This window comes from Sphingosinicella sp. (assembly GCF_013911755.1).
GTDB lineage: Bacteria > Pseudomonadota > Alphaproteobacteria > Sphingomonadales > Sphingomonadaceae > Sphingosinicella.
The window spans coordinates 1-56503 of the sequence record NZ_JACESP010000023.1; the positions used below are offsets into that span (position 1 = coordinate 1).

Sequence of the window (56503 nt, forward strand, 5' to 3'; positions counted from 1 at the left end):
GATCCGGCGGGCCGCGGGGGGCTTCAGTGACTTGTGTATATCCGCTTGGTGCGTTAGAGAGCCAATGGATAAATTTGGTCAGACTGATCGAAAAAGCCGATGACATTTCTGCCCACGCTCAAGCAGCTCCAGTATCTGGCGGCGCTTCACGAGCACCAGCACTTCGGTCGCGCAGCAGACGCCTGCTTCGTCACCCAGTCGACGCTTTCTTCAGGCATCCGCGAGCTTGAGACGCTGCTCGACGCCGCGCTTGTCGAGCGCACGCGCCGCGTCGTGCGCTTCACGCCGCTCGGCGAGAAGATCGCGCGCAAGGCGATTCTCGTGCTGCGCGAGGCTGAAGACCTCGCCGCGCTTGCGCAGGCCGAGGCGCGCCCGCTGACGGGCGAAATCCGCATGGGCGTGATCCCCACGATCGCGCCGTTCTTCCTGCCGAAGGCACTGCCGCGCCTGCGCGCCGCCTGGCCTGATCTCAAGCTCTATCTGCGCGAGGAGACGAGCGCCTCGGTGTGCGACGCGCTCGGGCGAGGGCAGGTGGACTGCGTGCTGCTCGCACTGCCATTTCCGTGCGGCGATGTCGCCAGCGTGAAGCTCTTCCGCGACTATTTTCACATCGCCGCGCACAAGGACGACATCCACAGTGCCGGCAAGGTCATACACCCCGAGGACATCGACACCGACCGGCTGCTGCTGCTCGAGGACGGGCACTGCCTCAAGGAACATGCGCTGGCCGCTTGCGGGCGCCCGGAATACCGGTCCGAGACCTCGGTTGTCGGCACCTCGCTGCACACGCTGGTGCAGATGGTCGACAACCGCCTCGGCACCACGCTGGTGCCTGACATGGCGCTGAAGGCCGGTATCCTGAACGGCACGGACGTCGAGACGCGGCCCATCGATGGCGCGCGTCCATACCGCGAGATCGCGCTCGTCTGGCGCAAGTCGAGCCCGCGCGAGGAGGAGTTCCGCCTGCTCGCTCAGGCTCTCGTCGACGCCGCGAGCGTTTGACGCAGTTCGCGGCCGGGGATCGGCGGCGCGCCTGATTCCGCCATGCGCACCAGTTCAACGAGTTTCGCATTCACCGGCGCGTTGCGACCCAGCCGCGCAGCGAGCCGCACGACGGCCCCGTTCAGGTGATCAACCTCGGTACGCCGTCCGCGCGCAAGGTCGTCGGCCATCGATGAACGTGCGTGCCGGTCCACCGTCGTCTTCTGCCGGGCGGCAATGCGACGGTAGAGTAAATTCGGCAGCGACAGGAGCAGCGGCATCCGCTCGATCGGCAGCGGCAGCACGCTCGCAGGACGAATACCCGCCGCCTTCACGAGTCCGAGCCCTTCCTTCATCGAAAGCGCCCACGCCCGCCGATAATCGCGGTCGGCAAACTCCTGCGCCAGCGTCTTGCCGGAAAGCGCGTTGATCGCGTTATTGAGGTTCACGAGCAACTTGCCCCACAGCACGCCTTCCATGTCAGCGCTGCGCACAGGCGGAAGCCCGCCCGCCGCAAGCACATCGGCAAGTCTGTCCAGTGCCGGATCGGCATCGATCTGGATCGGGCTACCCGTCGCCTGATGGAAATGGGCGGGGCCGCGCCCGGCGACGTTGAACGGCACCATGCCCGCAAAGGCGCGCATTTCCGGGAGCGTGGCTGCGATGGCGGCCACATTGTCCGCGCCGTTCTGGAGCGAAAGCACCGGCGTTCCCGCCGCGAGATATGGCGCAAGGGCTGCGGCCGCCTCCGCCGTCGCGTCGCTCTTCACCGTAATGAGCACCACATCCGCCCCTGCCGCCGCAGCCGGACTTTCCGTCAACACGACGTCGGAGGCCGGAATGAGCGTATCGCGCCCGCTGGCGTCGGAGATGCGCAGGCCGTTCTCGCGGATCGCGTCCATATAGGTCGGCCTACCGATCAGCGTCACGCGCGCCCCGCCTGCCGCGAGCGCCCCGCCGATGTAGCAGCCGATGAGCCCCGCGCCCATCACGGCGACGGTGAGCCTATCTTTGTCGTGCATTGTCCCCGCCCTTCATGCGGTTATTGTGCCGACCGAACGCCGAATGGCAACCTGCGGATCGTGAAAGGGACAAGGATGATGAAGGCGCTGCTTTGTGTGGAGCACGGTCCACCCGAAAAGCTGGTCGTGCGCGAGGTGCCGACACCGGAGCCCGGCAAGGGCGAAGTGCGCATCCGCGTCGCCGCTGCGGGCGTCAATTTCCCGGACGTGCTCATCATTCAGAACCTTTACCAGTTCAAACCGCCGCTACCGTTCTCACCGGGCGGCGAGGCGGCGGGCACGGTCGATGCGGTAGGCGAGGGGGTCACGCACCTGAAGCCCGGCGACCGCGTACTCGCGATGACCGGCACGGGCGGTTTCGCCGAATATCTCGTCGCAGAGGCTTCGAAGGCCGTGCCGCTCCCCGATTCGATGCCGCTCGACATCGCTGCGGGCTTCACGATGACCTACGCGACCTCGCACCACGCACTGAAGCAGCGCGCGAACATCCAGCCCGGCGAAACGCTGCTTGTGCTGGGCGCGGCGGGCGGTGTCGGGCTCGCGGCGGTCGAACTGGGCAAGGTGATGGGCGCGCGGGTCGTGGCCGCCGCCTCTTCCGACGAGAAGCTGGCGCTTTGCCGCGAATATGGTGCGGACGAGACGATCAACTATTCCGTTGAGGATCTCCGCGAAGGCATCAAGCGTACCTGCGGCGCCGGGCCGGACGTGATCTACGACCCCGTGGGGGACAAGTTCGCCGAGCCTGCCTTCCGTTCGATCGGCTGGAACGGTCGCTATCTCGTCGTCGGCTTCGCAGGCGGCGAGATCCCGAAGCTCCCGCTCAACCTCGCGCTCATCAAGGGTGCGTCGATCGTCGGCGTGTTCTGGGGCGCGTTCACGATGCGCGAGCCCAAGGTGCACGCCGCGAACATGGCCGAGCTGATCCAGTGGCTGGGCGAGGGCAAGCTGCACCCGCACATCTCCCGGCGTTTCAGTCTGGACGATGGCGCCGAGGCGATCCGCTGGATGATGGACCGCAAGGCGATGGGGAAGGTGCTTATCGAGGCCTGACGGTCAGCGCACGTAGCTCGCGCCGTTGATGTCGAGCGTTGCGCCCGTCATTGCGGCGGGCGCCTTCAGCGCCAGGTAGATGATCGCATTCGCCACCTCGCCGGGGTCGGCGACGCGGCCGAGCGGGATGTCGGCGAGAAGCTGCTGTCCACCGCGGCTCGAAAGATAGTCCTCCGCCATTCCGGTCATCGTGAATCCGGGTGCGACTGCATAAGCGAGAATGCCCTCGTTCGCGTGGGCCCGCGCGATCGTCTTGGTCATTGCGATCATGCCCGCCTTCGCCGCCGCATAGTGCCAGTGCGCCGGTGAATCGCCCCGGTGCCCTGCGCGGCTCGCGACATTGACGATACGCCCACCGCTGCCACGTTCGCGCCAGTGCAGGATCGCCGCGCGCGACAGGTCCGCCGCGGCCTTCAGATTGATGGCGAGGCCGCGTTCCCACTGCGCGTCCCAGTCCGCATCGCTCGCATCCAGCGGATTGTCCTCAAACACACCGGCGTTGTTCACAAGCACGTCGATGCGCCCGTCCAGTGCTTCCAGCGCTTTGCCCCACAGTGCGCGGCCCGCGCCGGGCAAGCTGAGATCGGCGCCGATCAGGCCGCCGCCATCGGTGGTGGCGTGGCCGACGACGCGGGCGTCTTCCTCGCGGATGAGCGCCATAGTCGCCGCGCCGATGCCGCGCGATGCGCCGGTGATGAAGATGTGAGGACGTGCCATGCGGGGCAGTTTAGCGTTGGTGCGCTGTGGCTGCCAGTCAGGGCGTTGTGCGTCCCTCGACTTCGCTCGGGACGAAGGCCCTTTTGAGCTCTTCGTCCATCACCCCGAGCGAAGTCGAGGGACGCACAACCGAATCTTCCGCGTCTATGCCGCGATCGCCGCCATGAACTCGCCGACCGCGCTCTGCAGCTGCGTCAGTTGCTCGTCCACCTCAGCAAACACGACGCGCACCGTATCCACCTCGCTCGCGACGCTCTCGGTGGTGAGGCGGATGCTGGCAATGGCGGCGGACATGGCGTCTGCCGAAAGCGCGGTTTCGTCGACGGAGCCGGTGATCATCGTCACCGTCGCCGCCTGATTGTCCATCGCGCCCTTGATGCGGTCGGCGGACTTGCGCACGCCGTCCACGGTCTCGCGGATCGATCCGTTCGCGGCGACTGTGCTCTGCGTTGCGGCCTGAATGGCGGCGATCTGCTTGGCGATGTCGTCGGTGGCGCGTGCGGTCTGCCCGGCGAGCGATTTCACTTCCTGCGCCACCACGGCGAAGCCGCGCCCGGCATCGCCCGCGCGCGCCGCCTCGATCGTGGCGTTGAGCGCGAGAAGGTTGGTCTGCCCCGCAATGTCGCGGATCAGGCTGACGATCGATTCGATCGTCTCGCTGTGCTTGGCGAGCAGCGTTACCGAATCGACCGCATCGCCGGCCTGCGCGGTGGCGCGGTCGGCGACGGTCGCGGCGCCGTCCACCTCCGCGCGGGTTTCCTCGATCGTGCGGATAAGGCCGGCAGCGGTTTCGGCGGCCTGCCGCATCGCCATCGCCGACTGCTCGGCAGCGGCGGCGACCTCGGCGGATTTCGAAAGCATGTCGCGCGCCTTGATCGCGGCGGTCGTGGACTGTGCGCGCACGGCGGCGGAGCGCTGCGAGGTGCGCTCGACGGCGCTTGCGATCAGCGTGCGGAACTTCTCGCCATAGGCATGTATCTCGTCGGTGCGCTGCTTGTCGCGCAGCACCAGAACGCGCGTCAGCACGAGGTCCACTTCAAGCTCGCAGATCTTGGAAAGCACGCGCAGCATCTTGCCGAGTTTCGAGCGGTCCTCGATCACGTGTGGCAAATGCTCGTAGGCGACGTCGTAGGCGCAGCTGAACGCGCCCACCGCCTCGTGGCTCTTGGCGCCCGCCGCGAACACGCCGTTGCCGTGCAGCGCAACGCGCTCCATCCATGCCGCATCGAGCGGATCGGTAAGGTTCTGCCGCGTGTAGGCGACGCTGTTCTCGATCATGATGCGCTTGTGTTCGGGCGTCAGGTCGTCGCCTGCGCCCGCCGAGGGCCCGAAGACTTCCCAGAACGCATCGGCCATCTGCGGCGCGATCGGCTCCAGCGCGTGCCATAGCTCGGGCATCAGGCGCTGGTCCTCGTCGGTAATGCGATAAGAGCGGAGCCGCTCCCGCCAGGAGACCGTTTCGTTGTCGATCATGCGTTTGGGTTCTGTTGCCTGCTTTTCGCGGAAATATGTGTGTCGAGTGCGAAACGATGTAACCGATCGGGGTTAACGCCCCGTTAGATCGTGCAGTTGCGGTGCTACGAAGAGGCGCTACCGTGTCCATAATGGAACAGGACAGGACCGATCCGGGGGCAGCGCGCGCACGCCTTGCCCGTGTGCTCGAGCGGGCAGTTTCCGATCATGTCGACGTCGAGGCGGTGATCCCGCTTTCGGGCGGCGCCAATTCGCTAACCTATGCGGTCGATGCCGTTCGCGAGGGGCAGCCGTGGCGGCTCATCCTGCAGGTGACGCCGCCCGGCCAGGCGGCGGACGGCATGTCGCGGGCGGTGCAGGCGGCGCTGCAGACGCGGGCCGGAAACGCGGGCGTCCGCGTTGCCGAGGTGGTCGCTGTGCTGACGCCGCAGGATGGGCTCGGTGAGGGCTTCGTGATGGCATTCGTGGAGGGCGAGACGCTCGCGCCGCGCTGGCTGCGCGACGATGCCTATGCGGAGGCGCGCGCCGCCATGCTCGCCGATTGCGCGGAATCGCTCGCCCGCATTCATGCAATCGGCGCCCAAGCCGTTGCCGACCTCCGGCTTCCGGTGCTGACGCCGCAAGCCCAACTCCGCGCGCTTCGCGAGACCTATGATCGCTGCGACGGCGCCGTGCCCGTGTTCGAGCTGGCGTTTGCCGTGCTGGCAGGACAGTTGCCGGACGATGGCGATCTTGCGCTTGTTCACGGCGATTTCCGTTCGGGGAACTTCATCGTCGGCGATACTGGCCTTGCGGCGGTCGTCGACTGGGAGCTCGCGCATATCGGCCATCCGCTGCTCGACATCGGCTGGCTTTCCACCAACACGTGGCGCTTCGGGCAGGCACAGATGCCCGTTGGCGGCTTCGCGGAGCGCGAGGCATTTTACGCGGCCTATGAAGCGGCCGGGGGAAGGCCGGTGGACCGGAGCCTCGTCCTCGCGTTCGAGATGCTGGGCTCGCTGCGCTGGGGCGTGATGTGTATGCAGATGGGCGCCGCGCATCTTTCAGGCGAGATGGCGTCCGTCGAGCGCGCCGCGATCGCCCGTCGCGTCTCGGAAACCGAAGCCGATATTCTTTATATGCTGAAGCACGGAGCGCTTTGAACGATGCGGTCCAGAATAGAAGCCGCCGACCTAGTTGAAGCCGCCGCCGCCTTTCTGAAAGAGGTGGAAAGCGAACTCTCGGGGCGCATGGCCTTTCACGCCAAGGTCGCCGCCAATGCACTTGCCATCGCTTTCCGCGAACTGCGTGAACGCCCCGGTGAGGTTGAAGCGCAGGCCCTCGGCGCGCTGCTGCCCGATGTCCCGCTCAACGAACGTGTGGCCGCCGCTTGCGCCCGCATCCGCTCAGGCGCGTGGAGGGTGGAGACGCCGGGGCTACTCGATGCGCTGGAGGCGGGTGTCGCAGCGCGCCTCGCCGTTGATAACCCGCGCTTTCCGACGCTGCAGCATCTGAATCGACATAGTTGAGAATCGTTCGCAAGCATAAGAGTTGCACGACTCGCCGCGCGCCGTAAAAGCACCGGTGAAAAGGGCACTCAACTGGGGATAAAAGCGTGGCATCCGTGAACCGGCCGCTTTCACCGCACCTCGGCATCTGGCGCTGGCGCGTCCACATGCTGGTTTCGATTTTGCACCGCGCAACGGGCGACGGCCTCGCCATCGGCGGCACGCTGCTGTTCCTGTGGTGGCTGGTCGCCGCCGCGACCGGCCCAGAAGCCTATGAGACCTTCCTGTCGATCGCCTCTGGCTGGGTGGGCATCACGATCCTCGTCGCGCTGACGTGGGCCGTCTACCAGCACATGATGTCGGGTATCCGCCACCTCGCGATGGATACCGGCTGGGGCTACGACCTCGCCACGTCGAAGCTGACCGCCATCCTCACCATCCTTGCCTCGCTGACGCTGACCGCGATCACCTGGGCGCTCATCCTGTACGTCTGAGGAGCCGACTCATGGGACGTGGAACCGAAATCGGCCGCGTGCGCGGCCTCGGCGCGGCGAAGTCCGGCGTGCATCACTGGTGGCTGCAGCGTGTCACCGCCATCTCGAATCTTGCACTTGTCGTCTGGTTCATCGTCTCGCTCGTCCGCCTGCCGGACCTCGGCTATCAGACGGTTACGGACTGGATCGGCCAGCCGCTCGTGACGGTGCCGCTGATCCTGTTCGTGGTCAGTGTTTTCTGGCACTTGCGACTTGGTCTTCAGGTTTTGATCGAAGACTATCTGCACGAAGGCACCAAGGTCGCGTCGCTCCTCGCGCTGAACGCCTTCGCGGTCGCCGGCGGCCTCGTCGGCGTCTTCTCCATTCTCAAGATCGCGCTCGGCGCCTGACGGACCTCAGCAATGACCAGTAGCTACCAGATCATCGATCACACCTATGATGCCGTCGTCGTCGGCGCCGGCGGCTCGGGCCTGCGCGCCACGATGGGCATCGCCGAAGCGGGCCTCAAGACGGCCTGCATCACCAAGGTGTTCCCCACGCGCTCGCACACCGTCGCGGCGCAGGGCGGCATCGCCGCGTCGCTCGGCAACATGGGGCCGGACCACTGGACCTGGCACATGTACGACACCGTGAAGGGGTCGGACTGGCTCGGCGATCAGGACGCGATCGAATATCTTTGCCGTGAGGCGCCCGCCGCGGTTTACGAGCTCGAGCATGCCGGCGTGCCATTCAGCCGCACCGCCGAGGGCAAGATCTACCAGCGCCCGTTCGGTGGCATGATGCAGAACATGGGCGCCGGCCCGCCCGCGCAGCGCACCTGCGCCGCCGCCGACCGCACCGGCCACGCCATGCTGCACGCGCTCTACCAGCAGTCGCTGCGCTACAGCGCGGACTTCTTCATCGAATATTTCGCGCTCGATCTCATCATGGAGAACGGCGAATGCCGGGGCGTCATCGCCATGTGCATGGAAGACGGCACCATCCATCGCTTCCGCTCGCACAGCGTCGTGCTGGCGACGGGCGGCTACGGCCGCGCCTATTTCTCCGCCACCTCCGCGCACACCTGCACGGGTGACGGCGGCGGCATGGTGCTGCGCGCGGGTCTGCCGCTGCAGGACATGGAGTTCGTCCAGTTCCACCCGACCGGCATCTACGGCGCGGGCGTGCTCATCACCGAGGGCGCGCGGGGCGAGGGCGGCTACCTCACCAATTCCGAAGGCGAGCGCTTCATGGAGCGCTATGCGCCCTCCGCGAAAGACCTCGCCAGCCGCGACGTCGTCTCGCGCTCGATGGCGATGGAAATCCGCGAAGGCCGGGGCGTCGGCAAGGAGAAGGACCATATCTACCTTCACCTCAACCACATCGACGCCAACATCCTGCACGAGCGCCTGCCCGGCATCACCGAGACGGGCAAGATCTTCGCGGGTGTCGACCTGACACGTCAGCCGCTCCCCGTGGTGCCCACCGTCCACTACAACATGGGCGGCATCCCCACGAACTATCACGGCGAAGTGGTCACCTTGAAGGACGGCAACCCGGATACGGTCGTCCCCGGCCTGTTTGCGGTGGGTGAGGCGGCGTGCGTCTCCGTGCACGGCGCCAACCGTCTCGGCTCGAACAGCCTCATCGATCTCGTCGTCTTCGGCCGCGCCACCGCGCACCGTGTCGCCGAGATCATCAAGCCCGGCACTGCGCACAAGCCGCTCCCGGGCGACTCCACCGACCTCGCGCTCGGGCGCCTCGATCACTTCCGCAATGCGGCGGGCGGCTCGCCCACGGCAGAGGTCCGTCTCGAAATGCAGAAGACCATGCAGGCGCACTGCGCGGTGTTCCGCACCGACGAGCTGCTCCAGGAAGGCATCGGCAAGCTCACGAAGACCTACGAGCGCGTTCAGGATATCCGTGTCACCGACAAGGGCCTCGTCTGGAACACCGATCTCCTCGAGACGCTGGAGCTGGACAATCTCGTCAGCCAGGCGATGGTGACGATCCACGGCGCCGCGAACCGCAAGGAAAGCCGCGGCGCGCACATGCACGAGGATTATCCGAACCGCGACGACGAGAACTTCATGCGGCACACCGTCTCATGGTTCGACGGCTGGGGCGGCAAGGGTGGCGGCGTGAAGCTCGATTACCGCCCGGTCCACACCTACACGCTCACCGACGAGATTGAATACATCAAGCCGAAGGCGCGCGTTTACTAACGTCCCGCCGCCGTCAGTCGGCTCAGTTGATCCGGCGTCAGCGACAGCGTAGCCCCGGCGATCAAATCCGCGACCTGTTCCGGCCGGCTTGCGCTGGCGATCGGAGCGGTGATGCTGGGCTGATCCCTTAGCCATGCAAGCGCGATGGCGGCGAGGCTGGCACCGGTCTCGGCGGCAACCGCGTCCAGCGCCGCGAGGACGGAGGGTCCTTTGCCTTCCACCCATTTTTTCACGGCCCCGGCACGCGCGCCCGTGACGTCGGCGGCTGTTCGGTACTTGCCGGAGAGGTAGCCGCTCGCGAGGCCGTAGTAGGGCACCACGCCGATGGCCTCGTCGATGGCGAGCTGCTGCAATGCGCCTTCATAATCATCGCGTTTCAAAAGGTTGTATTGGGGCTGCAGCACCGTGAAGCGCGCCCAGTCATTCCGATCGCTGATCGCCAGCGCTTCGGCGAGCCGCGTCGGGCTGTAGTTCGAGGCGCCGATGACGCGCACCTTGCCCGCCTTCACCAGCGCATTGAACGCCGCCAGAGTCTCCTCCAGCGGCGTCTCGGGATCGTCCTTGTGCGCGAAATAAACGTCGATCACATCGGTTTGCAGACACTTCAGGGAGGCTTCGCACGCTGCCGCGATGCGGCTCGCCTTCAGGCCCTTGCCGCCTTCGCCTTCCAGCATCCCGACCTTGGTGGCGATCACCGTCTGGTCACGCTTGCCGCGCGTCTTCAGCCATTTGCCGATGAGTGTTTCGGATTCGCCGCCGTGGTGGCCCGACACCCATGCGGAATAAACGTCGGCGGTATCGATGAAATTGCCACCGCCCTCGGCGAAGGCGTCGAGCACGGCGAAGCTCGTCTTCTCATCTGCGGTCCAGCCGAAGACGTTGCCGCCGAGCATGATGGGCGCGACGGAAAGGCCGCTCGCGCCGAGCGTGCGCTGTTTCATCCTGATCTCCTGTCCAAGGGCGGAAAGCATCCGGCGTTGCGGCGCACGCCGCAAGCCCTTCATACCTGTCCCGATTCGGTACAGGCCGGAGGATATGGTATAGAACAAGCTGCACCAGCGACTCATTTCCGAACCATCCGACCATCGCCGTTTGCCGCGACAGCAGGAGGATCACCATGTCGGCCAGGGAAGTGCGAGACTATCTGCTACGGCGCGAGAGTGAGTGCCGGGAGATGGCTGCGCGCGCCACGGCCCCGTCCGTCCGCAAAATCCATGAATCACTCGCCGACCATTTCGCCGCGCGTGCCCAAGCCATGAAGGAAGAGGCGGCCTAAACGATCCGGTATACCTGCCCGCTGCCCGCATCGCGCACCATATCGATGCGCGCGCCGTCCCAATGATAATCGAGGTGCCGTCCCTGCACGGGCGATGATGCGCGGTCCGGATAGAAGAGCCCCACGCAGATGCCGCCGGAGCGCCGTACGCTTGGATAGACAATACCTTCCGATCCCGCTGCGCGCAGCTGCGCGCCCAGTGCCTGACCCGCGCCGTAATCGTTGGGGGAGAGCACCGCGTCCTGCCCGCTGCGAAGATCATGAAGCGGAGCCGAAACGTCGAGCACTATCTCTCGGAACTGAGACGTCCAGCCCGGCGGCTCCGCCGTCGTCGCCATGAAGCGCGCGTGATGGTGCGCCGTTTCGAACAGCGCCGTTTCAAAGCCGTCGCCGATGTAGAGCACGCCGTAGCGTCCATCGCTGAACCGGCTCGGCCGATCGGTGCTGATGTGCGTGAAGGGCGCCATCAGATAGCTCGCGCCCGGTCCCGAAACCCGGCGTCCCGGCGGCACGAGGTCGAGCGTGCCGATGGTGGCCATCAGGCGCGGGTTGGTCTTCTGCTCCGCCGCGATCAGCAGCGGCCAGTCGGCGGGGTCGGCGATGTCCTCGAACAGGTCGATGGGCGGCCATGCGCTGCGGATGATCCGCACCGCCCCCGTCCAATCCATCTGCGTGATTGGAATGTCCGTATCACTCACCAGCCGCCCCGCTCGGCATCGAGATAGCGGCGCACGCGCATCAGATCGGTGAGTTCGCCGCCAAGCATCACATCGAGCGCGCTTTGCCCTCCGAACGCGGTATTTGATGCTTTTACCCATGCGTAGCTGCGGTGCGGCTCGCGGAAGATGATGCGCAGCGCCTTGTGGATGCCCATCAAATTGGAAAGCCGCGCCTTGCCGTCGCGGCCCATGCGGCCCGGGCCCTCGGCCTTCCAGCGCCGGTAAGTGCGCAGCGGTAGGTCGAGCAGCGTCGCGGCGGCTTCGTCGGTGATCTCCCATGCGCGAAACAGGTTCAGCGCTGCGCGGAACATCGCGGCGCTCTCCGCATCAGTGATCGGCGCGGGGCGAAACGCCGGGGCGGATGTATCGACGAGCTGGAGCGTTGGGGTCACGATATCTCCTTTTGGCAACATATACATCATATGATGCCATTTGGCAACCGTAACGGTTCAAGGGTTTCGGCCGGTCACCACCCAGGCCGCGCCATCGATGACGACCCCAGCCTCGCCGAGGCGCGACGCGAGAGCTTCGCGCACGGCGGCTATGGCCTTCGCGCGCATGTCTTCGGGCTTGTCGGCGAGCAGGCGCGGAACGGGTCCAATCTGCATCATATAGTCGAGCGCGTCGTCGAGGGCCGCCTTCCGGCTGGCGCCGACGCCGTAGATGAGCGGGGCGTCGAAGGGCTGGATGGCGATGTCGGTGAAGCCCGCCTCGGCAAGGATGCCCTCCAGCCGCGCGCGGTTGCCGAACGCATAGGGACCGGGGGTGTTGGGATCGGAATCGGGAATGGGCACGATGCCGCGCAGCGCCGCGATCGGCAGCTTCGCCCAATCGTTTTCCGCCGCGCTGCGCCAGCAGATGAAGGCGAGTCGCCCGCCCGGTTTAAGCGCGGTGCGCATGTGCCGGAATGCGGCGGATGGTGCGTCGAAGAACATCACGCCAAAGCGTGAGAAAAGGAGATCGAAGGCGGCTGCAGGGAGGGGGGCGCGGCTCGCATCCTCCAGCCGGAAGTCGATCGGCAGCCCTACGGCGGCGGCGCGCTCGCGCGCCCGCACGATCAGGGGCTCCGAGATGTCGATGCCGACCACGCGGCCGCCCGGCTGCACACTTTCGGCAAGCGCCAGCGTGGTCCCACCGGCGCCGCAGCCGATGTCGAGCACCGCCTCGCCCGCTCTCGCGGCAGCCGCATCCAGCGCCGCGTCGCCGTAAGGGGCGAGAATACGGTCCAGCCGTTCCTGATTGTCCACCCAGCGCGCGCCGGTCGCGCCATTCCAGTCATCGATTTGGGAAGCGTTTTTCATGGCGAAGCTCTATATCATTTGAGAATCGTTCGCAATAAAGAAAGCACTGCCCGCCTCCAAGTATTGATAGTGCTCGGAAAACTCGCTTCTGCGATGATGACCGGACCCCAAATATGGGTCGCCAACTGGGCCGGGCAATCGTTCGGCCCAATTGTTTGTCTGAGCTTGCGCGTTCGCAGCATCCGGCCGACGCTGGCGACATAGGGGGAGGGATCATGCGAAAGACCCTGGTTGCGCTTGTCCTCATGGCGGGCGCATTTCTGCTGTTTCGCCACTTCCAGCCGGAAATCGGCGAACGGCTGTTCGCGCGCGCGGTAGCGGCGAACGTGGGAAGAGACGCGCGGGACGCGCTGCCCGACGGCCTCCATGTCGCGCTCTGCGGTGCGGGATCGCCGCTGCCGGCGCCAGGCCGCGCCGGGCCCTGCACAGCAGTGATCGCGGGACGGCGGCTGTTCATCGTCGATACCGGCGGCGGCTCGGTACGAACGCTCGCCGCGATGGGCCTGCCGCTCGGCGACATAGAGGCGGTGCTGCTCACGCATTTCCATTCGGACCACATCGACGGCCTTGGCGAGCTCATGACGCTGCGCTGGGCAAATGGTGGCAGCGCGGCCCCGCTTCCGGTGTTCGGGCCGCCCGGCGTCGAAACAATCGTTCAGGGACTCAACGCGGTCTACGCGCTCGATCGCGGCTACCGCGTCGCGCATCACGGGGCCGACATCGTACTGCCGGCCGGGCATGGCGCCGCGCCGCGTGCCTTTGCTGCCGATCGCCCCACCGTCATCCTCGAGGATGACGGGCTTCGTGTGACTGCCTTTCCGGTTCGCCACGATCCCGTGCGGCCCGCGGTTGGCTACCGCTTCGATTATGCCGGACGTTCTGTGGTCATCAGCGGCGACGCGGCCCCAGGCGCAGCGGTTCCGGCGCAGGCGAAAGGCACCGACCTCCTCGTGCACGAAGCCCTCAATCCGGCGATGGTCGGCGTGATCGAGCGCGCGCTGCGCAGCGGAGACAACGCCCGCGCGGCGAAGATCATGTCCGACATTCCCGATTATCACACCTCGCCCGAAGATGCGGCGCGGGCCGCAGCCGCCGCAAAGGTTCGGATGCTCGTATTGACCCACATCGTGCCGGCATTACCGCTCGGCATTCTGGAGCCTTATTTTCTGGGCGAAGCGGGCACGCTCTACGCAGGGCCGATCGTCGTGGGCGCCGACGGCATGCTGTTCAGCCTGCCGCGCGGCACCGACACGATCGAGCGCAGTGACCTTCTCTAGCTGGTCGCGGTTTCCGTTACCGGAACGAGCTTGATCTCGACACGGCGGTTCTGCGCGCGGCCCGCTTCGCTGTCGTTGCTGGCAATCGGCTGGCTCTCGCCCATGCCCTGCGTTGCGATGCGCGCGCGCAGCACGCCGTTCGAAGACAGATAGGTGGCGACGCTGTCTGCACGGCGCTGAGAAAGCGTCATGTTATAGGCGTCGGAACCCGTGGAATCGGTGTGGCCGATCACGTCGACGAAGGTCTTCTCGTACTGCGAAAGCACGCGCGCGACCTCATTCAGCGTCGGCTGGAACTGCGGGTTGACGAGCGCCGAGTCGACGTCGAACGTGACCTTGGACGGCATGTTGAGCACGATTTCATCGCCCTGACGGACGACATCGATGCCCGTGCCCGCGGTCTTCTCGCGCAGTTCCTTTTCCTGCTTGTCCATGTAGGCGCCGACCGCCGCACCCGCGAGCGCGCCGATGCCGGTGCCGACCAGCACCTCGGTGCGGTTGGGCTTGCCGCCGATGATGGCGCCGAGGCCTGCGCCCGCGCCTGCGCCGAGCGCGGCGCCGATGGCGGTTTTCGAGATTTCTTTCTTGCCGGTTTCCGGGTTGGTCACGCAGGCCGTCGTCAGCAGCAGGCTTGCCGCGGCCACGCTCGCCACCATTTTCGCTTGGATAGACATAAGCCCCTGATCTCCATTTCCGTTTGCGCCGCAAGTACGCGGGAAGCAGTGCGCTTGTTCCAACAGCATTCCAGATTAACGCGCGCTGAGCAGGCCGTTCAGATCAAAAAACCGCCGCATCATCGCCGCCACCTGATCCATGACCTCGAACTGCAGCATATGGCCCGATCCCGTCACCTGCGCGGTGGCGATGCGGCGGTTGAGCTTCGAAAGGTCCGAAAGCCGGTTCATCGTCCGTTCTACCGTGATGACCAGCGTTGGCACAGAAAGCGCTGCGAACGCCGCCGGGCCGTCCCAGCTCCAGATCGCGTCCCAGCCCGCGCGGGCCACATCCGGGTCACTCGCAGCCTGCGTGTCGGCGAGCGCGCGCACCGCCGCAGCATCGGTCGGCGCGACCATCATGCCACCCGAAAAGCGGCGCATCAGCGCGGGAAAGTCGTCGGTCGTCGCAAGGTCCGTCTTCATCCGGTCCCGCCCTGCGAACGCAGCTTCCATCGGCTGGATCGCGGCGGGATCGAGCAGCACGGCGGCCATCACCCGCTCCGGCGCGCTCGCTGCGGCTTCGACCACGATCTGCGCGCCCATCGAATGGCCCACCCAGATCGCGCGCTCGGGCATTGCCGCCAGCACGGCGTCGGTCTGCGCCGTGATCGTATAGTCGCCGGTCTTCGGGCTTGTGCCGTGGCCGGGAAGGTCGGGCATCACTGCCTTCTGCGCCGGGAAGGCTTCCGCGACCGGTTGCATGGCGCGGTGGTCGCAGGTCCATCCGTGGACGAGGGCAAGCGCCGGTTCCTTTCCGGCGCGCGTGACGACATTCAGCATTGCGGTCCTTTCCCCTGACGTGCGGACTTCAAATGCCCCGTCGCGGCGTATAAGGAAAGGCGATCATGCAGCCGTTTCCCTGGGCCGACCTTGGCATCATCCTCTTGTTGATCGCCGTCAACGGTGTTTTCGCCATGTCGGAGATGTCGGTGGTGTCGTCGCGGCGTGCGCGTCTGCAGGCGATGGTGAATGCAGGGAAGCCCGGCTCGCGCATCGCGCTGTCGCTCCACGACGAGCCGTCGCGCTTCCTGTCGACCGTGCAGATCGGCATCACGCTCGTCGGCATCGTCAACGGCGCCTATTCCGGCGCGACGCTCGGCCAGCCGGTGGCGGATCAGCTGCAAGCGCTCGGCGTGCCGGAAAGGCTTTCCGGCGAGGCGGGGATCGTGCTCGTCGTCACGCTGATCACCTATCTGTCGCTCACCGTGGGCGAACTTGTGCCCAAACAGCTGGCGCTGCGCAGCCCGGAACGCATCGCCGTGCTGATCGCGGTGCCGATGTCGGTGCTTTCGCGCATCACCGCACCCCTCGTCTGGGTGCTCGAACGGTCGACGAAGGCGCTGCTTCGCCTGTTCGGTGCGGTCGGGGAGAATGCCGATCACGTAACCGCCGAGGAGCTTCACCTCATCGTTTCAGAGGCGACGAACGCCGGTGTGATCGAAGAGAGTGAGCGCCAGATGATCAGCGGCGTCATGCGCCTCGCCAACCGCTCCGTGCGTGCGGTGATGACGCCGCGCACAGAGATTGACTGGCTCGACATCGAGGCGGATGAGGCCGAACTTCGCGCCGAGCTGGTGGCGACCCCCCACACGCGTCTGCCGGTTGCGGAAGGCTCGGTCGACCGCATTGTCGGCGTCGTTCAGGCACGCGATGTCGTCGCTGCAATTCTTGACGGTCGCTCGCTCGATCTCAAGACGTTGATGCGACCCGCACCCGTCGTTCCCGACGCGATGGACGCTGCGGACGCGCTCGAGGTGTTGCGGCGTGCGGATGTGCCCATCGCGCTCGTGCACGACGAATACGGCCACTTCGAGGGCATTCTCACCCCGGCCGATCTGCTGGCGGCGATCGCGGGCGCGTTCAAGTCGGATCTCGACGAGGGTACCGAGCCCGACGCCGTGGATCGCGGCGACGGTAGCTGGCTGCTCGCGGGCTCGATGCCCGCCGACGAGATGGCAGAGACACTCGGTACGCGGCTTCCCGCGGAGCGTGACTATCAGACTGTCGCCGGTTTCGCGCTCAGCGTGCTCACGCACCTGCCCGAGATCGGGGAGACCTTCCGCTACGACGGCTGGCGCTTCGAGATCGTCGACATGGACGGCCGCAAGATCGACCGCCTGCTCGCAGTGCCTGCGGCGAACCCTGAACCCTAACGCTGCGCCTTGAGCGCCGCGACTTCGGCCTCCAGCCGGTGCAATGTCTCGATCACCGCCAGGTCGAGCTTTTCGTGAAGGCGCAGGATTTCGAGTTCGGCGCGCAGGTTCACCTCATAATCGAGCCGCGCCGCGAGCCGGTCCTTGTCGGCCTGCCGGTTCTGACTCATCATGATGATCGGCGCCTGCACGGCCGCGAGCGTCGAGAGCATCAGGTTCAGGAAAATGAAGGGATAGGGGTCGAACGCCAGCCCTTTCAGGATGCCGCTGTTTAGTAGCATCCATCCAAGCAGTACAAAGGCGAAGGCAATGATGAAGCCCCACGAGCCGCCCACCTCGGCGACGCGGTCGGAGAGCCGTTCGCCCACCGTCGCGCCTTCCTCCGCGAGCAGGCCTGCGTCGCGGCTGATCGGCGTTCGCGTCGAAACATGCTCCAGCACGCGTTTCTCGTGGTGCCCCAGCTCGTCGGGTGCGCTCCCGAGCAGGCGTTTCGAAACTTCCGCAATATCGATGATCGGTCGCATGAACTGGGCCTCTTGATGGTTACGGCCCGATACTAGGGTTGGCGCCCGCTCCGATCTATCCCCGCTCTATGCGGCCAACGCGCTCCAGCGCGTTTCCCAGTCGCTCAGATCCCACGCGTCGGGGTCTTCGGAAGAAACGATGGCATCACCCTCTGCATTCGTCAGCAGATTGATGTCCTGCGGCGGAATCGGTGCGCCGTGCGCGATCGAGAAGAACGCGCGCACGATGGGCTTTGTGAGGTCGGCGGCGTTGATGTCGAGCACGAAGGCGAGGTGACCCGACCGCAGCTTCACGAGCGTGCCCACCGGATAAATGCCCACGCTGCGGATGAATGCGGTGAGGATGTCGGTATCGAAGTGCCCGCGCCAGCTGAACATGGTCTTCAGCGCCTTGTTCGCCCCCCATGCAATCTTGTACGGGCGGTTGGAGGTGAGCGCGTCATAGACGTCGCAGATTGCCCCCATACGCGAAAACAGCGTGATCTGACCGCCCTTCAGCCGTTCCGGATAGCCGGTGCCATTCACGCGTTCATGGTGGTGCAGGCAAACGTCGAGCGCCATGTCCGGCACGTCGCGGCTGCGCCGGAGCAGCGCATGGCCGCGCTCCGGGTGTGTTTTCATGATCGAGTATTCCTCGTTGGTGAGATCACCCGGCTTGCCAAGCAAGGCTTCGGGCATCGCCATCTTGCCGACGTCGTGAAGCAGCCCGGCTACGCCCATGTTGCGGAGCATTGCGGCGTCGAAACCGCCGATCTCGCGCCCGAGGTTGATCATCAGCGCCGACACCGCCACCGAATGCACGTAGGTGTATTCATCCTTCGATTTGAGCCGCAGGATGCTTGTCAGCGCGGAGCGGTTGCGTGCAAGCGATCCGGCGATGTCCTCGACGAGCGGCACAAGCGTGTCGGCGTTCACGATCCTGCCCAGCCTTGCCTGATCGTAGAGCTCGGTCATCACGCGCTTGGCATGCGCCGCTACGGTGTTTGCGCGGCTGAACTCCTCCGCCATGCTGCAGGGTGCGTCCGATGCGACTGCAGTGATCGTCGGCAATGTCGGCGGATTGATCGGAACGACGACCTCGGCGGGGGCCGCAACGGCGGCTGGCCTCCCCGCTGCCGGCTTCGCTTCGTTTTCTTCCTGAAAGATGGCTCTTGCGCGGGGCTTTTCCCCCTCGATGTCGAGACCTTTCTCGGTATCGATAAGCACGCCGTCGATTCGGCTTCCGACCAGGGCTGCGACGTCGGCCGGATCGGTAAGAAGGAAGCCAGCCTTCAGAAAGGGATGGGAAAACCATGACCCTTCCATCGAATGAATGAACATGCCGGACTTGATCTGGTCGCGCCGAATTCGCCTGAGCACTCGAAGTTCCTGTTTTTGAAGCGCGATTCGCGCCACACCCCGGCGCATTTTATGGCACGGCAGCGTTGAACGAGGTGCTGACGGTCAAGGTTAATTTCGTGGAAACGCGAACAAATTCGAGTTGCCTCAAGGGTGCCGGGGCCAATGTCGCGTCTTGCAGGACGCCAGTGCTGGCTGGCATTACAGGCGCTTGCTTTTGGAGATTATTTGTATGCGTCGTGCTTTTGGAGCCGTGTTGCTCGCCGGAATCGTGGGAATCGCAGGGGCGGAAGCGCGCCCTGTCGTCTTTTCGGATCGGGCGCCAGATGGAGGCGCCGCGATTGTTCTGCCGCTTGCCGCGAAGGAGGATCTCGCGGTCCGGGGCGTAGCGCTCGACACCGCGACCCGGGAGGCCGTCGGTCGGGCACTCGAATCGGCTGCGTTTGACTATGCAGCGAAATCCACGCTTGTGCTGCGCGGCATCGGGGACTGGCAGCAGATCGTCGTGATCGGTGCGAAAGATGGAGCGACGACCGCCGGGCTGCAGGACATCGGCGGGATCGCGGCGCAGGAGACCGCATCGGCGGATGGACCTGTCGCCCTCCTTGCGTCGGGCCTTGCGCCGAATGTGCCGGATGCCGCTGCCAATCTCGCCGTGGGCGCCGAACTCGGCGGCTACAGTTTCGATCGCTACAAGGCGCCGCCGCAAAAGCCCCGCGCGGCTGGACGCGATGCACCCCTCACCGTGGTGGGCGCGCCAGGCGCGGAAAGCTATGCCAGAGAAGGCAGGGCGCTCGTCGAGGGCGTCACGCTCGCGCGCGACCTCATCAGCGAGCCCTCGAACGTCAAATACCCTGAAGTGTTCGTCGAGCGTGTGCGCGATGCGTTCAAAGGTGTCGCCAAAGTGCGGATCGAGGCGCTCGGCGTTCCCGAGATGGAAAAGCTCGGCATGGGCGCGATTCTCAGCGTCGGCAAAGGTTCGCCGCGCCCGCCGCGCATGCTCATCGTCGAATATGGCGGGGGCGGCAGCGAGGCGCCCATCGTGCTCGCGGGCAAGGGGATCACTTTCGATTCCGGGGGCGTCTCCCTGAAACCCGGCCTCGGAATGTGGCGGATGCGGACCGACATGGCGGGCGCCGCCGCCGTGATGGGTACGACGCTTTCACTGGCGAAGAGCGGCGCTGCGGTGAACGTAGTGGCGGTGGCGGCGCTCGCCGAGAATATGCCCGATGGCGGGGCGACACGCCCCGGCGATGTCGTGAAGGCTTACAACGGCAAGACGATCGAGGTGACGAATACGGACGCCGAAGGCCGTCTCGTCCTCGCCGACGCCGTGTCCTACGCGGAGGCACGCTTCAAGCCTGCTGCCATCGTCGACATCGCGACGCTCACCGGCGCCGTCGGTGGGGCGCTCGGGGACGACTATGCTGGCCTCTTCAGCCGCCACGATGCACTCGCCGCGCAACTTACGGCTGCGGGCAAGGCTGTCGGTGAGCCGCTCTGGCAACTGCCGCTTCATGCCGCCTATGCCGAAACAATGAAGTCAGGTGTCGCCGACCTTCTGAACTCCGCCGAAGGCGGCAGACCGGGCGCGGGCCTCGGCGCGCACTTCATCGGCGCGTTCGTGAAGCCCGAAACACCGTGGGCGCACCTCGACGTGGCCTTCACCGTGTGGGCCGACAAGGGCCAGCCAACGGCGCCGAAGGGCGCGGTCGGCTACGGGGTGCGTCTGCTCGACGATTTCGCCCGCAACTGGAAGCCGGTCCCGCGCACGGCGGGCGAGGGCGGCCGCTAACCAGAAAAAGCTGCTTCCTGAAAGGGAGGGATGAGGAGGCGGCCTAACCCGCCTTCATCGTCTTTTCCGCCTGCGCCCATGCGAGCTTGGCAAGCGGCACCAGCCGTTCGCTCATCGCGGCGGCGTGGGCGTTGGAGGCCGTGCCCCGGATCAGCCGGCCCTTGATGCCGTGGATGATCGCCGCGAGGCGGAACATGTTGAAGGCGATGTAGAAATCGAGATTGGGAATGCCGCTGCGCCCGGTGCGGCGGCAATAGGCCTCCACGTATTCGGCTTCGCTCGGGATGCCGAGTGCCGCGAGATCCTTGCCGGCGAGCCCGGCGGTCTCTTCGGGCGGCATTCGGTACATCATCAGGTGATAGGTGAAGTCGGCGAGCGGGTGGCCGAGCGTCGAAAGCTCCCAGTCCAGCACCGCGAGCACCTTCGGCTCGGTGGGATGGAAAATCATGTTGTCGGCGCGGTAGTCGCCGTGCACCACACTCGTCTCGTCTCCCGGCGGGATGTTCGCGGGCAGCCACTCACACAGCCGGTCCATCTCCGCGAAGTGTCCCGCCTGTTCGTCGTCCTTGTATTGCCCCGCCCAGCGCCCGATCTGGCGGGCGAAATAACTGCCGGGTTTCCCGAAGTCGCCGAGGCCGATCGCTTCGGGATCGAAGTTGTGGAGGTCTGCGATGGTCTTGTTCATCGCGTCGAAGTGCGCGGCGCGGCTTGCGGGGGCTTCGCCTGGAAATGACGTGTCCCACACCACGCGCCCGTCCACGCAGTCCATCACATAGAACCACGTGCCGATCACATCCTCGTCGGTGCAGAGGCCGTAAGCGCGCGCAACCGGGAAGCCCTGCGCATAAAGCGCGCTGATGACCTTGTATTCGCGGTCCACTGCGTGCGCGGATTTCAGGAGCTGCCCCGGCGGCTTGCGCCGCATCACGTAGGCCTTCGCGGGCGTCACCAGCTTGTAGGTCGGGTTCGACTGGCCGCCCTTGAACTGTTCGACCGTCAGCGGGCCTTTGTAGTCCTCCACATTCGCCTGCATCCAGTCTGCGAGCCTCGCCTCGTCGAAGCGATGCGCCTCGCGGACGGCCTGCGTTCCGGAGAACTGTTCCTGCTTGCTGGTCACGCCGTTTATTCCTCCCGCGCTATGGCTCTCCAACCGATATCTGACCTGTAGAAGCCTTCCGACCACCTGATCTTTTCGGCAGCCGCATAGGCCCGGTCGCGCGCCTCGCGTACGCTCTTGCCCGTGGCGGTGACATTGAGCACCCGGCCGCCGTTCGCAATCAATCGGCCCTCGGCATCGCGCGCGGTGCCTGCATGGAAGATCACGACGCCTTCGCCGGCCGCCGTCTCGGTGCCTTCGATCACCGTGCCCTTCTTAGGCGTGCCCGGATACCCCTCCGCCGCCATCACCAGCGTCAGCGCCGGGGCATCGTGCCACTGGACGCTGACGTGTTCGAGGCCGCCGTCTACCGCGGCGAGCAGGACCGGTACGATATCGGACTTCATGCGCAGCATCAGCACCTGGCATTCCGGGTCGCCGAAGCGCGCGTTGTATTCGATCAGCTGGGGGCCGGTCTCGGTCAGCATCAGCCCGGCATAAAGCACGCCCACGTAGGGCATGCCTTCCGCCGCCATCGCGTCCACCGTCGGCTGTACGATCTCGCGCATCACCTGCGCTTCAAGCGCGGGCGTCAGCACCGGCGCGGGCGAATAGGCGCCCATGCCGCCGGTGTTCGGCCCGGTATCGCCGTCGCCGACGCGCTTGTGATCCTGCGCGGATGCTAGGGGGAGGGCGGTCTTGCCGTCCACGAGCGCGAAGAAGCTCGCCTCCTCGCCGGTCAGGAACGCCTCGATCACCACCTCCGCGCCTGCCGCGCCGAAGCTGCCGCCGAACATATCGTCGATCGCAGCGTCCGCATCTTCGCGCGTTTCGGCGATGATGACGCCCTTGCCCGCCGCAAGCCCGTCCGCCTTGATAACGATGGGCAGCCCGCGCCCCGCCGCATAGGCCTTTGCCGCGCCCGCGTCGGTGAAACGCTCATACGCGGCGGTCGGGATTCCCGCGCGCTTGCACAAATCCTTGGTGAAACCTTTCGAACCTTCGAGCTGCGCGGCCTTGGCGGTCGGTCCGAACGCCTTGATGCCCGCCGCTGTCAGCGCGTCTACCAGCCCCTCGACGAGCGGCTGCTCGGGCCCCACGACGACGAGGCCCACACTATTCGCGCGGCAGAAGTCAATCACCGCTCCGTGGTCGGCGGTGTTCATCGGCACGCATGCGCACACCTCGGCGATGCCGGCGTTTCCCGGCGTGCACCAGAGCGTGTCGCACAGCGGCGACTGAGTGATTTTCCAGGCGAGCGCATGTTCGCGGCCGCCGCTTCCAATGAGGAGGATGTTCATGGCCGGGCCTTGTAGTGCGTGCGCCGAGCGCTTAGCAACGCCTCATGGACGCTGCCGGCAACGCCCACGAATTCACCGTCTCCGAACTCTCCTCGGCGCTGAAGCGCAGTATCGAGGATCAATTCGGCAATGTGCGCCTGCGCGGCGAGATTTCGGGCTGGAAAGTGCCCGCCTCGGGCCACGCCTATTTCGCGCTGAAGGACGATGCCGCGCTGATCGACGCGGTGATGTGGAAGGGCCAGCGCGCGCGCCTCAATTTCCGGCCCGAGGACGGCATGGAGGTGGTCGCCACGGGCCGCCTCACCACCTATCCGGGCCGCTCCAAATATCAGATCGTCGTCGAATCGCTGGAGCTGGCGGGGGAGGGTGCGCTCCTCGCGATGATCGAGCGGCGCAAGGCGATGCTCGCCGCCGAGGGGCTGTTCGCGCCTGAGCGCAAGCGGCCGATTCCGTGGCTGCCGGAGCTGATCGGCGTCGTCACCTCCCCCACGGGCGCGGTCATCCGCGACATCCTGCACCGGCTGGGAGACCGTTTCCCGCGCGACGTGCTCGTCTGGCCGGTGAAGGTGCAGGGGGAGGGCGCCGCCGAGGACATCGCGGCGGCGATCCGCGGTTTCCACGCCGTGCCGCGCCGACCGGACGTTATCATCGTCGCCCGCGGCGGCGGCTCCATTGAGGATCTGATGGCCTTCAACGAGGAGATCGTCGTGCGCGCCGCCGCCGCGTCCGAAATCCCGCTCATCAGCGCCGTCGGCCACGAGACCGACACCACGCTCATCGATTTCGCCTCGGATCGCCGCGCGCCCACACCCACCGCTGCAGCCGAACTTGCCGTTCCGGTGCGCGCCGAACTGGTTGCGGGCGTATCGTCCTTCGCCGCTCGTCTCGATCGCTGCATCGCGAAAACTGTCGAGGTCCGCTCTGAGCGCATCCGGCTATGGTCCGCGCGCTTGCCGACTCCAAGCGCGATCCTTGGGATGAAGACGCAGCGCCTTGATGACGTAGGCGAGCGGCTGCCCCGCGCCCTCCGGGCGGGGCTTCAACAATGGCAGGGCCGTTATGCCCAGGCCGCCGAGCCGCTGCGCGCCGCCATGCGCAGCCGGATCGCCGACGCACGCCACGAGCTCGCTGGCGCTGCGACGCGTCTGCGCCCGACGCTCCTCACAAGCCTTGTCCAGCGCGCCATGGACCGCGCCGCGTCTTCGGGACGGCTGCTCGAATCGCTCAGCCCGCTCGCCATCCTGTCGCGCGGCTACGCGGTGGTCACGCGGCCCGATGGCAGTCTTGTAAAGCGCGCGGACGAAGCGCGCCGCGAGGTTCGCCTTGGCCTGCGCTTCGGCGACAGCCCCGATCCGGTGGAGGTCGTCGTGGGCGGAGGCGGAGGTGGAGCAAAATCCCGAAAATCGGCTCCGCAGGGCGATGCACCCTTGCAGGCGAAGCTCCTGTAGGCGACATTATGTCCGCTATGCTCAAACTCGGTGAAGGCCGCCCGGCGCGGCTCCAGTATCTTTCCGGCTCCTACCGCGTGCTCCAGCAGGGCGACCACGTGACCTGCGCGGTCACCGGTACGCGCATCCCGCTGCAGAACCTGCGCTATTGGAGCCACGAGCTTCAGGAAGCCTATGTTTCGGGCGATGCCGCCGCCGCCCGCTATACGGAAATGCGCGCGCTGGGGCGACTGTAGGCAAGCGAAGTTCCTCTGATCTGGCGCTTTTTCGAACATTTTCGAAAGACCGGCACCTTTCAGCTTGGCAGGTTTCCCCCTCGATTGATTTCAACCGCGTTTTTCGCTCGCCCTAGCGAAAACGCTATTGCACAGTAATAAAATTACAATTTTTCTGCCATTTTCGTTACCTGCTTGCACTGAGTGTGTCCAAGCCGTCACAGTGTAAATTCGAAGCGCTCGCTCGCTCCGCGGGCTGCTTTACACTTCAATAATATTCCAAGACAAACGCGGAAGGTCCGTAATGGACTGCATCGGCGTGTGTTTTTGTATCTGAAACGAAAAAAAGAAGCCTGAATAGGCGTGTTTCGTGATGGTGCAGAGGTGCAACACATGTCGATGACGAAACTGGGACAATGTTAAAAGGACTGGGATGTGAACAACGCGAAATTTTCGCTCTATCGGCGTGCGCTGCATACAAGCAGTGTACTTGTGACCGCAGCGGCGATCGCCGCTCCCGCGTTCGCACAGGAGCAGGAAGCCGAAGTTTCTGTGGAAGATGTTATCGTCGTCACGGGTTCGCGTATCGCGTCTCCCGTCGATGTGTCGACGGCACCGTTGCAGATCGTCAATGATCAGACGATCAAGGACTCGGGTGCCACCAACATCCAGGAACTGCTTCTCGAGAATCCGGCGTTTGGTACGCCTGCGCTGAGCCGCACGAACTCGGCGTTCCTCACGTCGGGCACGGGTGTCGCGACGGTCGATCTTCGCGACCTTGGGTCGGATCGCACGCTTGTTCTCGTCAATGGACGCCGCGTCGTCGCCGGCCTGCCCGGCAGCGCCACGGTCGATCTCAACGTCATCCCGACGCAGTTCCTGGAGCGTGTCGACGTTCTCACCGGCGGTGCCTCGTCGCTGTACGGTTCGGATGCCATCGCCGGCGTTGTGAACTTTGTCTACAAGCGGGATTTCGAGGGTCTTGAGGCGAACGCGCAATACGGCATCACCGAGCGCGGGGACGACCGCCGTTATCAGGCGAACGTCACCGTCGGCACCAATTTCGCCGACGATCGCGGCAACATCATGGTGCACTTCGGCTATTCGAAGGAAGGCGGCGTCCTTTCGCGCCAGCGCAAGAACACGTTCCTCGATGACGCCTCTGTCGGCGCTTTCATCACGGGCGACATGGCGGATTGGGCGACGGGCATTGAACCGTTCCTGTCCAGCTTCCCTCCTCAGGGCCGTTTCATCATCCCGGATGATCCCAATGTCGCAGGCAATCAGGGTACTACCTTCACCTATGATGCGAACGGTCAGCTGCGTCCGTGCTTCTCCACCAATGGTGGCACAGCGCCCGCCACCTGCGGCGCGTTCGCGGGTCAGCCGATCGGTCCGGACGGTTTCAACCGTCAGGCCTTCCGCACGATCGCGGTGCCGGTGCAGCGTTATCTGTTCGCCGCTGCCGGTCACTACGAGTTTACCGAGGGCACAAACTTCTTCTTCGAAGGCACATTCAACCGCACAGAATCCTCTCGCATCATTGAGCCGTTCGCGCTTGAGTCGGGTGGCAGCACGGGTATTTTCCCGGCTTCTGGCCTGATGCCGATTGAACATCGTGTGCTTGATGAGCAGGGTAATGTCGCCGTTGTCCAGAATCCGCTCGTTCCGCAGGCGATCTTTGATGCCGCGCGCGACAATGACGGTGACGGTCTCCGTGACATCGGGTTTGCCCGTCGTCTCGCCGAGGTCGGCAACCGCACCGGTTCGACATCGCGTGACTTCTTCCGCTTTGTCGTTGGTTTCGACGGCACGCTGTTCGATGACCGCTTCAATTGGGATGTCAGCTACAACTACGGCAAGACCATCGAAAATCAGGTCTCGAGCGGTCAGGTCAATGTTGCCAACTTCCGTGACGGCCTCTCCGTTATGGTCGACGTCGATGATGTGAACGGCAACGGCAGTACGTCGGATTATGTCTGCACCAGTGCAGAAGCCCGTGCGAACGGCTGCGTTCCCGTCAATATCTTCGGCGCGGGCAATATCAGCCCCGAAGCGCTTGCGTATATCGATGCGCAGGGCACGTTCCAGACCGAGATCACGCAGCAGGTGGTTCAGGCGAACCTTTCCGGTGAACTGTTCCAGCTGCCGGCAGGTCCGGTTGGTATCGCCACGGGTGTCGAGTACCGCAAGGAGTCGAGCAAGGAAGACAACGACGCGCTCACCAATGCGGGCATGAACGCCGGCAACAAGATTCCGGATACGGCGGGATCGTTCGATGTCGCTGAAGCGTATCTCGAGGTTCGCGTGCCGATTCTCGCTGATACACCGGGCTTCCAGCTGCTCGATGTCGGCGGCTCGGTTCGCGTTGCGGACTATTCCACCGTGGGCACGGTCTACAGCTACGCCGGTACAGCGACGTGGAAGCCGGTGGACGATATTCGTTTCCGCGGGACCTACTCGCGTGCGGTTCGCGCTCCGAATATCGGCGAGCTTTACTCGGGTCTATCTCAGACCTTCCCGTCCGGTATCAACGATCCGTGCGACGGCGTCGGGCCGACGGGCGGCGGTACGGTGGGCGACATCTGCCGTTCGCAGCCGGGTGTCAACGCGAACATTGCCGCTAACGGCGTGTTCACGCTGAATCAGGCTGACCAGCAGGGCATCAGCGGCTTCAATGGCGGTAACCCCGACCTTGAAGAGGAAAAGGCGGACTCCTGGACACTGGGTGCCGTGATCACGCCGCGTTCGCTCGGGCTCAACAACCTGTCGCTCTCGATCGACTACTACAACATCAACGTGAAGAACGTGATTGCGGCACCGGGTCGTGGGTTCACCCTCGATCAGTGCTTCAACAAGGCCAATCCGACGTACTGCGATCTCGTCACCCGCCGTCCGGCCGCGACGGCAGTGAACAGCGCTGGCTCGATCGAGTTTATTGATGCCATCAACGTCAACGGCGCGTCGTGGAAGACCGAAGGTCTCGACGTTGTGCTGAACTACCGCTCGGGTCTCGACGCGATCGGCGCAGGCGGAACGGTCAGCGCTCAGGTAGCCTACACGCGCGTGTTCAAGAACGATTACTTCCCGGCCGCCGGCGAACCCGCCGATCGTCAAGCGGGTGAAATCGGCACGGCGAAGGATCGCTTCACGGCAAACCTCGCATACAATGCTGAAAGTGGTTTGCGCGCCAGCCTGACGGGTACGTACATCGGCAAGTCGTATGAAGACGATCAGTTCTGCTTCGCTTACGGCTATGAGGCGAAGTGCGTTGGCGTGTCGGCCGAGTTCTATCTCGATGCTCAGCTCGGTTGGAACATCGGTGACAACTTCGAACTGTACTTTGGTGTCGACAACCTGCTCGACAATGATGCGCCGCGGATCCTTTCTGGCACCACGTTCAACACAACGGGTACGGATACGGCTGCGGACGTCTACGATGTGTTCGGTCGTCGGTACTACACAGGCGTTCGTATGAAGTTCTAACTAACGCGCATCATTCACGAAAAATGGGCGGGGCCATGCATATGGTCCCGCCCTTCTTTTTTTGGAAACTTCAGCAGGTATTCGTTTTCTCGTACGTGACGCCGTCCTTATTTCACGCGCGTTACGCCGAGGAAACCGGATTTCCCTTCGAACTTCATGCGATATCCGCCGATCGCGCCTTCGCTGATCGTGACCTCCATGCCGGCCCGTAGTGTGCCGCGGAAACTGCTGACCGAAGTCTGCCGCCACATCTGCCCATTTTCGAGAACAACAATGTGCCGGCCATTGACGTTTTGAACGAAAACTTCGGCAATTCTTGAACGGAGCTCTTCCACGCCGGCTGGGCCTAATTCCCGAACCTCCGGCTTTTCGGTTTCGGCCTGTTTGCTGGTTTCGAACTTCTTGAGACCGTATTCGGCCTCCGCCTGTTCCTTTTGCGTTTGCTGAACGACGGCTTGTCTCTGATCGAGCGATTGCAGTGCCTCGTCGAAGCACGCCAGCCTAGCCTTGTCCTCCGCGATCTTGCCGCACGCGCGAAAGGGATCGCCGATCGGATCGGCCATAACGGCGGAAGCGCTGCAGAGCATGGTTCCCATGGTCAGCAATACGATCTTTCGGTTCACTCTTGATCTCCCTTTTGCTGTTGTTTCCACATCTACACACTCTGCAGGCTGGAACAGGTCTTCAGGCCTTTTCCAGCGGGATGGGGCCGGGCGGTGAATCTCCCCGAAACCACCCGGTTATTGAAAATCGGTGTGCGCGCACATACGGCGCCACCACGGAGACCGAATGATCGGCCGGGATTCTAAAGATGTTGATGGCATTGAAGATCGGCCGATAGGCCTCCTTCACATCGTTGCGCTCATCGAAGAATTGCAGGAAACCACCCCAGTCTCGCCCCCAGTTCTCGGTAAGGTTGATGACATAGGCGGCAAGGCGTCGCTCCGCAGGCACTTCATCGGTGTGACATTTCAGGAAGTGCCCTGCCGTAAAGAGTGTCCCTTGCCCGTCGGCCCAGCGAATGTCCTCCAGTCCCGTTACCCGGCGAATGAATGACAGGAAGGGTTCGCTGTTGATGAATTCATAGGCGTCGAACAGCCGGGTCGGGGCGAGGCGTCGTTGGAAGTACTCCCTGAAAAGCGGGTAGTAGGCGTAGAAAAACTGATAACCGTTGCGCGCGCCTTCGTGGATTGCAGCAACCGCGCTGGCGCCTTTGTCGCGCGGCATTGCGTTCACGGCGGCGGCATCGAGTTCGATAACCTGGTTTCCCTGATTGTAGACAAGCCCCCAAGGCAGGCGCTGCAATTCGGAAACCAGGGCGCGTGCCGAAGGTTCAGTGAGGAAGTCGCGGATCTGTATGCGTCCACGCTGTGCAAACGTGTGGGCGAGCGCGCTGTCATCGAGCGCAGGATTGAGTTCCAGCTTCATACCCAACCTTTACCTCCGGGTGTAGGCTGCTACCATAAGCTATGGCAAATCCGGGCGCTATTCTTGCCGATCCTTCTTGGTTTCCGCATCGCTACGACGAGCAACGGCAGGTCGTCCAATTCATCCGGCTCGATCGCGATGCGCACCGCAGCGCGACGTTCCTGACGGACGAATATCTGGGTGAGCGCGAACGCACCCTCGTTCCGGTTTCCGCGCTTCACGAGTTCACGGCTCCGCCGAACCCTGTGCATTTCCTGTTTCATTCCGCCTTTTGCTGCTCGACGCTTCTTGCGAGTGCGCTCGATGTTCCGGGGCATGTCTTCGGGCTCAAGGAACCGCAGATCATCAATGATCTTGCCGGCGCTGCGCTTCGTGGGAAGCGTGATCCGGATTTGCTCCACCGCGTGCTCGGTCTGCTCGCGAGGGCAGAAAAGACCGTCGTCATCAAGCCGAGCAATGAAGCCAATGTGCTCATCGCGCAGATGCTTGCGGTCCGGCCGAACGCCCGCGCACTGCTCATGTCTTCGGGATTGGAGGACTTCCTGTTCTCCGTCGCCAAGAAGGGCATGTTCGGCCGCATATGGGTGCGGCGCCAACACACGCTGCTCGCGCCGCGCCAGCGCTTGCCAACCGGATTTTCGCCCGCCGAGGTCTTCCAGCAGACCGATCTTCAGATCGCCGGCATGGTGTGGCTGATGCACCGCGCCGAGTTTATCGATCTCGTCGCGGGACAGCCCCAACGGGTCCGCAGCCTCGATGCCGCTGATCTGCTTGCGCACAAGCGCGACGTATTCGAAAGCGTCGCGCGCTGGTTCGATCTCGGCTTCGCCGACCGCGACGTCGATCAGGTGATGGCATCGGGCCGGTTCGAAACCCATGCGAAAGAGCTCGGACGGACCTACGACGCAACTGCGCGGGAACGCGAGCGCGTCCGTCAGGAAAGTGCCTACGCCGAGGAAATCGCCATGGTGGCGAACTGGATTTCGGCGGTGGCGGGACATATCGGACTGCAGCCCGCGCTCAGCAGCCCGGTACACCGGGTTGCCGCCTAGCCCACCTGAAACGCCAGCGCGCCGTCGCCTTCGTCCACCTTCACTGTCGCGCCGTCGCCGATCTCGCCTGAGAGGATCTTGTCGGCGAGGGGGTCCTGCAGATATTTCTGCACCGCCCGTTTCAGCGGCCTTGCGCCGTACACCGGGTCGTATCCGACCCGGCCTAGCCACGCCCTTGCCGCATCGGTGAGGTCGATGGTGATCTTCCGGTCGGCGAGCAGCTTCTGGACGCGCGAGACCTGTAGATCGACGATCGGCCCCATGTGCGCCTGCGCCAGCCGGTGGAACAGGATGATCTCGTCCAGCCGGTTCAGGAACTCGGGCCGGAAATGCCCGCGCACCACGGTCATCACCTCGTCCTCCACATCCTTCACGGTCTGGTCGTCGCGGAGTGACGAAAGATACTGCGAACCGAGGTTCGAAGTGAGGATGATGATGGTGTTGGTGAAATCCACCGTGCGGCCCTGGCTGTCGGTCAGCCGCCCGTCGTCGAGCACCTGCAGGAGCACATTGAAGACGTCAGCGTGCGCCTTCTCCACCTCGTCGAACAGCACGACCTGATAGGGCCGCCGCCGCACCGCCTCGGTGAGCACGCCGCCCTCGTCATAGCCGACATAGCCCGGAGGCGCGCCGATCAGGCGGGAGACGCTGTGCTTCTCCATGAACTCGCTCATGTCGATGCGCACCATCGCGCCCGCGTCGTCGAACAGAAACTCGGCGAGCGCCTTCGTCAGTTCGGTCTTGCCGACGCCCGTCGGCCCGAGGAACAGGAAGCTGCCCAGCGGACGGTTCGGGTCCTGAAGCCCCGCACGCGCGCGGCGCACTGCGGCGGACACGGCCTTCACCGCGTCTTCCTGCCCGATCACGCGCTTGCCGATCAGCGCTTCCATCTGCAGCAGCTTCTCGCGCTCGCCTTCCAGCATCCGGTCGACCGGAATGCCTGTCCAGCGTGAAACGACGGCGGCGATATCGTCGGCAGTGACTTCCTCGCGCACCATTGCGCCTTTGCTGGCACCTTCGGCTTCAGCCAGCTGCTTTTCGAGACCCGGAATGACGCCGTAGGAGAGTTCGCCCGCCCGCGCGAGATCGCCCGAACGCTGCGCCTGTTCCAGCTCGCTGCGCGCGGCATCGAGCTGTTCCCTCAGCTTGGTCTCCGACTGCATCTTCTCGCGCTCGGCTTGCCACCGGGTGGTCAGCTCCCGAGACTGTTCCTCCAGATCCGCGAGGTCGCGTTCCAGATTGGCCAGCCTGTCCTTCGACGCCTCGTCCTTCTCCTTCTTCAGCGCCTCGCGTTCGATCTTCAGCTGGATGATGCGGCGGTCGAGGTTCTCGATCTCCTCGGGCTTCGACTCCACCTCCATGCGCAGGCGCGAGGCGGCCTCGTCCATCAGGTCGATGGCCTTGTCCGGCAGGAAGCGGTCGGTGATGTAGCGGTTCGAAAGCGTCGCGGCGGAAACCAGCGCCCCGTCTGTAATGCGCACGCCGTGGTGAAGCTCGTACTTCTCCTTCAGCCCGCGCAGGATCGAGATCGTATCCTCGACGGTCGGCTCACCCACGAACACGGGCTGGAAGCGCCGCTGCAGGGCGGGGTCTTTCTCCACATGCTTGCGATATTCGTCGAGCGTCGTCGCGCCGATGCAGTGCAGTTCGCCGCGCGCGAGCGCAGGCTTCAGCAGGTTGGAGGCGTCCATTGCGCCTTCGGACTTGCCCGCGCCGATCAGCGTGTGCATCTCGTCGATGAACAGGATGATGTTGCCCTCGGCGGCCTTCACTTCGTCGAGTACGCCTTTCAAGCGTTCCTCGAACTCGCCGCGATACTTGGCGCCCGCGATCAAGCTGCCCATGTCGAGCGCCATCACGGTGCGGTCCTTGATGCCGTCGGGCACGTCGCCATTCGCGATGCGCAGCGCTAGGCCTTCGGCGATCGCGGTCTTGCCGACGCCCGGCTCGCCGATCAGCACGGGGTTGTTCTTGGTGCGCCGTGCCAGCACCTGTATCGTGCGGCGAATTTCCTCGTCACGGCCGATCACGGGGTCGAGTTTGCCCTCTCGCGCTGCAGCGGTCAGGTCGCGCGCGAATTTCTTCAGCGCGTCATAACGGTCTTCTGCGCCGGCCGTGTCGGCGGTACGGCCCTGACGTAGCGTTTCGATGGCGCTGTTGAGGCCCTGTGGCGTCACGCCTGCAGCAGCCAGCGCCTTGCCCGCGGCGGTTTCCTTCGCGAGCGTCAGTGCAAGCAGCAGCCGCTCGACGGTGACGAAGCTGTCACCCGCCTTCTTCGCGACCTCTTCGGCCTGGGTGAGGACGCGTACGGTGTCATTGTCCCACTGCACGCTCTGCGCGCCACCGCCAGAGACCTGCGCGTGCTTGGCGAGCGCCTGATCGACCTCCCGCGTCGCCGCGCGGGCATCGCCGCCCGCCTTCTGGATGAGGCCGGAGGCCATACCCTGCTCGTCTTCGAGGAGCGCCTTCAGCAGATGCTCGGGCGCCACACGCTGGTGGCTCATGCGGATCGCGACGGTTTGCGCGGATTGCAGGAAGCCTTTGGCGCGGTCGCTGAATTTCTCGATATTCATGGCGTTTACATCCCCCGTGCGGGCAATCATGGACTGAGCGCGATATGGTGTTGCAGTTTTGCAACGCAAGCGCCCGGCGCAAGTTTTTTACGCCGGGCTACGCGCCCTTCACATGACTCTGATCAAACAGAGCGGATGGTCAACGGCGGCGGCGGCCCTCGAGTTCCTCGAAGGTTTTGTTGCCGATCGGGTAGTCCCGCCAGCTGCCGAAATCGAAATGCCACCATTCCTCGGGATAGACGTCGAAACCCTCGGCCTCGATCGCGCTCCGCAGCACCTCGCGCAGCCAGCGTTGATGGTCGGTGCCACCCACGAAGTTGGAGTAGGAGCGGGTCGAAAACTCGTCGTAGCGTCCCGTCGTTTCCATCGGCTTGCCCGTGGCAAGATCGAACATCGTGAGATCGACGGCAGCGCCGCGATTGTGGCGCGAACCCTGCGACGGGTCGGCGACGAACATGCGGCTGGAAACCGGGCTCGCATCCCAGAACATCTTGGTCACGTACCAAGGGCGATAAGCATCGTGAATGAGGAGGCCGTAGCCGCGCTTTCGAAGCGCCTGGTTAACGCGGGCCAGCGCCTCGGCGGCGGGCCGCTGCAGATAGGCGCGGGCGCTTTCGTATACCGGAATGCCCATGAAGTTGTTTGTGCCCGCATAGCGCACGTCGAGCCGGATCGTCGGGTCGGCCCTGGTGATGGCATAAAGGTCGCTCGGCTTTGCCGAAGGCGGCTCGTGCGGCGGCGTGGCGGCCAGTGCCGCGGTCCGAAGCCCGGCGAAATTGGCCTGCACACCCTCGCGGACCTTCGCTTCCACCTCCGCGCCGAAATCGCGGCGCGGGAAGCGGATGCCGCTCAGGCTCGCCGCTGTGACCGTCCCTGCCGCGTCCCGCTCGAAAGCGAGTGCTTCGAACGGATAGAGGCCGCGATTGGTAGGGAAGGCGTAGTGGTCGGCTGCCGTTCGCGTCAGCGGCGAATGCTCCGTCCATTCGATCCACACGAACGGCGTCCCGTCACGCTCGTAGACGCGAAGCACGTTGTGTTCCCAGCCGTAGTCGCCGACGAGCGCGGCGAGTTCGGCATTCGGCCGCGGCGGCTCGAGCATCTCGCCGCGCGCGTAGCGGACCCCGCCCACCTCGATCCATGCACCGTCATCGGCGATGGCCAGCTTTTCGAACCGGGTCTGTGCGTCCTCGACGACATACCCGGTTGCGGTGTGCCGGATGTCGCCGACAAGTTCGGGCGCGTCGATCACCAGACGGCCAGCGTAGATACGGGTGCTGACGCTCTGCTTCCCGTTGGTGAACCAGCCCGAAAGCCGCTTTGCTGTGTCGCCCGTGACAAGCTCGCTTTTCAGGAAGGCGGGGGGCTCCGCGCCCGCCTTCAGTGCCAGCATCGTACGAAGCGCATAGTCCGCCAGCCGGGCGGTGATGTGGTTCGACGAATCGACGGTGGAGAAGGCGACCACGCCGATGCCGTCATCGGGCAGCACGCGCAGTTCCGTGGCGTGGCCGTAGATTGCGCCGCCGTGGCCGACGACGCGTTTTCCGTCCATGTCCCCGACCACGAAGCCGAGGCCGAAGACGCGGGCGCCCGGATCCGGATACTGTCGCCGCCACATCTCGTCGAGCGAGGCCGCTTTCAACATGCGGCCATTCGGAATCGCGCCCTTGTTCAGCAGCGCCTGCGCAAAACGGCCAAGGTCGCCGGTCGTCGTGAACAGGCTTCCGGCCGCGGGCGTGCCGAGTTCGATCGGCGGAGCGGCGATGCGAGGGCCGTCAAACGCGGCCATTTCGCTGTACGCGATGCGTCCGGCGAAGGGTGCGGCGGTGAGGCCGCTCGATGCCATGCCCAGGGGATCGAGCACGAGGCTATGCAGGGCCTTCTCGTAGGGAAGGCCCGTAACGCGCGCGACGACCTCGCCGACCACCGCAATTCCGGCATTCGAATATTTGGTGATGGTGCCGGGCGCGGCAACGAGCGTCGTGTCATTCAGGCTGAGCACGGCATCAGCCTGCCCCTTCGGCGCCGTATCAAAGTAATGCCCACGCAGGGGTTCGCGGACGAGGCCGCTGCGATGCGTCATCAACTGGCGCAGCGTGATTTCGCCCCCGAAAGGGTTTTTGGGCTGAAACGTGGGCAGGTAGGTGCGAACGGGCGCGTCGAGGTCGAGCTTGCCCTGCTCGACGAGCTTCATGACAGCGACATCGGTGAACAGCTTGCTGACGGAGCCCGCGCGGTAAACGGTGTCTGGCGCTGCTGGCACGTTTCCGTCGGCATCCGCCTTGCCCCACGCGCCTGACCAGCGAACGCCGTCCTGGCCGACGATCGCGATGGCGATCGAGGGGATCCGCTTCTCCCGCATTTCCCACTGCGCGGCATCGGCGATCAGCGCGGCTGCGCGATCGAGCGCAGGATCGGGAGCCTGTGCCAGCGCGGCAGCGGGGGCTATCAGCACGATCACCCATGCGAGCAGTCTTTTCATTGCAAACCTCCATCCCCCTGAGCCGGGTCCGCCGGCTCAAAAATATGTCCGTACCGATCCGGTCACATGCAACTGGTCATCGACGATATAGAGCAGCTTCCATTTGTCGAACGTCGTGCATGGGTGCGAAATGCCGAAGCTGATCAAGTCGCCGGGTTCCAGCGGCGAGTTCGCCGGAACGTCGAGATAGGCGTGCTGATCGTCGAGGCGCGAGGCGCGGTGCGTCTCACCGAGCGGCCGCGGCGTCGCATCGGGGCCGGGCCGGGCCCACGCGAGCGGGGTGGGGCGGGCAACGTCTTCGCCGATGTCGCGCTTGCCGAGGCCCGCGATCACCCGCGTCGGTTCGGGACGCGAATGGACATAGGCCCAGACTTCCAGCGCGGGGCGGAGTCCTTCGCCGAGGCTCGCGGCGATCGGCGAACGGACTTCGAGCTGCTCGATGAGCTGCTTGTAGAAATGGCTGTCGTGTACGAGGTAGCAGCCGCTGCGCAACAGAACGAAGAAAGGCCGTTCCTGCCGCGCCGCGCCGAATCTCTCCGCGACACGGTCGAACAGCGATGAACCGCCCGCAGAGAGGATGGGCTCGCCGGAAAACAGGCCCGTGTCGTGGCAGTGTTCGGCGAGCCGGACGATCCGCTGCAACAGCGCATCGACCTTCGCGTCGCGCTCGGCGGCTTCGAGGCCCTGGATGATGCCCTCGAATGCCTCGATACCGCGCAGGCAGATTTGAGACGAAGCCGCGATCCGTTCGGCTGCCGCCAGCGCCTCCGCATCATCGCGGAAGCCCGTGCGTCCGCCCGGGAGACCAAGCTCGATCAAAACCTGGAGCCGCCGGCCCGGCGGAGACGCTGCCAGCCCCGCTTCGAGCAGATCGATCGCGCGCATCGAGTCGACGAGGCAGTAGAAATCGAAACCGGGATCCGCGCGAAGCTCGCCCGCGACGTAGGCGATGTTCTCGCGGCCCACGAGCTGATTCGCCATGAAGATTCTGCTGATGCCGAATGCGCGGTATGCACGCACATGGCCGGCGGTTGCCGCAGTGATTCCCCACGCGCCGTCCGCTATCTGCATGGCGAAAAGCTCCGGACTCATCGTCGTCTTGCCATGCGGCGCGATTTTCGTACCCGTCAGTTCGGTGAAGCGCTGCATCCACCGGCTGTTGTGCTGAAGCGCCGAGCGGTGCAGCACGGCCGCCGGCAGCATCAGATCCTCGTTCAGAACCGAAAGCCCGGCGGACGCGAGATCCGCTTCATTGCCATGCCACGCCGCGGGCAGGCCCTTGATCCGCCAATCGAGATGATCCCGTGGCACGTTGATCGCCATTACGTTCTCTTTTTTCTGCTTTTCTGTTGTCGCTATCGCGTCCGCTCGTAACGGATCACCTTGCCCGCCCGCGCGCCGGTCATCTTGCCATCCTCGACCGCAAGCACGCCATTGACGAAGACGTAGTCCATGCCGGTTGAATACTGCGCCGGGTTCTCGAACGTGGCGCGGTCCTGAACAGTCTCGGGATCGAAGATCACAACGTCGGCCGCATAGCCGACGCCGAGCCTGCCGCGATCGAACAGGCCGAGCCGGTTTGCGGACGCGGAGGTCATGCGGCGGATGGCTTCCTCCAGCGGGATCACTTTCTCCTCGCGCACATATTTCGCGAGCACGCGCGGCATCGTGCCGTAGGCGCGCGGATGCGTGGCGAGGCCGTCGACATCGGGACTCGCGGGCGAGGTATCGGTGTTGATCATCACGAACGGGGCTTTTAGCGCGATGCGCTTCTGTTCTTCGTTCATGCTTAGCGGTGCGACGCTGACGCCGCCCTCCGCGATCGTGTCGAACACGAACGTCCACGCGTCCTTGCCGCGCAGTTTGGCAGCTTCTGCTATACTGAGGCCGACGAGTTCCTTGCCGAGCCGGTCGTCAGTGATCTGGACGTTCGCCCAGTCCTGCCCGACGTGGTCGTACCAGTTTTCCCAAGACGTGTCGGTTTCCACGACCTTGCGGAGGTCGGCGCGCACCTTCGGGTCGGCGAGCGTCTTGTAGAAGGCTTCCGGCCCCTTCGCGTAGGACCACGGCGGCACGAACGAGCCGAGGCCGATGCCGTTGCGCACGTAGGGATAGATGTCGGTGGTGACGTCGAGGCCTGCGGTACGGGCGTCGGCGATCTTGTCGACCGCCTTCTGCATCAGCGGCCAGTTCTTCACGCCCGCTGCCTTCAGGTGATAGATTTGCACGGGAATCCCCGCGCCCTTGCCGATCGCGATCGACTCGTCGATGGATTCGAGAAGTTTGTTGCTCTCGTTTCGCATGTGCGTGGAATAAAAGCCGCCGTAAGGCTTCACCATCTTCGCAAGTTCGATCAGTTCCGCAGTGCTCTGATAGTTTCCGGGCGGATAGATGAGCGCCGTGGAGAGGCCCGAAGCGCCGTCGCGCATCGCTTCGTCCACGAGTTTCTTCATCGTTTCCATTTCGCGCGCGGTCGGCTTCCGGTCCTCGACACCCATTACCACACGGCGCACCTGCGCAGCGCCGACGTTGTGGACGACGTTGACCGGCACGCCGAGCGTTTCCAGGATGTCGAAATATTCCTTGTAGGTGCGCCAGCGATATGGCTTGCCCTGGATCATCACCGGATCAGGCTGGGTCGTCTCATTCTGCGGCGCAGGTGAGCCGCCTTCGCCGCTCAGATGCACCGTGATCCCCTGCGTCAGCCGCGACTGCGCCGAAGCTGGATTGGTCACGTAGACGAGCGTGCTCTGACCCATGAAATCCATGAAGCCGGGAGAAACGACCCGATCCTTCGCATCAATGATCCGCGCGGCACGCATGGTATCGGTCGTCTCATTGCCGATCCACGCGATCTTGCCATCGTCGATGGCAATCGCACCGCGAAACCATGGGCTCCCGCTGCCGTCCACGATACGCGCGTTCGTGATCAGGAAGTCCCACGTGTCGTCGGCCTGCGCGGCCGGGGCAAACGCCGCCAGCAGCAGCGCGCCGAGCGCAGCCTGTGTCCGCATCTTCATGTCCAAGGCCCCGCGCTCAGTTGACGGTGAGGAAGTGGTCGTAGGCGACACGGGCGATATCGGCGATCACCTTGTCCTGTATGTCCTTGCCCTTGGTGTCACCCTTCACGAACACGGCAATGGCAAACTGTTTGCCGTTGGGGAGCGTGATGATGCCGACGTCATTCGCCACCGAGTTCAGCGTGCCGGTCTTGTGCGCGATGACCGTATCGGATGGCAGAAGACCCTTCAGGCGCTTTTCGCCGGTGCGGCAACGTTCCATGATCTCGATCAGCGTTTTGGTGCTCTTTGCACTCATCGCCTTTCCGGAATGGATGCGGAGCAACAGCTGCAGCATGGCCTCCGGCGTCGAGGAATCACGCGGATCAGCGTTGAACGGCACATTCGGGCCGCGATTGCGCATTGCGGGATCGGCCTTGATCGCAGCCTCCACATTCTCCTTGAATGTGGGTAGGCTCGGGTTCTCGATACCCATGGCGCGGTAAATGAGGTGCGCAGTGTCGCCGTCGACGCGCTGTCCCGCGATCCCCTGGCCGCGCAGCCACGCGGTAACGGCGGCGGGGCCACCCGCAAGCTGGACGAGCACATCGGTCGAGGTGTTGTCGCTTTGCGTGATCATGAACTCGAGCAGGTTGTAAACCGAAAGCGCGATGCCCGGATGCGGTGTCTGGATCGCCATGCCGTAGGAGCCGACGAGCAGCTTCGGATCGACCGTTACCATCTGGTCGAGTGTGATCTCACCCTTGTCGATCCTCTCGAAAATCTTGCCGGCAACAGCGATCTTGAACGTGCTCGCCATCGGAAAGGTCGTTCCGGCGTTCAGGGTGGCCATGTCCTTGCCGTCGACCGCCTGGACAGCAACACCAACGGTGCCATCGGTCTGCTCGGCGAAGAGCTTGAACGCATCGGAAAGGCGGCTTTGCGAGGTTGCCGCTGCAGGTGCGGCCAGAACCGGTATTGCTGCGGGGCCAGAGGCCCACAATGCGGCGGAAACGAAGGCCACGAGAGAAGCGCGTCGCATGGGCAGTCCTTTCATCGATTGTTGTTGGAACGCTGATCAGCCGCGATGACTTGACTGCGGCGATTTTCACATTTGTCTAATTTTGAAAAATCTGGTGTAGCTGATCTCGTTTCGCCGCCATGACAGCAGTGCATTGCTCTGCTAGTTTGTGGCAAGGGGAGAGGATCACAATGTCTACTGCAAACCGCAGTGCCGCGCGCCCGAAAGCGGCAGCTTCGTCTGGGGATATTGACCCGGGTGAGGTTCTGCGCGGCATCCGTACCGAACGCGGTCTGACGCTCGCAGAGGTCAGCAAGCGGACCGGTATGCCGATTTCCACCTTGTCCAAGGTTGAAACAGGCAAGATTTCGCTGAGCTACGAAAAGCTGATGCGCCTGAGCCGCGGCCTTGACATCGACATCACGCGGCTGTTTGCCGCGCCGAAGCCGGCTTCCGGGGCCGGCAGGTCGCTCGCCACGGGGCGCCGTACGATTACGCGTGCCGGTGATGGGCCGAGGATACGCACCGCAACCTACGATTACGTTTATCCGTCTGCGGACCTTCTCAACAAATCGCTCAATCCGATGATCATCGATGTGCATGTGCGGTCGATCGCCGAATTCGGCGACCTGATGCGACATCCGGGCGAGGAGTATGCGCTGGTTCTGGAAGGCCAGTGCGAATTTCATTGCGACCTTTACGCTCCCTCTCTGATGTCCACGGGGGACTCGGTCTATTTCGACGGTAGCATGGGCCACGCCTATGTCGCGGTGGGCGAGGGGCCCTGCCGCATCCTCTCCATCTGCTCGGCCACCGATGCCGACCTGAAGTCGGCCCTCAACCCTCTCACGAAAGACCCCGCGTAGAGATAGTGCAGGCGGTCCGGCTGGGACTCCGGACCGCCTGTAGCGTTCAGAACTTGAAGCGAACGCCAAGGTTATATACGCGGCCGATCATGTCATAGAGGCTGCGTGTCGTCGCGTAGCCGTTGTAGGCGGTGATCGGCGGTGCGTTGTCGGTCAGGTTCTGGATCGTGCCGAACAGCGCAACGCGCTGGTTGCCGTCGTCGATCAGCGTGACCTCACCCGAGATGTCGAGATAGAGACGGCCATTCACGCTTTGCTTGTCGGTTGTGCCGGAATTTTCCGTTGGCAGGCCGTCATTTTCTTGCGTGATCTTGCCGCCGCCAACATAGCGACCAGTTAGCGCCAGCTTGAATGCATCGGTTGTGTAAGCCGCGCTGGTCGTGAACCGCCAGTGCGGTGTTCCGCCCACGCCGTTGATGCTGATCAGTTCGGTGTTGCCTGCGAAATGCGTGGTGTTTGTGCCGTCAACGAGGTCGAGCTTGTCTGTGTAGTTGATGAGGGCGCGCAGATCGAGATCGCCGCTGAACAGCGGCATCCCGTAAGAAGCCTCCACGTCGAAGCCACGCAACTTGATGCTCTGGAAGTTGGCGGGTGCCGAGCGAATGACCGTGATATTGCTCGTCGGCGTCGGGCGCGTGATGAGCGAACAGAGTGCGGGCGTATCGGTGTAGCAACGCTGAACGATCGCAGCGGTGCTGAGCGAGTTGATCGCGCCCTTGAGGTCAATGTCGTAATAGTCGACTGACAGGCGGAAGCGCGGGATGAATGTCGGCGTGAAGACGACGCCCATCGTCAGCGTGTCCGCCTCTTCCGGTTTCAGGTCCGGGTTGCCGCCCTGGATGTTCTGGACCGAGTAGTTGGTGCCGAGAACAGGGTCGTTGATACCGAAGATGAACGTATTACCCGATGCGAACATTTCGTCGAGGCTGGGCGCACGAATGTCGCGTGACCGGGTGGCGCGGAAACGCAGGGAGTCATTCACGTCATAGGTCGCGCCGATCTTCCACGTCTTCACCGTGCCGGAGGTGCTGTAATCGGTCACGCGGCCCGCGAGGTTGAGATCAATTGCCTTCGCCCAGCTCTGCTCGGCCACGAGCGGAACGAGTGCTTCCACGAAGCCCTCCTTCACATTCACGTCCCCGGACCATGGCTTGGCGTTGCCCACGCGGAAGGCGCCGAGTTCCGAAAGCGGATCAGAGGTCACGTCCACGGATTGCTTGCGGTATTCACCACCGAATGCCACCGAGACCGGGCCCGCCCAAGTCGAGAACGGTGTGCCGCGCACCGCGAACGCGGCGACACGCTGCTTGATTTTCCAGTCGCGAACGGCGGTGCCGAGAATATAGTTCTTGGCCTCCTGGGTGACGTTGCCCTCACCGAAGAGATTCATCGGAACGCACCCGTTCGTCGGATCGGTGATCGTAGAGCGGCAGACGATCGCACCCGTGTCGGGGTGGAAAACCGCGTCCATGGACCGCTGCCAGTTGGCGGTGATGCGGCTGCCGGTGAACAGAGCAAGGTTATGCGTCTTGCCGAAGCCGTAATAGGCATCCCAGCTCCAGCCATCGCCAAATTTGCCCTCGGCGCCGCCGGTGATCTGCCACGTGTCGGTGGTAACATCGATTCCGCCGCGTCCGTAGTCCTTCAGACTGCGACCCATCACAAAGCTCGAGATGCTGTTTGCAGCCATCGTCGTGCGGATCGAATCCGGCAGATAGGCATTGTCCGCCTGAATCGTGATCTGGTCGTTGCCGAGAATGCTCGGATTGTTGGATTCGGTGCGGCCGTAGGCGAATTCGGCAAAGATCTTCACGTCATCAACCACATCGTATGAGACGCGGCCAAAACCGGAATAGCGCTTCACCGGGGTTTCGAGCACGAGGTCCGCTGTAGACGGCACACCGTCGCCGCCGTTCATTGTCGTCGCTGTCACCGAGGTGCCGTAAGTGAACGGGATCGGCGTGCCGTCGGGTGCAAATTGGATGCCGCGCAGAATGCCAGGGCTGTTGATGACGCCGCCGAACGAGGCATTGGATGAGCGCGCATCATCCACGATCAGATACTGTGGCTGACCATTGCCGGCGACGTAGGCGGGGTTGAAGATCGTGCTCGGGTTGTTGCCCCACGAGCGGTCGCTCATCTTGTCGACACCGCTGTTGTGGGCCGCTTCACCGCCGATCAGCAGGTGGCCACGGCCACCCCCGAAGTAGGTGCCGAAGGCCGCCGAAGCGAGGAAGTTCCGGTGGTCGTTGTGATCGGTAATGCCGCCCTGCAGCGAGCCTTTGACGCCTTCCAGCGTGGTGTTGAGCCGCAGGTTGACGACACCCGCGACCGCATCGGAGCCGTAGGCGGCCGACGCGCCGCCAGTCACCACGTCGGTACCGGCGATCAGCGCCTGCGGGATCGTGTTGATATTGAGGCCGCCCGTCGTGGTGGTCGGTACGTAACGCTTGCCGTCGATCAGTGTCAGTGTGCGCAGGAAGCCCATGCCGCGTAGATCGAGAAAGTTGCCGCCGAGTGCGGTGGAGAGGTTGGTGGACGTAGCCGGCGTCAGCGAAGCGCGGAGTGCGGGAAGTTGATTCAGCGCGTCCGCGATGTTGGGCGCGGCGATGCGTTCGAGATCTTCGGAGGAAATGTTGGTCGTCGGCGTCGGTGCGGTGAAGCCGCTGCGCTGAATGCGCGAACCGGTGACGATGATTTCGCCGGTGTCTTCAACCTGCTTCACATCGCCTGCTTCGGCTTCCTGTGCCTGCAGCGGTGCGCTCCATAGGGCGACCAGGCCCGTCGTTGCGCAAAGCAGCGCCTTGCCTGCGCGTTGGCGATGGGCACGCGATGCGCCAAGTGTGACGAGAACGGATTTGTCGATCATAATTAAAAAACCCCCCTTCCTCCAGTTTGCAGCAATCCCACGCCCGAACCGCGATACGCAGCTCGGGTCCTCCGTCGCGGGTCGCGAGACGGTTTGGCTGGTGACGGGCAGGTCTTTGCCGCGTCCTCAGCAGTTCGCCATGTCCGGCAGAACGCTCCCCAAAAACCTCCACGAGGAATCCGTTGAATTCCTCCCTGAAAGGGTGTGTCGGCGAATCGCGACTTTACCCTCCGGAGTCAAAATTGCACTTTTTGAAACGATTCGCAATTACGGAAATTTTCTGCATTCGACCCATCTTGGAATTGACAAATTTCCATTTGGGATCACTTTGTCCTTATCAGGAGATTTTATAGTGTTGCAGGCATCTGATCGGCATAGGTGGGGGAAGGGCGCGATTGAATCTGCTTTCTCATTCCTTGCCGCGCCGCGCGCGTGGTGGAGTCATTCATGAACGCCTTTTCCAATGCCCCTTCGGATGCCGCCGCGCGCCTGCCGTATCCCTATCTTCTGTTCCTCGGTGACACGGCCGAGCCCGGGTTTGCGAAGACGGCTTTCGGCGTTCGCGATTGGGCAGGCGACAAATGCGTCGGAGAGTTTTCCGTTGGCGCCACCGTTACGACCGGCCTTCCGATCATGACCCCAGCGGAAGCCCATGCGGCGGGCGCGCGTGCCGTGCTGATTGGTGTGGCAAACCGGGGCGGTGTCATCGGGCCGACATGGATTGCGCCGCTGGTCGAAGCGATGGAGGCAGGGCTCGACATCATCAGCGGTATGCATATTCACCTCGCTGCAGTTCCGGAACTTGCGTCTGCAGCCGAACGGCTCGGTCGGCACCTGATCGATGTGCGCGTGCCGCCCCCAGGGCTTCCGGTCGGGACCGGCCGGAAGCGGACCGGCAAGCGCCTGCTTGCTGTTGGTACGGATTGTGCGCTCGGCAAGAAGTACACGGCGCTCGCCCTGTCGCACGCGTTTGCGGAACGGGGCGTCGATGTCGATTTCCGGGCGACGGGCCAGACCGGGATCATGATCGCGGGCGGCGGCATTCCGATGGACGCGGTGGTATCGGACTTCGAGGCAGGTGCGGCCGAGGTGCTGAGCCCGGATGCGGCGGACGATCACTGGGACGTGATTGAGGGGCAGGGTTCGCTGTTCCACCCCGCGTATGCGGCGGTGTCGCTGGGGCTTCTGCACGGCAGCCAGCCCGACGTGATCGTGGTGTGCCACGAACCCGGGCGTGAGACGATGCTGGGGCTTCCCGATTTCAAGGTGCCGTCGATCGAGGAGACCATTGAGCTCAGCCTCATGATGGGGCGGCGTACGAATCCAGCGATTCGCTGCGGTGGCATCGCGTTCAACACGAGCGCCATGAATGCTGCCGAAGCCGAAGCCTTGATGGCGGCGGAGAGCAAGCGTCTCGGTTTGCCGGTCGCTGACCCCATCCGCAGGGGACCGGCGTTTGATGCGCTCGTGGATAACTGCCTGAAATAGCGTTTTTCCGCGGGTAAAAGCATAAGAATGGGAGAAAAAGGGATGAGCTTCACATCGTTCGGAACGCGCGCCGCGCTTCTTGCAGGCGTGATGGTGCTGTCTGGCACGGCGTCGGCGCAGACGACGGACTACGATATCGTGATCCGCGGCGGGCGTGTGCTCGACGGTGCGGGCAATCCCTGGGTGAACGCCGATGTCGCCATCAAGGACGGGCGCATTGCTGCGGTCGGGGCGATCAAGGCCAAGGGCAAGCGCGAGATCGATGCGCGGGGGCGTTATGTTTCGCCAGGCTTCATCGACATGATGGACCAGTCGGGCCGGGTGCTGCCGGTGAACGGCGCGGCGGAGAACAAGCTGCGTCAAGGCGTCACCACCGTGCTGTCCGGCGAGGGCGGCACGCCGGTCGATGCCGCCGAGATTCCCGCCTATTTTTCAAAACTGGAAACACAGGGCATCGGGGTCAACTTCGGCAGCTATTACGCGACCTCCCAGGCGCGCGTTAAGGTGATGGGCGATGTCGCCGGTGCACCCACGAAGGCGCAGATGGAGGCGATGAAGGCGGAGGTGGCCGCCGCGATGAAGGCGGGCGTGTTCGGCATAACGAGCGCGCTCATCTATCCGCCGAGCAGCTTCCAGACCACGGCCGACCTCGTTGAACTCGCCAAGGTGGCGGGCCAGTGCAACGGCTTTTACGCGACGCACATGCGCGACGAGAGCGCGAAACTGGTGCCCGCCATCGAGGAAGCCATCGAGATCGGCGAAAAGGGCGGCGTGAAGGTGGAAATCTACCACCTGAAAAACGCCTTCGCGCCGGCGTGGGGCACGGGCATGGCAAAGGCGGTCGCGACCATCGAGGCGGCGCGCAAGCGCGGCGTTGACGTGGCGGCAGACATGTATCCCTATCCGGCGGGCGGCACCGGGGTCGAGATCACCGTGCCGAACTGGGTGTGGGCGGACGGCGAGGAAAAAGGCCTCGAACGCCTGAAAGACCCCGCGATCCGCAAGAAACTGAAAGAGCAGCTCGCGGCGGGCTCGATGGAGGGTTGGTCGAACCTCGTGGAAGCCTCCGGCGGCTGGGAGCGCGTTGTGCTCGCCAATTCGCACAGCGACAAGTACGCGCAGTTTCACGGCAAGAACTTCGTCGAGATCGGCAAGGCGCTCGGCCTCGATCCAGCCGACGCGGCGTGGGACATCGTGCTGAACGCCTATCCCAAGCGCTCGATGGCGCTCTATTTCATGATCGATGAGAAAGACATCGAGATGGCGCTCCGCCAGCCCTGGACGAGCATCGGCAGCGATGCGGGCGCCGCGCTGAAACCTGGCGAGATCGATGACCTCGGCCTGCCGCATCCGCGCTCCTATGGCACATTCCCGCGCGTCATCGCAGAATATGTGAAGCGCCGCCCGGTGCTGACGCTGGAGGACGCCGTTCGCAAGATGACCGGCTGGCCCGCACAGCGCATGGGCCTCAGCGACCGCGGGCTTGTGCGGCAGGGCATGCGCGCGGACGTCGTCGTGTTCGACTACGAGGCGCTCGACGACGTGGCCAGCTGGACCAACCCGGTCGATTATCCCAAGGGCATCGACACCGTTATCGTCAACGGCCGCGTCGCGCTCGACAAGGGCAAGCTCGAAGATACGCGAGCGGGTGCCGTGCTGCGGCACAGCTGCAGCTAGTCTCGCCTTGCGGCGCGGGCGTCGGCGCGCGAAAGTGGTTTCATGACCACGACCACGATCGACCCCGCGCAGGCCCGGCTTTTCGACAGCATCGCCCATGAATGGTGGGATGCGGAGGGATCGTCGGGGCCGCTTCACAAGGTGAACCCGGTGCGCCTCGCGTTCATTCGCGAACAGGCGCTGGCCCACTTCGGGCGCGATTCGCGGGACCGGGCGTGGCTTGCGGGGCTGGATGTGCTGGATATCGGCTGCGGCGGCGGCATCCTGGCCGAGCCGCTCGCCCGGCTCGGCGGGCGGGTGAAGGCGATCGACGCCGCGGCCGAAGCCATCGCGGTGGCGAAGGCGCACGCCGCGGATAGCGGCCTTGAAATCGACTATCGCCAGTCCTCCGTGGAGGCGCTGGCGGAAGACGGGAAGTGCTTCGATCTTATCACCTGCATGGAGGTGGTCGAGCACGTCGCGGATGTTCCGGTTTTCCTTGCCGGTATTGCGCGGCTTCTGAAGCCCGGCGGACTCCTGGTATTCTCGACGCCGAACCGCACGGCGCTGTCCTATGCCACGCTGATCGTGGGTGCCGAATGGGTGCTACGCTTCATCCCGCGCGGCACGCACGACTGGAACCAGTTTCTGACGCCCGAGGAACTGACCGCCGCGCTGGAGGCCGCCGAACTCAAGGTTACGGAAACGCGCGGGATCGGCTTCCGCCCCTCGCGCGGCTTCGAACTGTCGGACGACCGCCGCATCAACTACATCGGCGCGGCGATCCACGCCTGACCGGCGGTCTTGCCGAATAGGGATATGTGTGCGGTAACGCGCGGATTCCCGGCCGTTCCGCGCCCGGACGCCCCCCGAAGTTGATGAAGTTGAGACATGCGCGCGCGCGATCGCGTACGCGGGCGCACATGCGCGCTGCCGTATGCGCGCGCGATCAGCGGCGTGAACGGTCGTTTGTTTCGGGATGGCTCTCAGTTCTCGCATGGGCGGTCTCAGCGAGGCGAACATGGGTCGCGGTTCGCGGAGAGCCTTTCAGGCGAAACCCTATTTGGGAAGACCCGGGACGACGGACCTCCGTCCTCCCCGGGCCGCCGTGCGTTACAAAAACCGCGCCACCACATCCCGGTAGCTGCGGCTGACCTTCACCTCGGCGCCGGAGCCGAGCTTCAGGAAACATTCGCCGTTGGTGTGCGGTTTCACCTGCTTCACCTGGTCGAGATTGACGATCGTGGAACGGTGCACGCGCTTGAAGATGCGTGGGTCGAGCCGCTTTTCGAGGTCTTTCATCGTCTCGCGCAGGATCAGCGTATTGTCGCCGGTGTAGATGCACATGTAGTCGCCTGCCGCATCGATCCGTTCGATGCTTTCCACATCGACACGGAAAATCTGGCCGCGGTCCTTGATGTTGATCATGCGCTCGAAACGCGACGCGGCATGAGCTTCCGGGACTGGCTTGATGTCGGCGGCGGCGTTCGGCGCCACTTCCTCGAGAAGCTCCCGCAGCCGGTCCTTTTCGGCACCGGCATTCTTTTCGGCCAGCCGCTGCCGCACGCGTTCCATCGTCGCGGCAAGGCGGGCTTCATCCACCGGCTTCATCAGATAATCGACCGCGTGGGCATCGAAGGCCTTGAGCGCGAACTCATTGTAGGCCGTGACGAAGACCACGAGCGGCGGTTCGATGTCGGCGAGGCCGTTCACGACGGAAAAACCGTCGAAACCGGGCATCTGAATGTCGAGAAATACGACATCGGGTTTGTGCGTCTTGATCGCGCGGATGGCTTCGCGCCCGTTGGCACAACGCTCGATGATCTCGATGTCATCGAACGCTTCCAGCCGCATCTCAAGACCCTTGATGGCCAAAGGCTCATCGTCGACCAATATGGTCCGGATCGTCATTAAGCGTTCTCCTTGAGCCGAACATTGGCCGACTCGAACGGGATTTCAATGTTGGCGACGACCCCCTGCGGTACGTTGGATATCATTTCGAACCGCTGGTCGTCGCCATAGGTCTGAAACAGTCTATCGCGAATATTGTTCAATCCGACCCCGGCGGACGGGACGAGTGCCGATCTTTCTGCGGTGAGCCCCGGTCCGTCGTCGCTGATCGAGATGAGCAGCCGGTCTCCGGAGACATGCGCGGCGACGACGATTTCGGCCCCTTCTTCTTGCGGCGTTACGGCATATTTGATGGCGTTTTCGACAAGCGGCTGGAGGAGGAGCGAGGGCAGACGGCCCTGAAGTGCAGCTTCCTCGATGTCAAAGCGCGTGCGCAGCCGATCCTCGAAGCGCATCCTTTCGATCTCGAAATAAAGCTTCAGCGCCTCGATTTCCTGCGCCAGGCTCACGGTTTCCATAGGATCGCTGACGAGGCTGTAGCGCAGGAACGAGGACAGGCGCGAGAGCATCGTGTTCGCGCGCTCGGTTTCCTTCAGCAGCACCAGCGTCGAGATGCTGTTCAGCGTATTGAACAGGAAATGCGGGTTTAGCTGGTAGCGCAGCATCGCGAGCTGCGCGGCGCTCGCCTGACCCGACAGGATCAGTACGCGCTCCGACTGTTCATCGAGCAGCAGATAGTAATTGATGCCGTAATAGAGCCCCGTCCATGCCGCGAGCACCGAGAGGTCGAGCAGGATCGCGCCGAAGAACTGGATGCCCTGGGGTTCGAACGTGGAGTTGTAGAAGCGCGCGTGCGCCCACACCTCGATCACCGAAAAAACGCCAGCCGCGAGCGCGACGAGCGTGAGTGTGAGGCTCCACACGAACACCGCACGCATCCGGATGATGCGGCGGCAGGCGGCGGACATCAGCAGCGTGAGCGAAAAGCCCGTCGCCGTCGCGATCAGCGTCGGCACGATGTACGCGATGCCCATCGAGTTCGCGAGCCCGCCGAGCGCGCGCAGCACAAGATAAGCTGACCACCCGCCGATCTGGAGCACCCAGAAGGCGTGGTTTTTGTCGGCGAAAAAGCCCTGTTTGGGAAGCGGACCGAGTTTCATCACGCGAAGACTGCAACAATCGCTCGTAAAACGCGAGCGTGGAACTCAGGCCTCAAAACTCAATCCTCGGGTGCGATGGTGACCTTCAGGCCGTCGAGCGCGTCGCTCATCTCGATCTGGCAGGAAAGCCGCGAACTGGCCTGCTTGTGATCCGACGAATCGAGGAGATCGTTCTCGTCTTCGCCGGGGCCGCCCACGGTGCCCATCCACGCATCATCCACGAACACGTGGCACGTCGCGCACGAGCAGCACCCGCCGCACAGCGCCAGAAGCTCATCGAAGCCGTTGTCGCGAATGGCTTCCATCACGGACAGGCCGCTTTCGGCTTCCACCGTCTTTTCCGAGCCGTCGCGCGATACGACAATCAGTTTCGGCATCTCTTACCCCGTTCCCTCGACCTTTGGATTCGGGGAGCCTAATAGCGGCAAGACGAGCGTTGTCAAAAGGCATGAGCAGCGGATGGGTCTGAGTGCGGAGCGCTTGAGGGAAGGCATCGACGCGATTGCGGCGCAGGACGCGCACGTCGCGGCGGCGCTGGTGCGTGCCGGCTATCCGGAGCCGCGCATCCGTGCACGGGGTTATGAAACGCTGCTGCGCACCATTGTGGGCCAGCAAGTGAGCGTCGGCGCGGCGAACAGCATCTGGAACAAGCTTGCGGACGCGATCGGGGACATCGCCGACCCGCGCGCGCTGCTCGCCCGCTCCGCCGAGGAGCTGCGCGCGGCGGGACTGTCTCGGCAGAAAATCGGCTACGCCCAAAGCCTTGCCGGGCTTTCGGCTTCGGGCGAGATCGACTTCGCCAACCTGCCTGCCGACGACGAGGAGGCCATCGCGCTGCTGAGCGCCGTGAAGGGCATCGGGCGCTGGTCGGCGGAAATCTACCTGCTGTTCGCGGAAGGGCGCCCCGACATCTGGCCCGCCGGAGACCTCGCCGTGCAGATCGAGGTCGGCCGCATCAAGGGGCTTGCCGAACGGCCGAGCGAGCGGACGACGCGCGAGATCGCCGAGCTTTGGCGACCGCACCGCGGCGCGGCGGCGGTGTTCATGTGGCACCACTACAAGACCGAGGTGCTCTGAAGGGACCGTGCGTCAGGCGGCGAGGGGGAAGCGCAGCAGGCGGTCTTTGGTGGGCACCAGCGCGGTTGCCGGTCCCCCTGCGGCGCTGAGGATTGCGGGGTGATCGGCGGCAAGCCCGCCGGTGAGCGCCCCGAAGGCGGGCAGGATCAGCTTGCGCTCTGACATCACGAAGCAGCGGCGGCTGACCATGCGGCCGCGGCCGTGCACGCGAATCTTCGGATGGAAATGCCCGCTGATCTCGGGGAGCGCCGATCCGGGCTCCGCTTCGTGACGGAGCACGATGCCGTCCACTTCGACCTCCGCCCGGACTTCACCGATACCATCCGCCTTCAGATCGTGGTTGCCGGTGATCCACACCCAGTCGACGCGGCCCTGGAGCGCGCAGAGCATATCCCGCGCCTTGCCGCCGAGCCGGCCGGGGCCGTCCGCGTCGTGGAAGCTGTCGCCGAGGCACCACAGCGTCGCGGCGCCTGTCGCGGCGATCAGCGCATCGAGGTCGGACAGCGTCTGCAGGCTGTCGTAGGGCGGCAGCATCTGGCCGAAACGCGCGAACCAGCTTGCCTTTTCGAAGTGCAGATCGGCGACGAGAAGCGCGCTGCGCGCGGGCCACCAGAGCGCGCCCGCGGCGAGCGGAACCATCTGGTGGCCTGCGAACGAAAGGGGAACCATGCAGGGGCTATGCCCCGGCGCGATGGCGCGATCAAGAGGGCTATTCGGCGCTGGCGAGCCGTGTGGCATCCTCGCGGCTGCTGTCGCCAGGCACGACAAAGCGCACTTTCCGCGTCGCGAAGTCCACCGCCACCTGATCGAAGGCGCGGAGCGTGTTCATGCCGAGCAGCATTGCCGGGCGTCTATCCAGACCGAGCTGACGGAAAACCGGCAGGTCGGCGAAGGCGATCGGCATACCGGTGAGCGTCACGCTGCCGAGGCGCATGTCGTTCACGACAGCGATCTCGGCGGGAACGGTGCCGCCCGCGACATCATAAAGCGTCGTGGGGAGCAGCAGGTCGGTCTTGCCGCGCTTCACCGCCGCCTTGCGCATCGCGAGATTTCCGACGCTGTGCTCGGCGCCGGTATCGATCACCACCGCGACCTTGCGGTGGCCGATGGCGGCGTCGGCAAGGATGAGGCGGCCGAGGCGGCTGCGCGCGCGGATGACGATGGTGTCGCCGTCGTCCGCCTTGAGTTTGGGGGTATCCGCGGCAGGGGTCACCACGATCTTCTGCTGCGCGAAATCGATGAGGATCGCTTTGGATTGCAGGCTGTCGATGCCGAGCAGGCCTTCCGCGCCGAGGTTGCCGCGCTTCAGGATCGGCGCCTGCACGTTGCGGACGGGCGTACTCGTGACCGACAGCGACGGCACCGTCACGGTCTGGAAGCGCTGGGCGCCGCTGATGCTGTGGACTTCGGCGCTGCCTGTGCGGCCGAGGCCGAGCGTGTTCGCCAGTTCCTCCGACAGCACGGTGCGCTCCGCGCCGGTATCGACGACGAAATTGAAGGGGCCTTGCCCGCCGATGCTGACCGGCACGGTCATGCGGAGGGATTTGTCGGCGCCGAAATCGACGGCTTCGCTCGCAGGCGGCGGCGATGCCGGTTCGGTGGTTCCGGCGGCTAGCAGAACGGCAATTGCCAAGGCGTTCATGACGCGATCTCCCCGGCGGCGATTCTACGCTATATCGCGGCGTTCAACAACGACGCTCGTCGACGTGCATCGCCTCTTGAGCGAGCGCTTCCGCCTCGATGAGCAAAGCTTCGTCGGCAAGGCCCTGCGCGACGCTCTCGCGGCCGATCATCACGAGGACCGGAACGGCGAGCGGTGAGACGCGGTCGAGGCGCTTGTGGACGATACTGCTCGCGGCGCGGTCGAGCAGGTTCGCGAGGCGGGCGACGTCGGTCAGCCGCAGCCGCGCGTCCTCCCACGCGGCGCGCAGCAGCATGTGGTCGGGCTCGTATTTGCGGAGCACGTCGTAGATGAGATCGGTGGAGAAGGTGACCTGACGGCCGGACTTGCGCTTGCCCGGATGCTGGCGCTCGATGAGCCCGCCGATCACCGCGACCTCGCGGAACGCGCGCTTCAGGAGGTGCGAGGTCTGCACCCACTCGGCAAGCTCATCCTCCAGAATGTCGGGCGAGAAGAGCGGGGCGGGGTCACGCACGTCCTTCAGGCCGTAGACGCCGAGCGCGTAATCGTTCGCCACGAAGCCGGTCGGCTGCAGGCCCAGCGTTTCCATGCGGCGGGTGAGCAGCATCCCGAGCGACTGGTGCGCGTTCCAGCCTTCGAAACTGTAGGCGATCATGTGATGAAGGCCTTCGTGCGGGAAGGTCTCGATCAGCAACTCGCCCGGCTTCGGCAGCACGGAGCGGATCTGCTGCACCTCCAGCCATTCGGCGACGTCTGCCGGGAAGCGCTGCCACTCGGTAGGATCGGCGAGGAAGCCGCGCACGCGGTCGGCAAGGTGCGTGGAAAGCGGCAGACGCGCGCCCATGTAGCTCGGGATCATCGCCGCGCGGCGGGTGGCGCTGACGATGAGGTCGGTGTCGATGATGCGCTCCACCTCCAGCGCGAGGCCTGCGAAACGGAACGTGTCGCCGGGCGAGAGGGTGGAGGCGAAATACTCCTCGACGCGCCCCAATGTGCGCCCGTTTCCGAAGCGCACGTCGAGCATGGGGGCCTCGACAATGATGCCGGCGTTCAGCCGGTGCTGCTTCGCGAGGGTGGGGTGGCTGACGCGCCAGCGCCCGTCCGGGTTCTGCGTCAGGCGCTTGTAGCGATCGTAGGCGCGCAGGGCGTAGCCGCCGTCCGCCACGAAGTGCAGCACGCGGTCGAATTCCTCGCGCGTGAGCGCGGTGTAAGGCGCGGCGCGGCGGACTTCGCCGAACATCGCATCCGCATCGAAGGGCTCGGCGCAGGCGCACGCCATCAGGTGCTGCGCGAGCACGTCGAGCGCGCCGGGGCGCCACGGCTCGGTATCGAGTTCGCCCGCGTCGATGGCGTCGAGCGCGGCGCGGGCTTCGAGATATTCGAAGCGGTTGCCGGGCACGACGATCGCCTCGCTCGCCTCGTCGAGCCGATGGTTGGCGCGGCCGATGCGCTGGATCAGGCGCGACGAGCCCTTGGGCGCGCCCATCTGGATGACGAGATCGACGTCGCCCCAATCGACGCCAAGGTCGAGGCTCGCGGTGCAGACGAGCGCGCGCAGCCGCCCGTCCGCCATCGCGCCTTCGACCTTCTGCCGCGCCTCCTTCGAGAGCGAGCCGTGGTGGAGGCCTATGGGGAGCGTGGCTTCGTTCACCGCCCAGAGGTCGTTGAACACCAGCTCGGCGAGACTGCGCGTGTTGCAGAAGACGAGGGTGAGCCGGTGCCGCTCGATCTCGCGGTAGACCTGTTCCGCCGCGTAGCGGCCGGAGTGGCCGGACCACGGCACGCGCCCCTCGGGCGTCAGTATCTCGATCTTCGCTTTCGCGCCGGGTTCGCCCGCGACGAGCGCGACGTTTTCGCCGGGCGCAAGCCAGCGGCGGTAGTCTTCGGGGTCGCCGATCGTGGCGGACAGCGCGACGCGACGCACGCCCGGCACGACCGCCTGCAGCCGCGACATGGCGAGCGCGAGCAGGTCGCCGCGCTTGCCGCTCGCGAAGGCGTGGACCTCGTCGATCACGATGGTCTTGAGCCCTGCAAACATGCGCGCATTGTCCGGGTAGGAGAGCAGCAGCGAGAGCGACTCGGGCGTCGTCAGCAGGATGTGCGGCGGCGCGGCGCGCTGGCGGGCTTTCTTGTCGGAAGAGGTGTCGCCCGTGCGCGTTTCGACGCGGATCGGCAGGCCCATCTCTGCGATCGGGGTGAGCAGGTTGCGTTCCACGTCCGCCGCGAGCGCCTTCAGCGGCGAGACGTAGAGCGTGTGCAGGCCTTCCGATGGGTTCTGCACGAGATCGGCGAGCGTCGGCAGGAAGCCCGCGAGCGTCTTGCCTGCGCCGGTCGCCGCCACGAGCAGCGCGTGCTGTCCGGCTTCGGCGGCAGTGACCATCTCCGCCTGGTGCCGCCGCACGCGCCAGCCGCGCGCGGTGAACCAGCGGGTGATGACGTCGGGAAGAGCGGGGAGCATCAGGAACCATGATGCAGCGCCGATGGCGGCAGCGCAAATGCATCATTTTATCCGGGTAATATTGACAGAGTATTTTTACCCGGGTAAATCGCGGCGCATGGAACAGGAACATTACACGGCGTTCCGGGGCGACACGAAGTGCGCGTCGGGACCGCTTGCCGACGTGGCGCTCGCCCTGAAACGGGGCGGGGCCGACAATGTGCTGATCTTCAATGACGGGACCGGCGCTGAAACCGATCTCGATTTGCGTGGAACGGAGGCCGAGGTCACCGCACGGTACGCGCCGCCGTCCGCCCCGCCCGGGCGACCGAAGCTCGGCGTCGTCGCGAAGGAGGTGACGCTGCTGCCGCGCCACTGGGACTGGCTGAAAACGCAGCGGGGTGGGGCGTCGGCTGCGCTGCGTCGGCTGGTCGAGGAGGCCGCGCGGGATAGTCGCAGCGTTGCGAAGGCGGCGGCGGAGGCCGCCTATCGTTTCATGTCTGCGATGGCAGGCAACCGGGAGAATTTCGAGGAGGCGGCGCGCGCGCTGTTCGCGGCGGACGGCGTGCGGTTCGCTATGCTTACGGAAAACTGGGCGGAGGACGTGCGTGCCCACGCGCGGCAGCTCGCCGCTCCGGCCCTTGTCGATTGAACGCGATCAGCGCGCCTGTTCGAGCAGCACTTCGGCGACCTGCACGGCGTTGAGCGCCGCGCCCTTGCGTAGATTGTCGCCGACGACGAACAGCGCGAGGCCGTGCGCCACGGTCGGGTCATTCCGCACGCGGCCGACGAACACGGGGTCCTTGCCCGTGGCTTCGAGCGGGTTCGGGACGTCGGTTACGACGACGCCGGGCGCGGCTTCGAGCAGCTTCAGCGCGTCGGCGACCGGGAGCGGGCGTTCGAACGCCACGTTCATCGAAAGCGCGTGGCCGCTGAACACGGGGACGCGCACGCAGGTGCCGGAGACGGTGAGGTCCGGCAGGCCGAGGATCTTGCGGCTTTCGTCGCGGAGCTTGGCTTCCTCCTCGGTGTAGCCGTCCTCGCCGAGCACATAGTTGAGCGGCACGACGTTGAAACCGATCGGCACGGCCCATTTGCGAGGCTGGCCGAGATCCACGGCGGCGCCGTCGCGCGCCAGTGCGTCGCTGCCGGATGCGCCCGCGACGATCTGCTCGTGCAGTTCCTCGACGCCCGCCATGCCGCCGCCCGAGACGGCCTGATAGGTGCTGGCGACCAGGCTCTTCAGGCCCGCCGCCGCGTGCAGCGGCTTCAGCACGGGCATGGCGGCCATCGTGGTGCAATTGGGGTTGGCGATGATGCCCTTGGGAATATCGCGCAGCGCTTCCGGGTTTACCTCGGCAACGACGAGCGGCACGTCGGGGTCGCTGCGCCACGCCGAACTGTTGTCGATGACGACCGCGCCTGCCGCCGCCGCTTTCGGCGCGAGCGTGCGCGAGGTGGAACCGCCCGCCGAGAAGAACACGATGTCGAGACCCGCGAAATCGGCGGTTTCGGCATCCTCGACGACCACGTCGTTGCCACGGAAGGGGATGGTCTTGCCGCTCGACCGCGCGGAGGCGAACAGGCGAAGCGCGCCGATCGGGAAATCACGCTCGGCAAGGATTTCGCGCATCATGCCGCCGACAAGGCCAGTGGCGCCGACGATGCCGACATTGGGTCGGGCGGGAAGGGGTTTGGTCATGGAACTGCGTCTCCTGTTTAATGGCAGAGGCGCGGGGAACGTGGCTTTGGAAGGTTCCAGGCCGCCCCGCGCTTCGGCGGGGCTCTGTCCTGCTGGCTTGCCGGTTAAACCGTCAGCACAAACAAGACCG

General features: G+C 64.6%; 49 protein-coding genes. 21 read left to right on the forward strand and 28 right to left on the reverse strand.

Annotated features, from left to right (window positions below):
* Positions 1-99 precede the first annotated feature (99 nt).
* Complete coding sequence (locus tag H2052_RS14490) at positions 100-1002, forward strand: hydrogen peroxide-inducible genes activator (RefSeq protein WP_293783038.1); 903 nt, start codon at positions 100-102, stop codon at positions 1000-1002.
* On the opposite strand, the gene H2052_RS14495 is transcribed toward H2052_RS14490, so the two are convergent.
* Entirely contained in the window at positions 972-2003 is a 1032-nt protein-coding gene (locus H2052_RS14495; RefSeq protein WP_293783041.1) for a 2-dehydropantoate 2-reductase, read from the reverse strand. The two genes, H2052_RS14490 and H2052_RS14495, sit on opposite strands and share 31 nt — an antisense overlap.
* 78 nt (positions 2004-2081) lie before the next feature.
* Here H2052_RS14495 and H2052_RS14500 point away from each other — a divergent pair, with 78 nt between their 5' ends.
* Entirely contained in the window at positions 2082-3053 is a 972-nt protein-coding gene (locus H2052_RS14500; protein ID WP_293783044.1) for an NADPH:quinone oxidoreductase family protein, read from the forward strand.
* 3 nt (positions 3054-3056) lie between these two features.
* Here the strand turns inward: H2052_RS14500 and H2052_RS14505 are convergent, their stop codons facing one another.
* A complete protein-coding gene (locus H2052_RS14505) occupies positions 3057-3770 on the reverse strand; it encodes an SDR family oxidoreductase (RefSeq protein ID WP_293783047.1) in 714 nt (237 codons plus the stop codon).
* A gap of 144 nt (positions 3771-3914) precedes the next feature.
* Positions 3915-5243, reverse strand: coding sequence for a methyl-accepting chemotaxis protein (locus H2052_RS14510; protein ID WP_293783050.1), 1329 nt, complete (start codon positions 5241-5243; stop codon positions 3915-3917).
* A 131-nt stretch (positions 5244-5374) separates the two neighbouring features.
* Here H2052_RS14510 and H2052_RS14515 point away from each other — a divergent pair, with 131 nt between their 5' ends.
* The 5 genes from H2052_RS14515 (at position 5375) to sdhA (ending at position 9428) form a co-directional block, all read left to right on the forward strand.
* Positions 5375-6385, forward strand: coding sequence for a phosphotransferase family protein (locus H2052_RS14515; RefSeq protein ID WP_293783197.1), 1011 nt, complete (start codon positions 5375-5377; stop codon positions 6383-6385).
* Positions 6386-6388: 3 nt separating this feature from the next.
* A complete protein-coding gene (locus tag H2052_RS14520) occupies positions 6389-6751 on the forward strand; it encodes a DUF6285 domain-containing protein (protein ID WP_293783053.1) in 363 nt (120 codons plus the stop codon).
* A gap of 86 nt (positions 6752-6837) precedes the next feature.
* Complete coding sequence (sdhC, locus tag H2052_RS14525; RefSeq protein ID WP_293783056.1) at positions 6838-7224, forward strand: succinate dehydrogenase, cytochrome b556 subunit; 387 nt, start codon at positions 6838-6840, stop codon at positions 7222-7224.
* 11 nt (positions 7225-7235) lie between these two features.
* The gene (sdhD, locus tag H2052_RS14530; protein ID WP_293783059.1) at positions 7236-7613 is read left to right on the forward strand and encodes a succinate dehydrogenase, hydrophobic membrane anchor protein; all 378 of its coding nucleotides are present in this window, start codon (positions 7236-7238) and stop codon (positions 7611-7613) included.
* Between the two features lie 12 nt (positions 7614-7625).
* Positions 7626-9428, forward strand: coding sequence for a succinate dehydrogenase flavoprotein subunit (gene sdhA / locus H2052_RS14535; RefSeq protein ID WP_293783062.1), 1803 nt, complete (start codon positions 7626-7628; stop codon positions 9426-9428).
* On the opposite strand, the gene H2052_RS14540 is transcribed toward sdhA, so the two are convergent.
* Positions 9425-10369: an aldo/keto reductase gene (locus tag H2052_RS14540; RefSeq protein WP_293783065.1), complete on the reverse strand. Its 945-nt coding sequence runs from the start codon at positions 10367-10369 to the stop codon at positions 9425-9427. The genes sdhA and H2052_RS14540 overlap by 4 nt on opposite strands.
* Positions 10370-10545: 176 nt before the next feature.
* On the opposite strand from H2052_RS14540, the gene H2052_RS14545 reads away from it, so the two are divergent.
* Positions 10546-10704, forward strand: a complete 159-nt coding sequence (locus H2052_RS14545; RefSeq protein WP_293783068.1) for a hypothetical protein — start codon at positions 10546-10548, stop codon at positions 10702-10704.
* Here the strand turns inward: H2052_RS14545 and H2052_RS14550 are convergent.
* The 3 genes from H2052_RS14550 to H2052_RS14560 form a co-directional block, all read right to left on the reverse strand.
* Positions 10701-11372, reverse strand: a complete 672-nt coding sequence (locus H2052_RS14550) for an RES family NAD+ phosphorylase (RefSeq protein ID WP_293783200.1) — start codon at positions 11370-11372, stop codon at positions 10701-10703. The two genes, H2052_RS14545 and H2052_RS14550, sit on opposite strands and share 4 nt — an antisense overlap.
* Before the next feature lie 26 nt (positions 11373-11398).
* A complete protein-coding gene (locus H2052_RS14555) occupies positions 11399-11758 on the reverse strand; it encodes an MbcA/ParS/Xre antitoxin family protein (RefSeq protein WP_366484567.1) in 360 nt (119 codons plus the stop codon).
* Positions 11759-11872: 114 nt separating this feature from the next.
* Positions 11873-12724: a class I SAM-dependent methyltransferase gene (locus H2052_RS14560; protein ID WP_293783074.1), complete on the reverse strand. Its 852-nt coding sequence runs from the start codon at positions 12722-12724 to the stop codon at positions 11873-11875.
* Positions 12725-12939: 215 nt separating this feature from the next.
* On the opposite strand from H2052_RS14560, the gene H2052_RS14565 reads away from it, so the two are divergent.
* Positions 12940-14001, forward strand: coding sequence for an MBL fold metallo-hydrolase (locus tag H2052_RS14565; RefSeq protein ID WP_293783077.1), 1062 nt, complete (start codon positions 12940-12942; stop codon positions 13999-14001).
* On the opposite strand, the gene H2052_RS14570 is transcribed toward H2052_RS14565, so the two are convergent.
* On the reverse strand, positions 13998-14675 hold the full coding sequence (locus H2052_RS14570; protein ID WP_293783079.1) for an OmpA family protein: 678 nt from the start codon (positions 14673-14675) through the stop codon (positions 13998-14000). The two genes, H2052_RS14565 and H2052_RS14570, sit on opposite strands and share 4 nt — an antisense overlap.
* A 75-nt stretch (positions 14676-14750) precedes the next feature.
* Positions 14751-15497, reverse strand: a complete 747-nt coding sequence (locus H2052_RS14575) for an alpha/beta hydrolase (RefSeq protein ID WP_293783082.1) — start codon at positions 15495-15497, stop codon at positions 14751-14753.
* Positions 15498-15562: 65 nt separating this feature from the next.
* Here H2052_RS14575 and H2052_RS14580 point away from each other — a divergent pair, with 65 nt between their 5' ends.
* Positions 15563-16870, forward strand: a complete 1308-nt coding sequence (locus tag H2052_RS14580) for a hemolysin family protein (protein WP_293783085.1) — start codon at positions 15563-15565, stop codon at positions 16868-16870.
* On the opposite strand, the gene H2052_RS14585 is transcribed toward H2052_RS14580, so the two are convergent.
* Positions 16867-17394: a DUF1003 domain-containing protein gene (locus H2052_RS14585; protein WP_293783088.1), complete on the reverse strand. Its 528-nt coding sequence runs from the start codon at positions 17392-17394 to the stop codon at positions 16867-16869. The two genes, H2052_RS14580 and H2052_RS14585, sit on opposite strands and share 4 nt — an antisense overlap.
* Positions 17395-17460: 66 nt before the next feature.
* Positions 17461-18753 carry an HD-GYP domain-containing protein gene (locus H2052_RS14590; RefSeq protein WP_293783091.1) on the reverse strand — a complete coding sequence of 431 codons (1293 nt, stop codon included), beginning with the start codon at positions 18751-18753 and terminating at the stop codon, positions 17461-17463.
* 211 nt (positions 18754-18964) lie between these two features.
* Between H2052_RS14590 and H2052_RS14595 the strand changes: the two genes are divergently transcribed.
* On the forward strand, positions 18965-20527 hold the full coding sequence (locus H2052_RS14595) for a leucyl aminopeptidase (RefSeq protein ID WP_293783094.1): 1563 nt from the start codon (positions 18965-18967) through the stop codon (positions 20525-20527).
* A gap of 43 nt (positions 20528-20570) precedes the next feature.
* On the opposite strand, the gene H2052_RS14600 is transcribed toward H2052_RS14595, so the two are convergent.
* Both H2052_RS14600 and purD read right to left on the reverse strand, forming a co-directional pair.
* Positions 20571-21644, reverse strand: a complete 1074-nt coding sequence (locus H2052_RS14600; RefSeq protein ID WP_293783097.1) for a phosphotransferase family protein — start codon at positions 21642-21644, stop codon at positions 20571-20573.
* Between the two features lie 5 nt (positions 21645-21649).
* A complete protein-coding gene (gene purD / locus H2052_RS14605) occupies positions 21650-22924 on the reverse strand; it encodes a phosphoribosylamine--glycine ligase (protein ID WP_293783100.1) in 1275 nt (424 codons plus the stop codon).
* Between the two features lie 44 nt (positions 22925-22968).
* On the opposite strand from purD, the gene xseA reads away from it, so the two are divergent.
* The 3 genes from xseA (at position 22969) to H2052_RS14620 (ending at position 28073) form a co-directional block, all read left to right on the forward strand.
* Positions 22969-24372, forward strand: coding sequence for an exodeoxyribonuclease VII large subunit (gene xseA, locus H2052_RS14610; RefSeq protein ID WP_293783103.1), 1404 nt, complete (start codon positions 22969-22971; stop codon positions 24370-24372).
* 17 nt (positions 24373-24389) lie between these two features.
* A complete protein-coding gene (locus H2052_RS14615) occupies positions 24390-24608 on the forward strand; it encodes a DUF2093 domain-containing protein (RefSeq protein ID WP_293783203.1) in 219 nt (72 codons plus the stop codon).
* Positions 24609-25079: 471 nt separating this feature from the next.
* Complete coding sequence (locus tag H2052_RS14620; RefSeq protein ID WP_293783106.1) at positions 25080-28073, forward strand: TonB-dependent receptor; 2994 nt, start codon at positions 25080-25082, stop codon at positions 28071-28073.
* A 107-nt stretch (positions 28074-28180) separates the two neighbouring features.
* Here H2052_RS14620 and H2052_RS14625 read toward each other — a convergent pair whose 3' ends face one another.
* Together H2052_RS14625 and H2052_RS14630 are read right to left on the reverse strand one after the other, a co-directional pair.
* Positions 28181-28696, reverse strand: coding sequence for a hypothetical protein (locus H2052_RS14625; RefSeq protein ID WP_293783109.1), 516 nt, complete (start codon positions 28694-28696; stop codon positions 28181-28183).
* Positions 28697-28757: 61 nt separating this feature from the next.
* Positions 28758-29501, reverse strand: coding sequence for a 2OG-Fe(II) oxygenase family protein (locus H2052_RS14630; protein ID WP_293783112.1), 744 nt, complete (start codon positions 29499-29501; stop codon positions 28758-28760).
* A 41-nt stretch (positions 29502-29542) separates the two neighbouring features.
* On the opposite strand from H2052_RS14630, the gene H2052_RS14635 reads away from it, so the two are divergent.
* Positions 29543-30553 (forward strand): hypothetical protein, encoded by a 1011-nt coding sequence (locus tag H2052_RS14635; RefSeq protein WP_293783115.1) that lies wholly within the window; start codon positions 29543-29545, stop codon positions 30551-30553.
* Here the strand turns inward: H2052_RS14635 and clpB are convergent.
* From clpB to bla, 5 genes are all read right to left on the reverse strand, one after another.
* Positions 30550-33126: an ATP-dependent chaperone ClpB gene (gene clpB, locus H2052_RS14640; RefSeq protein ID WP_293783118.1), complete on the reverse strand. Its 2577-nt coding sequence runs from the start codon at positions 33124-33126 to the stop codon at positions 30550-30552. The two genes, H2052_RS14635 and clpB, sit on opposite strands and share 4 nt — an antisense overlap.
* A 139-nt stretch (positions 33127-33265) precedes the next feature.
* Positions 33266-35605 carry a serine hydrolase gene (locus tag H2052_RS14645; RefSeq protein ID WP_293783121.1) on the reverse strand — a complete coding sequence of 780 codons (2340 nt, stop codon included), beginning with the start codon at positions 35603-35605 and terminating at the stop codon, positions 33266-33268.
* A 36-nt stretch (positions 35606-35641) separates the two neighbouring features.
* A complete protein-coding gene (locus H2052_RS14650) occupies positions 35642-36928 on the reverse strand; it encodes an amino acid deaminase (RefSeq protein WP_293783123.1) in 1287 nt (428 codons plus the stop codon).
* A gap of 32 nt (positions 36929-36960) precedes the next feature.
* Complete coding sequence (locus H2052_RS14655; protein ID WP_293783125.1) at positions 36961-38625, reverse strand: D-aminoacylase; 1665 nt, start codon at positions 38623-38625, stop codon at positions 36961-36963.
* 16 nt (positions 38626-38641) lie between these two features.
* Positions 38642-39646 (reverse strand): class A beta-lactamase, encoded by a 1005-nt coding sequence (gene bla, locus H2052_RS14660; RefSeq protein ID WP_293783128.1) that lies wholly within the window; start codon positions 39644-39646, stop codon positions 38642-38644.
* 170 nt (positions 39647-39816) lie between these two features.
* Here bla and H2052_RS14665 point away from each other — a divergent pair, with 170 nt between their 5' ends.
* Positions 39817-40491: an XRE family transcriptional regulator gene (locus H2052_RS14665; protein WP_293783132.1), complete on the forward strand. Its 675-nt coding sequence runs from the start codon at positions 39817-39819 to the stop codon at positions 40489-40491.
* Between the two features lie 46 nt (positions 40492-40537).
* Here H2052_RS14665 and H2052_RS14670 read toward each other — a convergent pair whose 3' ends face one another.
* Positions 40538-43360, reverse strand: a complete 2823-nt coding sequence (locus H2052_RS14670) for a TonB-dependent receptor (RefSeq protein ID WP_293783135.1) — start codon at positions 43358-43360, stop codon at positions 40538-40540.
* 447 nt (positions 43361-43807) lie between these two features.
* Between H2052_RS14670 and H2052_RS14675 the strand changes: the two genes are divergently transcribed.
* Genes H2052_RS14675 through ubiG form a run of 3 tightly spaced genes read left to right on the forward strand, consistent with a single transcriptional unit; the run spans position 43808 to position 47299 of the window.
* Positions 43808-44848: a DUF1611 domain-containing protein gene (locus H2052_RS14675; protein WP_293783138.1), complete on the forward strand. Its 1041-nt coding sequence runs from the start codon at positions 43808-43810 to the stop codon at positions 44846-44848.
* 42 nt (positions 44849-44890) lie between these two features.
* Positions 44891-46525 carry an amidohydrolase family protein gene (locus tag H2052_RS14680; RefSeq protein ID WP_293783141.1) on the forward strand — a complete coding sequence of 545 codons (1635 nt, stop codon included), beginning with the start codon at positions 44891-44893 and terminating at the stop codon, positions 46523-46525.
* Between the two features lie 42 nt (positions 46526-46567).
* Positions 46568-47299 carry a bifunctional 2-polyprenyl-6-hydroxyphenol methylase/3-demethylubiquinol 3-O-methyltransferase UbiG gene (ubiG, locus tag H2052_RS14685; protein ID WP_293783144.1) on the forward strand — a complete coding sequence of 244 codons (732 nt, stop codon included), beginning with the start codon at positions 46568-46570 and terminating at the stop codon, positions 47297-47299.
* A gap of 318 nt (positions 47300-47617) precedes the next feature.
* On the opposite strand, the gene H2052_RS14690 is transcribed toward ubiG, so the two are convergent.
* From H2052_RS14690 to H2052_RS14700, 3 genes are read right to left on the reverse strand one after another with little or no spacing between them, the layout of a single operon-like run.
* Entirely contained in the window at positions 47618-48415 is a 798-nt protein-coding gene (locus H2052_RS14690; RefSeq protein WP_293783147.1) for a response regulator, read from the reverse strand.
* A complete protein-coding gene (locus tag H2052_RS14695; protein WP_293783206.1) occupies positions 48415-49515 on the reverse strand; it encodes a histidine kinase in 1101 nt (366 codons plus the stop codon). Before H2052_RS14695 ends, H2052_RS14690 begins: the two co-directional genes overlap by 1 nt.
* A gap of 59 nt (positions 49516-49574) precedes the next feature.
* Positions 49575-49892 carry a 2Fe-2S iron-sulfur cluster-binding protein gene (locus H2052_RS14700; protein ID WP_293783150.1) on the reverse strand — a complete coding sequence of 106 codons (318 nt, stop codon included), beginning with the start codon at positions 49890-49892 and terminating at the stop codon, positions 49575-49577.
* A gap of 82 nt (positions 49893-49974) precedes the next feature.
* Between H2052_RS14700 and H2052_RS14705 the strand changes: the two genes are divergently transcribed.
* The gene (locus tag H2052_RS14705; RefSeq protein WP_293783153.1) at positions 49975-50592 is read left to right on the forward strand and encodes a DNA-3-methyladenine glycosylase 2 family protein; all 618 of its coding nucleotides are present in this window, start codon (positions 49975-49977) and stop codon (positions 50590-50592) included.
* A 12-nt stretch (positions 50593-50604) separates the two neighbouring features.
* Here the strand turns inward: H2052_RS14705 and pdeM are convergent, their stop codons facing one another.
* Genes pdeM through H2052_RS14720 form a run of 3 tightly spaced genes read right to left on the reverse strand, consistent with a single transcriptional unit; the run spans position 50605 to position 54692 of the window.
* Positions 50605-51261: a ligase-associated DNA damage response endonuclease PdeM gene (pdeM, locus tag H2052_RS14710; protein WP_293783156.1), complete on the reverse strand. Its 657-nt coding sequence runs from the start codon at positions 51259-51261 to the stop codon at positions 50605-50607.
* A 40-nt stretch (positions 51262-51301) separates the two neighbouring features.
* Positions 51302-52234, reverse strand: a complete 933-nt coding sequence (locus H2052_RS14715) for a retropepsin-like aspartic protease (protein ID WP_293783159.1) — start codon at positions 52232-52234, stop codon at positions 51302-51304.
* Positions 52235-52277: 43 nt separating this feature from the next.
* Positions 52278-54692: a ligase-associated DNA damage response DEXH box helicase gene (locus H2052_RS14720; protein ID WP_293783162.1), complete on the reverse strand. Its 2415-nt coding sequence runs from the start codon at positions 54690-54692 to the stop codon at positions 52278-52280.
* A gap of 97 nt (positions 54693-54789) precedes the next feature.
* Here H2052_RS14720 and H2052_RS14725 point away from each other — a divergent pair, with 97 nt between their 5' ends.
* Positions 54790-55323, forward strand: a complete 534-nt coding sequence (locus H2052_RS14725) for a DUF2239 family protein (protein ID WP_293783166.1) — start codon at positions 54790-54792, stop codon at positions 55321-55323.
* A 6-nt stretch (positions 55324-55329) separates the two neighbouring features.
* Here H2052_RS14725 and H2052_RS14730 read toward each other — a convergent pair whose 3' ends face one another.
* Positions 55330-56373 (reverse strand): aspartate-semialdehyde dehydrogenase, encoded by a 1044-nt coding sequence (locus H2052_RS14730; protein WP_293783169.1) that lies wholly within the window; start codon positions 56371-56373, stop codon positions 55330-55332.
* Between the last annotated feature and the right edge of the window lie 130 nt (positions 56374-56503).

Bases quoted from the DNA above. Each gene is read 5' to 3' on its own strand.
- H2052_RS14490 (WP_293783038.1), top strand. From the start codon at position 100: ATGACATTTCTGCCCACGCTCAAGCAGCTCCAGTATCTGGCGGCGCTT.
- H2052_RS14495 (WP_293783041.1), bottom strand. From the start codon at position 2,003: ATGCACGACAAAGATAGGCTCACCGTCGCCGTGATGGGCGCGGGGCTC.
- H2052_RS14500 (WP_293783044.1), top strand. From the start codon at position 2,082: ATGAAGGCGCTGCTTTGTGTGGAGCACGGTCCACCCGAAAAGCTGGTC.
- H2052_RS14505 (WP_293783047.1), bottom strand. From the start codon at position 3,770: ATGGCACGTCCTCACATCTTCATCACCGGCGCATCGCGCGGCATCGGC.
- H2052_RS14510 (WP_293783050.1), bottom strand. From the start codon at position 5,243: ATGATCGACAACGAAACGGTCTCCTGGCGGGAGCGGCTCCGCTCTTAT.
- H2052_RS14515 (WP_293783197.1), top strand. From the start codon at position 5,375: ATGGAACAGGACAGGACCGATCCGGGGGCAGCGCGCGCACGCCTTGCC.
- H2052_RS14520 (WP_293783053.1), top strand. From the start codon at position 6,389: ATGCGGTCCAGAATAGAAGCCGCCGACCTAGTTGAAGCCGCCGCCGCC.
- sdhD (WP_293783059.1), top strand. From the start codon at position 7,236: ATGGGACGTGGAACCGAAATCGGCCGCGTGCGCGGCCTCGGCGCGGCG.
- sdhA (WP_293783062.1), top strand. From the start codon at position 7,626: ATGACCAGTAGCTACCAGATCATCGATCACACCTATGATGCCGTCGTC.
- H2052_RS14540 (WP_293783065.1), bottom strand. From the start codon at position 10,369: ATGAAACAGCGCACGCTCGGCGCGAGCGGCCTTTCCGTCGCGCCCATC.
- H2052_RS14545 (WP_293783068.1), top strand. From the start codon at position 10,546: ATGTCGGCCAGGGAAGTGCGAGACTATCTGCTACGGCGCGAGAGTGAG.
- H2052_RS14550 (WP_293783200.1), bottom strand. From the start codon at position 11,372: ATGGATTGGACGGGGGCGGTGCGGATCATCCGCAGCGCATGGCCGCCC.
- H2052_RS14560 (WP_293783074.1), bottom strand. From the start codon at position 12,724: ATGAAAAACGCTTCCCAAATCGATGACTGGAATGGCGCGACCGGCGCG.
- H2052_RS14565 (WP_293783077.1), top strand. From the start codon at position 12,940: ATGCGAAAGACCCTGGTTGCGCTTGTCCTCATGGCGGGCGCATTTCTG.
- H2052_RS14570 (WP_293783079.1), bottom strand. From the start codon at position 14,675: ATGTCTATCCAAGCGAAAATGGTGGCGAGCGTGGCCGCGGCAAGCCTG.
- H2052_RS14575 (WP_293783082.1), bottom strand. From the start codon at position 15,497: ATGCTGAATGTCGTCACGCGCGCCGGAAAGGAACCGGCGCTTGCCCTC.
- H2052_RS14580 (WP_293783085.1), top strand. From the start codon at position 15,563: ATGCAGCCGTTTCCCTGGGCCGACCTTGGCATCATCCTCTTGTTGATC.
- H2052_RS14585 (WP_293783088.1), bottom strand. From the start codon at position 17,394: ATGCGACCGATCATCGATATTGCGGAAGTTTCGAAACGCCTGCTCGGG.
- H2052_RS14595 (WP_293783094.1), top strand. From the start codon at position 18,965: ATGCGTCGTGCTTTTGGAGCCGTGTTGCTCGCCGGAATCGTGGGAATC.
- purD (WP_293783100.1), bottom strand. From the start codon at position 22,924: ATGAACATCCTCCTCATTGGAAGCGGCGGCCGCGAACATGCGCTCGCC.
- xseA (WP_293783103.1), top strand. From the start codon at position 22,969: ATGGACGCTGCCGGCAACGCCCACGAATTCACCGTCTCCGAACTCTCC.
- H2052_RS14615 (WP_293783203.1), top strand. From the start codon at position 24,390: ATGCTCAAACTCGGTGAAGGCCGCCCGGCGCGGCTCCAGTATCTTTCC.
- H2052_RS14630 (WP_293783112.1), bottom strand. From the start codon at position 29,501: ATGAAGCTGGAACTCAATCCTGCGCTCGATGACAGCGCGCTCGCCCAC.
- H2052_RS14635 (WP_293783115.1), top strand. From the start codon at position 29,543: ATGGCAAATCCGGGCGCTATTCTTGCCGATCCTTCTTGGTTTCCGCAT.
- clpB (WP_293783118.1), bottom strand. From the start codon at position 33,126: ATGAATATCGAGAAATTCAGCGACCGCGCCAAAGGCTTCCTGCAATCC.
- H2052_RS14645 (WP_293783121.1), bottom strand. From the start codon at position 35,605: ATGAAAAGACTGCTCGCATGGGTGATCGTGCTGATAGCCCCCGCTGCC.
- H2052_RS14650 (WP_293783123.1), bottom strand. From the start codon at position 36,928: ATGGCGATCAACGTGCCACGGGATCATCTCGATTGGCGGATCAAGGGC.
- H2052_RS14655 (WP_293783125.1), bottom strand. From the start codon at position 38,625: ATGAAGATGCGGACACAGGCTGCGCTCGGCGCGCTGCTGCTGGCGGCG.
- bla (WP_293783128.1), bottom strand. From the start codon at position 39,646: ATGCGACGCGCTTCTCTCGTGGCCTTCGTTTCCGCCGCATTGTGGGCC.
- H2052_RS14665 (WP_293783132.1), top strand. From the start codon at position 39,817: ATGTCTACTGCAAACCGCAGTGCCGCGCGCCCGAAAGCGGCAGCTTCG.
- H2052_RS14670 (WP_293783135.1), bottom strand. From the start codon at position 43,360: ATGATCGACAAATCCGTTCTCGTCACACTTGGCGCATCGCGTGCCCAT.
- H2052_RS14675 (WP_293783138.1), top strand. From the start codon at position 43,808: ATGAACGCCTTTTCCAATGCCCCTTCGGATGCCGCCGCGCGCCTGCCG.
- H2052_RS14680 (WP_293783141.1), top strand. From the start codon at position 44,891: ATGAGCTTCACATCGTTCGGAACGCGCGCCGCGCTTCTTGCAGGCGTG.
- ubiG (WP_293783144.1), top strand. From the start codon at position 46,568: ATGACCACGACCACGATCGACCCCGCGCAGGCCCGGCTTTTCGACAGC.
- H2052_RS14690 (WP_293783147.1), bottom strand. From the start codon at position 48,415: ATGACGATCCGGACCATATTGGTCGACGATGAGCCTTTGGCCATCAAG.
- H2052_RS14695 (WP_293783206.1), bottom strand. From the start codon at position 49,515: ATGAAACTCGGTCCGCTTCCCAAACAGGGCTTTTTCGCCGACAAAAAC.
- H2052_RS14700 (WP_293783150.1), bottom strand. From the start codon at position 49,892: ATGCCGAAACTGATTGTCGTATCGCGCGACGGCTCGGAAAAGACGGTG.
- H2052_RS14705 (WP_293783153.1), top strand. From the start codon at position 49,975: ATGGGTCTGAGTGCGGAGCGCTTGAGGGAAGGCATCGACGCGATTGCG.
- pdeM (WP_293783156.1), bottom strand. From the start codon at position 51,261: ATGGTTCCCCTTTCGTTCGCAGGCCACCAGATGGTTCCGCTCGCCGCG.
- H2052_RS14715 (WP_293783159.1), bottom strand. From the start codon at position 52,234: ATGAACGCCTTGGCAATTGCCGTTCTGCTAGCCGCCGGAACCACCGAA.
- H2052_RS14720 (WP_293783162.1), bottom strand. From the start codon at position 54,692: ATGCTCCCCGCTCTTCCCGACGTCATCACCCGCTGGTTCACCGCGCGC.
- H2052_RS14725 (WP_293783166.1), top strand. From the start codon at position 54,790: ATGGAACAGGAACATTACACGGCGTTCCGGGGCGACACGAAGTGCGCG.
- H2052_RS14730 (WP_293783169.1), bottom strand. From the start codon at position 56,373: ATGACCAAACCCCTTCCCGCCCGACCCAATGTCGGCATCGTCGGCGCC.